Origin of the sequence: Aquimarina algiphila (assembly GCF_007489275.1) — a bacterium.
In the GTDB taxonomy this organism is placed as follows: Bacteria; Bacteroidota; Bacteroidia; order Flavobacteriales; family Flavobacteriaceae; genus Aquimarina; species Aquimarina algiphila.
Window position 1 is genome coordinate 1 of sequence record NZ_VLNR01000006.1, and the last position, 57,671, is coordinate 57,671.

Annotated in this window: 50 protein-coding genes and 1 pseudogene (1 of these 51 running past the window's edge); 30 read left to right on the forward strand and 21 right to left on the reverse strand. The window is 31.8% G+C overall.

Annotation, left to right across the window (positions count from 1 at the left end):
* The 8 genes and pseudogenes from FOF46_RS32470 to FOF46_RS04030 form a co-directional block, all read left to right on the forward strand.
* Positions 1–110, forward strand: a pseudogene (locus FOF46_RS32470) (IS982 family transposase); the annotation flags it as partial.
* The gene (locus tag FOF46_RS04000; protein WP_407933694.1) at positions 111–704 is read left to right on the forward strand and encodes a Crp/Fnr family transcriptional regulator; all 594 of its coding nucleotides are present in this window, start codon (positions 111–113) and stop codon (positions 702–704) included.
* A gap of 130 nt (positions 705–834) precedes the next feature.
* Positions 835–1,287 carry a GlcG/HbpS family heme-binding protein gene (locus FOF46_RS04005; RefSeq protein WP_244299564.1) on the forward strand — a complete coding sequence of 151 codons (453 nt, stop codon included), beginning with the start codon at positions 835–837 and terminating at the stop codon, positions 1,285–1,287.
* 29 nt (positions 1,288–1,316) lie between these two features.
* Positions 1,317–2,837, forward strand: a complete 1,521-nt coding sequence (locus tag FOF46_RS04010; protein ID WP_143915540.1) for a Dabb family protein — start codon at positions 1,317–1,319, stop codon at positions 2,835–2,837.
* A gap of 42 nt (positions 2,838–2,879) precedes the next feature.
* Positions 2,880–3,599, forward strand: a complete 720-nt coding sequence (locus tag FOF46_RS04015) for a 3-ketoacyl-ACP reductase (protein ID WP_143915541.1) — start codon at positions 2,880–2,882, stop codon at positions 3,597–3,599.
* A gap of 340 nt (positions 3,600–3,939) precedes the next feature.
* The gene (locus FOF46_RS04020) at positions 3,940–5,154 is read left to right on the forward strand and encodes a bifunctional alpha/beta hydrolase/OsmC family protein (RefSeq protein WP_143915542.1); all 1,215 of its coding nucleotides are present in this window, start codon (positions 3,940–3,942) and stop codon (positions 5,152–5,154) included.
* Between the two features lie 646 nt (positions 5,155–5,800).
* Complete coding sequence (locus tag FOF46_RS04025; protein ID WP_143915543.1) at positions 5,801–6,646, forward strand: SDR family oxidoreductase; 846 nt, start codon at positions 5,801–5,803, stop codon at positions 6,644–6,646.
* A 133-nt stretch (positions 6,647–6,779) separates the two neighbouring features.
* A complete protein-coding gene (locus tag FOF46_RS04030) occupies positions 6,780–7,685 on the forward strand; it encodes a helix-turn-helix domain-containing protein (RefSeq protein ID WP_407933695.1) in 906 nt (301 codons plus the stop codon).
* 81 nt (positions 7,686–7,766) lie between these two features.
* Here FOF46_RS04030 and FOF46_RS04035 read toward each other — a convergent pair whose 3' ends face one another.
* Positions 7,767–10,850, reverse strand: coding sequence for an InlB B-repeat-containing protein (locus FOF46_RS04035; protein WP_143915545.1), 3,084 nt, complete (start codon positions 10,848–10,850; stop codon positions 7,767–7,769).
* Between the two features lie 767 nt (positions 10,851–11,617).
* Positions 11,618–14,857, reverse strand: a complete 3,240-nt coding sequence (locus FOF46_RS04040; protein WP_143915546.1) for a M36 family metallopeptidase — start codon at positions 14,855–14,857, stop codon at positions 11,618–11,620.
* 416 nt (positions 14,858–15,273) lie between these two features.
* Between FOF46_RS04040 and FOF46_RS04045 the strand changes: the two genes are divergently transcribed.
* From FOF46_RS04045 to FOF46_RS04060, 4 genes are all read left to right on the forward strand, one after another.
* Positions 15,274–15,756 (forward strand): YdeI/OmpD-associated family protein, encoded by a 483-nt coding sequence (locus FOF46_RS04045; RefSeq protein WP_143915547.1) that lies wholly within the window; start codon positions 15,274–15,276, stop codon positions 15,754–15,756.
* A gap of 209 nt (positions 15,757–15,965) precedes the next feature.
* A complete protein-coding gene (locus FOF46_RS04050) occupies positions 15,966–16,556 on the forward strand; it encodes a superoxide dismutase family protein (RefSeq protein ID WP_109434595.1) in 591 nt (196 codons plus the stop codon).
* A 100-nt stretch (positions 16,557–16,656) separates the two neighbouring features.
* Positions 16,657–17,187 (forward strand): RNA polymerase sigma factor, encoded by a 531-nt coding sequence (locus FOF46_RS04055; RefSeq protein ID WP_109434594.1) that lies wholly within the window; start codon positions 16,657–16,659, stop codon positions 17,185–17,187.
* 6 nt (positions 17,188–17,193) lie between these two features.
* Positions 17,194–17,985 (forward strand): anti-sigma factor, encoded by a 792-nt coding sequence (locus FOF46_RS04060; RefSeq protein ID WP_109434593.1) that lies wholly within the window; start codon positions 17,194–17,196, stop codon positions 17,983–17,985.
* 40 nt (positions 17,986–18,025) lie between these two features.
* On the opposite strand, the gene FOF46_RS04065 is transcribed toward FOF46_RS04060, so the two are convergent.
* From FOF46_RS04065 to FOF46_RS32915, 5 genes are all read right to left on the reverse strand, one after another.
* The gene (locus FOF46_RS04065) at positions 18,026–18,514 is read right to left on the reverse strand and encodes a hypothetical protein (protein WP_143915548.1); all 489 of its coding nucleotides are present in this window, start codon (positions 18,512–18,514) and stop codon (positions 18,026–18,028) included.
* Positions 18,515–18,737: 223 nt separating this feature from the next.
* Entirely contained in the window at positions 18,738–19,811 is a 1,074-nt protein-coding gene (locus tag FOF46_RS04070) for a porin family protein (RefSeq protein ID WP_143915549.1), read from the reverse strand.
* 6 nt (positions 19,812–19,817) lie between these two features.
* Entirely contained in the window at positions 19,818–21,107 is a 1,290-nt protein-coding gene (locus FOF46_RS04075) for a tetratricopeptide repeat protein (RefSeq protein ID WP_143915550.1), read from the reverse strand.
* Between the two features lie 135 nt (positions 21,108–21,242).
* Positions 21,243–21,854 carry a DUF4331 family protein gene (locus FOF46_RS32910; RefSeq protein ID WP_143915551.1) on the reverse strand — a complete coding sequence of 204 codons (612 nt, stop codon included), beginning with the start codon at positions 21,852–21,854 and terminating at the stop codon, positions 21,243–21,245.
* Positions 21,855–21,879: 25 nt separating this feature from the next.
* Positions 21,880–22,551 (reverse strand): DUF4331 family protein, encoded by a 672-nt coding sequence (locus FOF46_RS32915; RefSeq protein ID WP_143915609.1) that lies wholly within the window; start codon positions 22,549–22,551, stop codon positions 21,880–21,882.
* A 270-nt stretch (positions 22,552–22,821) separates the two neighbouring features.
* On the opposite strand from FOF46_RS32915, the gene FOF46_RS04090 reads away from it, so the two are divergent.
* A complete protein-coding gene (locus tag FOF46_RS04090) occupies positions 22,822–24,006 on the forward strand; it encodes an LETM1-related biofilm-associated protein (RefSeq protein WP_109434588.1) in 1,185 nt (394 codons plus the stop codon).
* Between the two features lie 4 nt (positions 24,007–24,010).
* On the opposite strand, the gene FOF46_RS04095 is transcribed toward FOF46_RS04090, so the two are convergent.
* Both FOF46_RS04095 and FOF46_RS04100 read right to left on the reverse strand, forming a co-directional pair.
* Positions 24,011–24,634 carry a hypothetical protein gene (locus tag FOF46_RS04095; protein WP_109434587.1) on the reverse strand — a complete coding sequence of 208 codons (624 nt, stop codon included), beginning with the start codon at positions 24,632–24,634 and terminating at the stop codon, positions 24,011–24,013.
* Between the two features lie 4 nt (positions 24,635–24,638).
* Positions 24,639–25,133 carry an RNA polymerase sigma factor gene (locus FOF46_RS04100; protein WP_109434586.1) on the reverse strand — a complete coding sequence of 165 codons (495 nt, stop codon included), beginning with the start codon at positions 25,131–25,133 and terminating at the stop codon, positions 24,639–24,641.
* 145 nt (positions 25,134–25,278) lie between these two features.
* Between FOF46_RS04100 and FOF46_RS04105 the strand changes: the two genes are divergently transcribed.
* The 10 genes from FOF46_RS04105 to FOF46_RS04150 all read left to right on the forward strand — a co-directional run bounded on the left by FOF46_RS04105 (position 25,279) and on the right by FOF46_RS04150 (position 33,781).
* Positions 25,279–26,574 carry an NAD(P)/FAD-dependent oxidoreductase gene (locus FOF46_RS04105; protein WP_109434585.1) on the forward strand — a complete coding sequence of 432 codons (1,296 nt, stop codon included), beginning with the start codon at positions 25,279–25,281 and terminating at the stop codon, positions 26,572–26,574.
* Positions 26,575–26,876: 302 nt separating this feature from the next.
* Positions 26,877–29,033 carry a TonB-dependent receptor gene (locus FOF46_RS04110; RefSeq protein WP_143915552.1) on the forward strand — a complete coding sequence of 719 codons (2,157 nt, stop codon included), beginning with the start codon at positions 26,877–26,879 and terminating at the stop codon, positions 29,031–29,033.
* Positions 29,034–29,052: 19 nt separating this feature from the next.
* Positions 29,053–29,478 carry a DUF2141 domain-containing protein gene (locus FOF46_RS04115; protein WP_143915553.1) on the forward strand — a complete coding sequence of 142 codons (426 nt, stop codon included), beginning with the start codon at positions 29,053–29,055 and terminating at the stop codon, positions 29,476–29,478.
* Positions 29,479–29,607: 129 nt separating this feature from the next.
* Positions 29,608–30,228: a hypothetical protein gene (locus FOF46_RS04120; RefSeq protein ID WP_143915554.1), complete on the forward strand. Its 621-nt coding sequence runs from the start codon at positions 29,608–29,610 to the stop codon at positions 30,226–30,228.
* Positions 30,229–30,273: 45 nt separating this feature from the next.
* Entirely contained in the window at positions 30,274–31,635 is a 1,362-nt protein-coding gene (locus tag FOF46_RS04125) for a 2TM domain-containing protein (RefSeq protein WP_109434581.1), read from the forward strand.
* Positions 31,628–31,948, forward strand: coding sequence for a 2TM domain-containing protein (locus FOF46_RS04130; protein ID WP_160114040.1), 321 nt, complete (start codon positions 31,628–31,630; stop codon positions 31,946–31,948). The genes FOF46_RS04125 and FOF46_RS04130 overlap by 8 nt, the downstream gene beginning before the upstream one ends.
* Positions 31,949–31,958: 10 nt before the next feature.
* Positions 31,959–32,258, forward strand: a complete 300-nt coding sequence (locus FOF46_RS04135; RefSeq protein ID WP_109434687.1) for a 2TM domain-containing protein — start codon at positions 31,959–31,961, stop codon at positions 32,256–32,258.
* A gap of 18 nt (positions 32,259–32,276) precedes the next feature.
* Positions 32,277–32,603, forward strand: coding sequence for a 2TM domain-containing protein (locus FOF46_RS04140; protein WP_109434579.1), 327 nt, complete (start codon positions 32,277–32,279; stop codon positions 32,601–32,603).
* A gap of 21 nt (positions 32,604–32,624) precedes the next feature.
* A complete protein-coding gene (locus tag FOF46_RS04145) occupies positions 32,625–32,933 on the forward strand; it encodes a 2TM domain-containing protein (protein ID WP_109434578.1) in 309 nt (102 codons plus the stop codon).
* A gap of 92 nt (positions 32,934–33,025) precedes the next feature.
* Positions 33,026–33,781, forward strand: a complete 756-nt coding sequence (locus tag FOF46_RS04150; RefSeq protein WP_109434577.1) for a LytR/AlgR family response regulator transcription factor — start codon at positions 33,026–33,028, stop codon at positions 33,779–33,781.
* 84 nt (positions 33,782–33,865) lie between these two features.
* On the opposite strand, the gene FOF46_RS04155 is transcribed toward FOF46_RS04150, so the two are convergent.
* From FOF46_RS04155 to FOF46_RS04170, 4 genes are all read right to left on the reverse strand, one after another.
* Positions 33,866–35,407: a T9SS type A sorting domain-containing protein gene (locus FOF46_RS04155; protein ID WP_143915555.1), complete on the reverse strand. Its 1,542-nt coding sequence runs from the start codon at positions 35,405–35,407 to the stop codon at positions 33,866–33,868.
* A 675-nt stretch (positions 35,408–36,082) separates the two neighbouring features.
* Positions 36,083–37,045, reverse strand: a complete 963-nt coding sequence (locus tag FOF46_RS04160) for an endo-beta-N-acetylglucosaminidase H (protein ID WP_143915556.1) — start codon at positions 37,043–37,045, stop codon at positions 36,083–36,085.
* 751 nt (positions 37,046–37,796) lie between these two features.
* The gene (locus tag FOF46_RS04165) at positions 37,797–38,600 is read right to left on the reverse strand and encodes a lysophospholipid acyltransferase family protein (protein ID WP_109434574.1); all 804 of its coding nucleotides are present in this window, start codon (positions 38,598–38,600) and stop codon (positions 37,797–37,799) included.
* A gap of 45 nt (positions 38,601–38,645) precedes the next feature.
* A complete protein-coding gene (locus tag FOF46_RS04170; RefSeq protein ID WP_244299565.1) occupies positions 38,646–39,245 on the reverse strand; it encodes an NUDIX hydrolase in 600 nt (199 codons plus the stop codon).
* Positions 39,246–39,283: 38 nt separating this feature from the next.
* Here FOF46_RS04170 and FOF46_RS04175 point away from each other — a divergent pair, with 38 nt between their 5' ends.
* The gene (locus FOF46_RS04175) at positions 39,284–40,036 is read left to right on the forward strand and encodes a peptidylprolyl isomerase (RefSeq protein ID WP_167571741.1); all 753 of its coding nucleotides are present in this window, start codon (positions 39,284–39,286) and stop codon (positions 40,034–40,036) included.
* Positions 40,037–40,176: 140 nt separating this feature from the next.
* Here the strand turns inward: FOF46_RS04175 and FOF46_RS04180 are convergent, their stop codons facing one another.
* The 5 genes from FOF46_RS04180 to FOF46_RS04195 all read right to left on the reverse strand — a co-directional run bounded on the left by FOF46_RS04180 (position 40,177) and on the right by FOF46_RS04195 (position 46,386).
* Positions 40,177–42,933: a carboxypeptidase-like regulatory domain-containing protein gene (locus FOF46_RS04180; protein ID WP_143915559.1), complete on the reverse strand. Its 2,757-nt coding sequence runs from the start codon at positions 42,931–42,933 to the stop codon at positions 40,177–40,179.
* Positions 42,887–43,681 (reverse strand): GLPGLI family protein, encoded by a 795-nt coding sequence (locus FOF46_RS04185; protein WP_143915560.1) that lies wholly within the window; start codon positions 43,679–43,681, stop codon positions 42,887–42,889. Before FOF46_RS04185 ends, FOF46_RS04180 begins: the two co-directional genes overlap by 47 nt.
* A gap of 54 nt (positions 43,682–43,735) precedes the next feature.
* Positions 43,736–43,903, reverse strand: coding sequence for a hypothetical protein (locus tag FOF46_RS31345; RefSeq protein ID WP_167571742.1), 168 nt, complete (start codon positions 43,901–43,903; stop codon positions 43,736–43,738).
* A gap of 372 nt (positions 43,904–44,275) precedes the next feature.
* Complete coding sequence (locus tag FOF46_RS04190; RefSeq protein WP_143915561.1) at positions 44,276–44,956, reverse strand: hypothetical protein; 681 nt, start codon at positions 44,954–44,956, stop codon at positions 44,276–44,278.
* Between the two features lie 713 nt (positions 44,957–45,669).
* On the reverse strand, positions 45,670–46,386 hold the full coding sequence (locus FOF46_RS04195; protein WP_143915562.1) for an RDD family protein: 717 nt from the start codon (positions 46,384–46,386) through the stop codon (positions 45,670–45,672).
* A 37-nt stretch (positions 46,387–46,423) separates the two neighbouring features.
* Here FOF46_RS04195 and FOF46_RS04200 point away from each other — a divergent pair, with 37 nt between their 5' ends.
* The 6 genes from FOF46_RS04200 to FOF46_RS04225 are packed head-to-tail and all read left to right on the forward strand — an operon-like array spanning position 46,424 to position 52,624.
* Positions 46,424–47,389 carry a stage II sporulation protein M gene (locus FOF46_RS04200; protein ID WP_143915610.1) on the forward strand — a complete coding sequence of 322 codons (966 nt, stop codon included), beginning with the start codon at positions 46,424–46,426 and terminating at the stop codon, positions 47,387–47,389.
* Positions 47,379–48,251: a hypothetical protein gene (locus FOF46_RS04205; protein ID WP_109434570.1), complete on the forward strand. Its 873-nt coding sequence runs from the start codon at positions 47,379–47,381 to the stop codon at positions 48,249–48,251. The genes FOF46_RS04200 and FOF46_RS04205 overlap by 11 nt, the downstream gene beginning before the upstream one ends.
* Before the next feature lies 1 nt (position 48,252).
* Complete coding sequence (locus tag FOF46_RS04210) at positions 48,253–49,002, forward strand: DUF4129 domain-containing protein (RefSeq protein WP_143915563.1); 750 nt, start codon at positions 48,253–48,255, stop codon at positions 49,000–49,002.
* A gap of 4 nt (positions 49,003–49,006) precedes the next feature.
* Entirely contained in the window at positions 49,007–50,218 is a 1,212-nt protein-coding gene (locus FOF46_RS04215) for a DUF4350 domain-containing protein (RefSeq protein ID WP_143915564.1), read from the forward strand.
* Positions 50,219–50,246: 28 nt separating this feature from the next.
* The gene (locus FOF46_RS04220; RefSeq protein ID WP_109434567.1) at positions 50,247–51,287 is read left to right on the forward strand and encodes an AAA family ATPase; all 1,041 of its coding nucleotides are present in this window, start codon (positions 50,247–50,249) and stop codon (positions 51,285–51,287) included.
* 5 nt (positions 51,288–51,292) lie between these two features.
* Entirely contained in the window at positions 51,293–52,624 is a 1,332-nt protein-coding gene (locus FOF46_RS04225) for a DUF58 domain-containing protein (protein ID WP_143915611.1), read from the forward strand.
* Between the two features lie 90 nt (positions 52,625–52,714).
* On the opposite strand, the gene FOF46_RS04230 is transcribed toward FOF46_RS04225, so the two are convergent.
* The 3 genes from FOF46_RS04230 to FOF46_RS04240 all read right to left on the reverse strand — a co-directional run.
* Positions 52,715–53,578, reverse strand: a complete 864-nt coding sequence (locus tag FOF46_RS04230) for a polysaccharide lyase family 7 protein (RefSeq protein WP_143915565.1) — start codon at positions 53,576–53,578, stop codon at positions 52,715–52,717.
* 282 nt (positions 53,579–53,860) lie between these two features.
* Positions 53,861–55,267, reverse strand: coding sequence for a SusD/RagB family nutrient-binding outer membrane lipoprotein (locus tag FOF46_RS04235; protein ID WP_167571743.1), 1,407 nt, complete (start codon positions 55,265–55,267; stop codon positions 53,861–53,863).
* Positions 55,268–55,281: 14 nt separating this feature from the next.
* Positions 55,282–57,671 carry the 3' portion of a SusC/RagA family TonB-linked outer membrane protein gene (locus tag FOF46_RS04240; RefSeq protein ID WP_143915567.1) on the reverse strand. 655 nt of this gene lie beyond the right edge of the window, so only the last 2,390 of its 3,045 coding nucleotides appear in the window; its start codon lies off the right edge, out of view — the gene reads right to left on this strand; its stop codon occupies positions 55,282–55,284.

Genomic DNA, 57,671 nt, shown 5'->3' on the forward strand with positions numbered 1-57,671 from the left:
GATTTAAAAATAGAATCTTATCAAAGATCACAGCAATGACCATTATTCAATATATCAATAGGTTTGAATTCAACAGAAATATAAACAACCTAAAAATTAATATTAACTAAATGCACAACGGGTTAATATATTCAATGATAAACGATTTGTTAATACAAAATATAGAAAAGAACATACAACTTTCTAAAACAGATTCGGAGCAACTATGCGGTTATTTTAAACAAAAAGTAATTTCGAAAAAAGAGTTTTTATTGACTCAAGGTAGTATTTGTAAGTTTGAAGGTTTTGTATTGGAAGGTTGTTTTAGGGTTTTTATAATAGACAATAAAGGAAATGAAAATATATTATATTTTGCGATTAAAGATTGGTGGTTAATGGATATAGATAGTTTTATGAATCAGAAACCATCTCAATTAAATATACAGGCGTTAGAAGACAGTAAGGTACTGCTTATTAACCGAAAAGATAAATCAACACTTTATAATTCAATACCTGCGGCTGAGAAGCTCTTCCGTATTATGTCTCAAAAAGCCATAGTAGCATGGCAACGTCGTTTAATTCGCAACCATTGTCAAACAGCGAAAGAACGGTACTATCATTTCATAGATACTTACCCTCAGATAGTATCGAAACTCACGGATAAGCAAATTGCCAGCTATTTGGGTATAACCCATGAGTTTTTAAGTAAAATTAAAAAACCCTGAAAAGTCTCATAATTTTTTTATCAAGTTGAACAAGTTCAACTATTTTTTCAACATAGTTTATAATTTTTGTAACACGAAATTAGAAAACAGAATTATGAACTTACTGAAATCTTTCAAAATTTGTGTAATTATGTTTACACTAATAATACTCTCAAACAATACATATGCGCAAATCACCAAAGACATTAAGCATGATGAAGCTCTTTCAGTACTTTTAGCTGCTAAGAAAATGGCAGAAAAATCGAACATATTAGTAAATATTGCGGTAGTTGACGCTGGTGCCAATCTAAAAGCTTTTATAAGAATGGATGAATCATTTATTGGAAGTATTGATGTAGCCATAAAAAAAGCCAAAACCGCACGATATTTTAATATTGATACTGGAAAATTAGGAGAATTGACACAACCAGGAGGCATAATATACAACATAGAACATTCTAATGGTGGTTTGATTACATTTCCTGGTGGAATACCAATTAAAAACAAAGACGGAAAAATTATTGGAGCCATAGGTGTAAGTGGCGGCACCATTGATCAAGATAGAGCTATTGCTACTGCTGGCGCAGCATCAGTTATAGAATAATAATATATTAAATTCAAAAAGATAAAACCATGAGCAATATAAAAAAAGGAATCTTCGCGATAGCATTGGTTGTATCTCAAATTTGTTTGGCACAAATATCTGATGAATTGATGCTTTACAGACAGGATTTTAAGGACATATCTGGTAATAATACAGTTTCTGTAACAAGCTATAAAAAAGATAGCTTTCATTTTGTATTTGCTGGAGGTGCTGGAAATATAGATATATATGAGTTAGATAAAGAAGGCAAACTAACTCATATAAATAATCATGAACTTTACAAGAGCAAGGGACCAGCTAGAGGTATGGTTGCTGATAATATTAATGGTACAGACTTTCTATTTGTTGCTAATAAACACGGAAACGTTATTGAAACCTTTAAAATTTTAAGCAATGGTTCTCTTAAGCGCGTTGCTTTAGTAGAAGATACAGATGAAACACATCTTGGTACTGCTATTACGCTTCAAATCATTCACATGAAAAACGCTTCATATTTATTTGTTGGTGGTTTAGAAGAAACTCCTGGATTAAGCTCTTTTAAAATTGAATCTGATGGAAAACTAACTCATGTACAATCCATGAAAGATGATGAAACCATTCATACCGACGGTATCATTGGTATGTTTACGCATAAAATAAACGGAAAAACCTTTTTATATACTGGTGGCTTTCAGGATAATGGGGTAAGTAGTTTTAGGATATATGAAAATGGTGAGTTTAAGAATATTAATAGTATAAGTGATAATACAGAAGACAGGTATTTAACTGGAGCATACCCTGTAACAGGTGTGGCTTTAGGAGCCAATAATTATGTGATTGTTGGTCATCGACATCATAAATATTATAAAAGAAGTAATTTTATAAAAAGACCAGATTTTGTCTACCATGGTGATGGAGTGAGTGTTTTTAAAGTCAACAAAAAAGGTGCTTTGATTCCCCACTTCGTTTTGAAAGACGACGAAACGACAAAGTTACAGGGGCAAACAAGAATCGAAGTAGTTTCAACAACTAGTAGTGAAGCTATTTTGGCAGTGGGTACCAGAGATGATGCCAGTATTCAATTGTGTAAACTCAGCGAAGATGGAATACTGACTCCCATAAATTATCTAGAAACTGGATTTTCTATTTATTATGGTTTAAGGTCTCACAAAATTGAAGAAAACAATTTTCTTATCGCGGGGTCTTTCAGGTTTGATTTGAAAAAGATAGCTACTTATAAAGTCTCTCCTAAAATCGATAGAGAAGGAAAGGTGTTGAGGCATATGGTTAACTTTAAATACAAGGAGACTGCGACGAAACAACAGGTACAGGAAGCGGTTGATACTTTTATCAATCTTAAAAATGAAATCCCTGAAATCGCAGAGATGGAATGGGGTGTCAATGATAGTGAGGAAGGACATAGTAAAGGTTTGACGCATTGTTTTACTCTAACATTTAATGATGAACATGCCAGAGAAGTTTACCTCTTTCATAAAGCACATTTAGATTTAGTTAGTAAAATAGGGGCAATCATTGCTGACGTATTAGTGTTAGATTATTGGACAAAATAATAATGAGCTATTTATAATATAACTCATTCAAAACGATAAAAAATGGAGGACTTAAAAAATAGAAAGGCAATTATAACGGGAGGTAGCAGAGGGCTAGGAAAAGCAACTGCAATAGCACTTGCTAAAGAAAGTGTTGACGTCGCTGTAACTGGTAGAAATGAAAAAGCGTTGAAAGAAACCGTTTCTGAATTAGAGGCATTTGGAGTTAAAGCTATTTATTCAGTATTCGATATCAGTAATTATGAAGAAGTTAAAAGCTGTATAAAGAGTATTGTTGATGCTTTAGGTTCTGTTGATATTTTAGTTAATAACGCTGGAATTGCTGCTATTGGGTCTTTTAATGAAATGGAAGTAAGTCAATGGCATCAAATTATTCAAACCAATGTAATGGGGATGTATTATGTTACTAAAGAAGTCTTGCCGTATCTAATCGATAAGAATGAGGGAGATATTATTAATGTCTCTTCTACTGCAGGTTTAAATGGAAATGCCAATATATCTGCTTATTCAGCCTCAAAGTTTGCTGTGATAGGAATGTCTGACTCCTTAATGAAGGAAGTTCGAAAAAATAATATAAGAGTTAACACATTAACTCCAAGTACCATAGAATCTGATATGACTATTGAGTTAGGTATTGCAAATAAGGGCTCTCAGGATAGTGTTTTACAACCAGAAGATTTTGCAGAATTAATAGTCGCAGGTTTAAAACTGCCAAGAAGAGCAATGCTTAAAAGTGCAGCACTATGGTCCACAAATCCATAATTCTAATTAAGGTGATAGAAATAGAAGGTTTCTCGATAAATTAAAAGAAATACGGCAAAATCGTATAAAACTAAGAGCTTTGGGGTATAATAAAACAAGATCGCTTCTTAACAGAAAGCTTCATTCATGAACTTCATAAATTAATATGAAAAGAATATAAAAATTTTAGTTACATCAAAATGTAATTAATCAAAAGTATAAACTGATCAATATTAACATGTTTTAGTAATCATTTATCATTTTTTTTTTAAACTTAATAATTAGGCAATTCTAAATTGAAAAAATTATCTTTAGAAAGTATTTTTTAGTTATACCGACTCTTTACATAAACAATTTTAAAATGAGCCTATCCAAAGTCACTTTTATCAATTCTGAGGGTCAAACACTATCTGGTCGTTTAGAGCTTCCTGTAGATCAACATCCTCACAATTTTGTATTATTTGCACATTGCTTTACTTGTAATAAAAATCTGGGCGCTGTAAGAAATATTAGTAGAGGACTTACTTCTCAAGGATTTGGTGTACTTAGATTTGATTTTACAGGACTTGGGGAAAGTGAAGGAGATTTTGCAGACACTAATTTCTCTGGAAATGTAGAGGATCTTATTGCAGCCGCAGACTTTCTCAAAAAAGAATATAAAGCCCCTACTCTTATTGTTGGGCATTCACTTGGTGGAGCTGCTTCTATTTTTGCTGCAGTTGCAATTGATTCTATAAAAGCGGTAGCAACAGTTGGAGCCCCTTCAAACCCAAAACATGTAAAACATTTATTAAAAAGTGGCTTAGAAGAGATCGAAGCAAATGGTAAGGCTGTCGTAAACTTAAGCGGTCGCGATTTTACTATTAAAAAACAATTTATTGATGACCTGGAAACCAAATCATTACCCCAAGTTGCTAAAGGTTTAGATAAAGCTATTCTTGTGATGCATTCTCCTCAAGATATCACCGTAGGAATAAAAAATGCAGAAGAAATATATCACGCAGCAAAGCATCCTAAAAGCTTTGTTACTTTGGATGGTGCGGATCATTTACTAATGCGAAAAGAAGATTCTATCTATGTCGGGAAAGTAATTGCCGGGTGGTCTTCTCGATATGTAGACATTCCCGAAAAATCAAAAATTAAAAGTCAGCATCATGTTGTTGCAAGTTTGGGTAATGCCGAAGGATATACTACCCAGATGAAAGTAGGGAATCACTATATGATTGCAGATGAACCAGAAAGTGTTGGAGGTCATGATTTTGGGCCCTCTCCTTATGAACTTGTATCCGCAGGTTTATCTGCATGTACAGCTATGACCATAAAAATGTATGTTGCCAGAAAAGGTTGGGATCTCCAAAATGTAGAAGTACACACCAGCTATAGTAAGACGCATGCTGTAGATTGTGAAAATTGTGAAGATCCTATGGCAAAGATTGACACTTTTGAGAGAGAAATCAAATTAGAGGGTGATCTTGATGAAAAACAAATAGCAAGAATCTTACAAATTGCAGATAAATGTCCTGTACATAAAACATTACATAGTGAAACGCAAGTAATAACAAATTTGATACCCTAATCCTTATCAAGGTATCTAAATTTAATTATTGTTTAAAATAGAAAATACAGTATTCTAACATGGTATTAATTTAGGGTTATATGATTCTGAGGCCAAAACATCTTATACTGTGATTTTAAACCGATCAAGAATCATTATTTTAGGTTAAAAAGATGCAGAGTATAAAGACCACATATCTTTCATTTCAACATTGTAGTTAATTTTAAGAATATCAATCTGATATAAAGAGATACAGAAACAGAAAACTATAATGTTGGGTTGAAACGAGCAAAAGACACTAACGAATTTGCCCCGCTACCAATTAGAGTATTCACATTATTAAAATGAATAACGAAGTATATACTAGAGAGACATAAACCCAGAAAATTATTTAAGTAAACTAATAGAAGTACAGAAAGAATTCATAAATCTTCAAATGATAGAAGGTTTAGAAAATTAATTTATATCGAACCAAAATAAGCAACACACAACAATTTATATAATTCATTTCCTCTCTTTGGAAATAAACTACTATATAACATATTAACAATAATAGCCGTACTCTAATCCTTACTAAAGTAGATTTGGCTATCATTTTCATAGATTTGGAAAAGTAAATGAAACTATATAAAATCACCTTTGTATCATAATTCAAAACTAAAGAATAATGAACACAAAAAAAGTATGGTTTATTACAGGCACATCTAAGGGCTTAGGATTAATATTAGTAAAAAAGTTATTAGAGAACGGATTTAATGTTGCTGCAACTTCTAGAAATAAACAAGCTCTAATAAGTAAAATTGGTAAAGAAAATGAACATTTTCTGCCTATTGAAATGGACCTCACTCAAAGTAAAAATGTAAAAAAAGGTATTGAAGATACAATTGATCATTTTGGTCAAATAGATGTTGTAGTCAATAATGCTGGTTATAGCCAAATAGGGACATTAGAAGAGCTTACAGAAGAAGAAGTAAGAAATAATTTTAATGTAAACGTCTTTGGTTCAATAAATGTAATTCGTAATGTGGCACAATATCTTCGTAGGCAACAATTTGGGCATATTTTTAATATAGCATCAATTGGTGGTTATGTTGGCAACTTTGCAGGGTTTGGTATTTATTGTTCTACAAAATTTGCAGTAGCTGGTTTTACCGAAGCACTTGCAGAAGAAATGAAACCCTTTGGTATTAATACTACTTTACTTTATCCCGGATATTTTAGAACGAACTTTTTATCAGAAGGATCTATTCAAAGACCATCTAACCCAATTTTAGAATATACATCAGCTCGCGAAATAGAACAAGCCCACTTAAACGACATAAACGGAAATCAACCCAATGACCCTGAAAAAGCTACAGACGTCCTTATCGCTTTAAGTGAACAAGAAAAACCTCCTGTTCATTTTTTTATGGGGGAAGACGCATATCATTATGCTAATCTAAAAATTGAAGCTATTCAAAAAGCAATGAAAGAGCATCAAAATTTAGGAATATCTACTGGATTTGAAGATTGAGTTATGTGAAAAAATAAAGAATACTCAGGGATAAAGATTTCTCTATCGATGAGAATTTAAAAATAAAACCCTATACAAACAAAGATGATTTTGCGAAAAGAAAACTGATTACTAAATTTCAAAAATGAACAATATGTATCAATTTAAAACCATAAGTGAGTTTCATAAATATAGTAATTTACCTGCTCCAGAACACCCTCTAATTAGTCTGATTAATTACAGTAAAGTGAAGTATCCAACAGATACTGAAGAAATTAAATGGACACAAAATTTTTATTCAATTGGTTTAAAACGAAATGTGAGTGAAAAGTTTAATTATGGTCAACAAAAATACGATTTTGATGAAGGTGTTTTAGCCTTTGTTTCGCCACAACAAATTCTTACAATTGAAATAAATCAAAATGCAACAGTAAATGCATCTGGGTGGTTATTACTTATTCATCCAGATTTTTTATGGGGCACACCATTAGTAAAGACTATTAAGAACTATGATTTCTTTGGTTACGCTGTTAATGAAGCACTTTTTCTATCCAAAAAAGAAGAAAATATTATTGTAGACATATTGGAAAATATACAAAGAGAATATCAATCTAATATTGATAAATTTAGCGAAAGTATTATCATTTCTCAGATTGAATTATTACTCAACTATGCAGAACGTTATTATGAACGTCAGTTTATTACTCGAAAAATCACAAATCATCAAATTCTCATAAAATTAGAGGAAACACTAAATAAATGTTTCAATGAAGAAAATACTTCTACTAAAGGAATTCCCAAGGTTGCAGAAATTGCCAAAAACCTAAACCTTTCGCCTAACTATTTAAGTACTATATTAAAGATAATTACCGGACAAAGTACGCAGCAGCATATTCACAATAAACTAATTAGTAAAGCAAAAGAAAAACTTTCTACAACCGAATTAAGCATTAGTGAAATTGCATATGAATTGGGTTTTGAACATCCTGCATCATTTAGTAAACTATTTAAGAATAAAACAAAAATTTCTCCCTTAACATTTAGGCAATCTTTTAATTAAAAAAATAAAAAAATAAAAAACCGCTATTTCTATTGAGAATTAGCGGTTCTTAAAATATTCGTTTTTTATGTATTCAGACTATTATTTCCTGATAAGCCTTTTGGTTTCTATTACCTTACCATTCTCATCACTAATTGAAAGCAAATAAATTCCCGAATGATTAACTTTAGGAGTTATCGTAACACTTTCATTCTTTGACCCGGATGAAATTCCTTCTTTATGCACTACCTTACCTTGTAAGGTATAAATAATTACAGTATAGTTACTATTAGATTTTGATAATGATGCTGAAATATCGATAGTATTAACAAATGGATTAGGATGAATATTAAAAGCTTCTTTTTGATTTAAAGGTATATTAGCGATCTCTAAAGATCTGGCACTATTTGTTGTGTATTCTACGATCAATTTTGCAGCCTTATTCGCACCTCCTTCATAAGAATCTGCTACTCTTTTTGCAGATGTACTGGTTAAGCTATTTCCTTTACCTCTAATAATAAAACTTACATTATTACCTGATACCCAGCTGGTGTTATTGACTAAACTTTGTACCATACTTTTCAGATTAGGAGAACGCTGAGCACTTCCATTTTGATTACTTGACCAAGATTGTGGATTCCAGGTAACTTTTTCAGAAAAAACACTTCTTCCGGAGACGTTATTTGATGAAGAGAATCCTGGCGAATTACCACTATTATGTAAAGATATCTCTAAAGATGCACTTGCACTATTGCTTTCATCTGCTGTAAACTGAAGATACGCGTTGGTTATTATAGCATTCTTAGGAATTCCCACAGATTGAAAACGTAAACCTATTTTCTGATATCCATTATTATTATAACTATCATAAACCATTTCGAGATCGCTACTATTAGCATATATAGTACCATTTTCACCTTCCTCTACATCATCACTTCCATTACTAATAGCAACTTCTACACTTCCTGTTTGTCCTCCTCCTGTATTTGTTTCTGTGAAGGTTGCTGTAACAGTTTTATTAGTATTCATAGTTAGACTAGCTGGGTTTGCTGATCCCGATAATGCTCCACTCCATCCATCAAATTGCCATCCAGATGCCGGAGTTGCAGTAACAGTAGCCGAACTTCCATCATTATATGTTCCAGCACCGCTTACAGAACCTTGTCCTGTGGTATTTGTAGTTAACGTATATGTTGTACTTGATGTATTTCTTGTATAGTTTGCATATACTGAGTATCTATAATTGCTTTGAGCTCCACTTCCGTAACTGGATGGCATATTACCTCCACTTGAAGACCAACTGGTTCCATCAGCTTGATATCTTCCAGGGCTGCCTGATACATAAGCCACACCAGGATTCGCAGAAAAAATCCAAGCTAACCATATAGTATCTCCGCTATCTACATTAACAGGGTTTTCTAATGCTATCGTTTGCCATCCTCTGGTGGATCTTATTGATGTAATAGCAGTTTGCCCTATCCTATTACCCGGAGCTCCATTATTATCTGCATAAACTCCTAATTGGGTATTTCCTGTACCTCCTTCAATATGTATAGCAATACTTTGCAGTATCCCATTTTCTGATAAGGTATACGGCATTGCTCTTCGTGTTGAATGAGTAGAATTACTAGTTCCTACTGTTGTAATACCTACAGTAAATAAAGCTGTAGAACCATCTAACGTTGTTACACTCTCTGTAGTACTAAATCCAGAAACGTTACCTGCCGCATCTTTTGCCTTAATTTTAAAAGCATATGAAGTATTAGGAGATAACCCTGTAACATTATATGTTGTCGTACTAGTAGTTCCTATTTTTGTATTATCTTGATATATATCATATCCAGAAACTGCTACATTATCTGTAGAAGCATTCCAATCTAAAGAAGCCGTATTTGATGTTACATTTAATGATGTTAAGTTAGTTGGAGTTGATGGAGCTTCAGTATCTGGAGTGGTTACCGTAGCATTAATAGTTACTACACTTCCATTAGATGGATTCCAAATATCCAGATTACTTGGTATTGTAAACACATTATTATTAGATACCGAACCTACTTGTGATGCATTATCTACTTTAATAGTCCTTGTTTCAATTTTATTTTCATCCACAAAGATCCATTTAAACTGATTAAATCTAGCAGAATTACGAGTCCAGCTTTTATTATCATTATTAGATCGCAATGGTGCTCCCCAGCAACCTTCTCCTGCATATACGGTCCCATTGGTATCATCTCTTACAAATCCTTCATCATTTCCCGACCCTGTAGTTGGTCTTAATGGCCATGTAGTTTTTACAGTATGAGCATCACATTCTATAACTAGTTTTACTCCTTTGTCATAAAAAAGATTTGCCCAGTTACTATATTGACTATTCCCTTCTCTCTTGGAAGAAACATGTGGTCTCATTGGTTTATGATATTGAGCCATTTTCCAAACTGTATTGGGATTTGCATTTAAATCATTTCGCAACCATGTTGTTTGGCTTCCTGAAATCGAAATTTCAGTATTCAGTGTATAAGTTCTTACCAAATTTTGACCAAAAGTAATTGCATAATATACATTTGAAGAAGGTACATCAAAAAGGTTATAGACACTATTATTACTATCTTCGTGATTTCCTCTTGTAGCCACAATTGGAAACATTCTATTGTCACTTGCAATTGTTAGTTGCCAATCATCGAACCATTCTCTCCATTCTGATGAACTATCTCCATTAGTCATATCACCACCAAATAGTACAGCATGTGGTTTTAATTTTGCAACCAGACTATTTGCATTTCTACGTGGTGTTCTATTATTACGAGAATCTCCTCCTGCAATAAAAGATAATCTACTATTATCTGATGGTGCCGTTTTAAACCAAAAACGTTGGCTAGTTCCCTGACTATCTCTTATAACAAAATAATATGCCGTATTAGGAGTCAAGCCTGTAAGACGGGCAAAATTATTATTCATTCCCTTATAGGAAACGGTTCTATCGGGAGTCTTAGAATTGGGATAGCTGTTGTAATTGGTTCCAAAATCGGTTGTCCCATAATACACTGTGGGGCTACTCCCAGAGGTCTGATCCCATCCTATAACAATAGAAGTGGCTGGGTTACCTCTTAATGTTAATCGATATTTACCGTTGGACGCTTGTGCTTGTAATCCCATAAGAATCACAAACAAAAAATAGAGCTTTTTCATTTTTTTGTGTTTAAGTTAGTTGTATAGAAGGTATTGGTTTTTTAAAATCAGATTTGTTTTTCATAAAATACTTTTTATGAGATATTGATTATTTAAAGCTATTATAATCGAATCGTTATGTTTTTTACAATTAGGTATTGAATATTTTTAGGAGTTTGCATCTAATCATTTCACACATTAGATATACCAAGATTATGAGCTGTTATTTACCCATATTTATCATTTATAGAATTCAATTGTAAACATGATTTTATTGCAATTAGAAAGCAGATTTTTTTCATGATCGTAGTACATCAGGTTTTAAGGAATTCAAATTTAAAAAATTGGCCAGCAGCAAATTACCACACATAAATTCTTAATGTATCCTTAAATCATTTAACGTAAGTTTTCACAAAGCATAACATTGAATTTAGATCCAATTAACATTGCTTATTTTTTTGTTCTGAAATCTGCCTTATGTTTATATTCGACATAAGCATTATAAATACTACTGGAGTGAAGTGGTGGTGAGTTTTCATGATTTGGTTTGAGGTTTGTGTTTAAGAGTTTATTTTTTTCAAAATTAGTTACTTCTTACAATTTAAATATAGGCTTTTGTCAATTATAAACTTGATATTAATCAATGAAATCAAAACAATATTTTTTGAGATTTTAAGTTGGCAAATGTCTTATTCTTTTAAAAAAGTAAAAAACTCACGACATGACAACTAATAAAAAAGAAAGGTCATCGCATACGATGACCTTTCCTCAATTACTCTATAAATCGGTTATTGCTTAATAAAACGTTTTATTGTTTCGCTTCCCGAATTTTGAATTTTAAGCATATACATGCCTGCACCCAAGCGGTCCACGTTTATAAAACCGTTATTATTAATCTTTCCTTCTCCAACTACTTGTCCCATTAAGTTAACTATAGAATACGAAGTGTCTGAGATTGTTTTACCAGGAATAAATACTCGAAGTACATCCCCTTTATTTAACGGATTTGGAAAAACAGCTATACTTGATAAAACATCTTCATCTTCGTCTCCTATGATTGGAGTATTTCCTCCAAATCCAGAAGTTGCTATTTCTGCTAATGATCCACCACAAGATCCTTCATAAATTTTCACATTAGAGAATATTGAACTATTTCTAGAACCAGCATCATTATCGTTGATAAACACTAATCTATCCATTGCACCTGTATAGAAATCTCCTACCGGAATAACATATGTTCTGGTTCCACTAGTATAGTTATCAAAGTTCGTTACTCCATAATTTTGAGTACCATGAACTTTAAAATATTGAGTTTGTGTTAAGGTATTGTCATTTTCGAAACCAATTCCGTGAATTTCACCTTGAGCTGCACTACTAAATTCAAATTCTATGACAGTATTTGTAGTTACCGTATAATTAAGAGGAATATACTTCCAGGTATTATTTTGAATAGATAATCCAGCACCTCCATTTACAATAGAGAAATTACCAGCAGAATCTTGATTAGAAAAAGGAGTGATTTGGAAATCATTAAAGTCTAATGTAGTACATCCAGTTGGAGGGTTGACTGTTCCATTTTGAATACTTACAGCATCAATTGTAATATCTCCTTGCCAGCTATTACCAGTTACTGCATTAAATCTAAGTTGTACGCTAGCCTCTCCTGCATACGCAGAAAGATCAATATCGGCAGCATTCCAGTCTGTTCCCTGAGCTCCAGTTCGGGTAAATACACTAGTCCAATTTCCTGTATTATTAGTTCTTGCTTCCACTGTAAAAGTACCAACTGCACTACCTATCATATGATATTGAAATGTAAGGCTAGGTGAAGTCAAACTACTAAAATTTAAACATGGTGAATTAAGAATTGCTCTTTTATTAGGGAATCCTGCTCCAGTAACTGATGCTTCTACATAAAGATAGAAATTACCATCGATTGCACTTCCTGGGCCGGTTCCGTTTGAAGGTGTTCCTCCAGAATCTCTGGTCCAGTCAAGATCATCTCCAGAAGTGGCTTGTTTCCATTCTCCTAAATTAGTTTCAAAACTTTCACTAAATGGAAATGATGCCACATCACCAGAACAATTTCCTGTTCCTGGTCCTGGTCCCGGATCATCGCAAGGGTTTACAAAAGAAACCGTTTGATCTGTTTGACCATTAGATCCCCCATTATTATTTTCGTTCGCATCTTGTCCTACTCCACGTTCTGCAAAAGCTTTCCATATCAAACAGTTATATTTTCCCGCATATAAATCTTGATCAGCCTGAAGAATTCCGTCACGTCCAGAAACAAATCCTGGATTATTCGCCGTGTTTTTCAATCCTTCTATTACAAGTGCCATTGCTATGTTATTACCTCCTGTACCATTATAGAAATCAGCATCAAAACCTTCGGCATCAATTAATGCCCAAGTCATATCCCATAAAATTGTTGCAAAAGCATACCCAACTCCGTGTGGTCTTGCTAATCCACCAATATCTGCATAATCTGTATCATTAATAGATCTATTTGTAGAATACCTTGTTGGACGAATTCCTGCTCCATCAATAGGTTGTCCTAATACATAAGGACCAACACCTCTTCCATCGGTACCGGTGTCTCCAGCTTTCATTGTTAACATTAATCCAAACCAATCAGACCATCCTTCTCCCATTTGCTCAGAACCTCCTAGTGCATTAGTATTACGTCCTCCTACAAGTCTGGTTGAAATACCATGTCCATATTCGTGAGCAATAATAATGTTATCAAAACTTCCATCTCTACCTGGGCTTGTTCTATTCCAAAGAAACATCTGCATTCTTGGATTGCTTCCATCTCCTGGTGTTGCAAAGTTGGCATTATTAGTACCACTACCATCTTGTGCATCTGCATTTACAGAATCACTTCCTGATCCACCATTACCATAATTATTTTCCTGGAAATTACCACTAGCTTCATCAAAACCATATTGATACCACACATCGTGCATGATATTATTCCAATAAAACAAATTAGTTATTGATGCATCTCTATATGAGCTAGGTTGCTGATTTAGATTAACTGGGAAACTAAAATCTAGACTACCGCCTCCGCTTGGAGAAAATCCTGTTCCATTGTTTCCATTACTATCATCCTGTGCCCAAACATTATTACCTCTTGTAATAGTAAACTCAGCTCCTGAGCTTCCATTGGTATCATGCCAGCCAAAAGGTGATGCTGTAGTATTAGCCGGATTTGTTTCAATAGTACGATTTCCTTCATCGGGACTTGCCAAAGGCATCGCATATACATTATATGAATCTGGTGCTAAAGCGGCAGTTGGCGCTTCTGCAACGGTAGCTACTTCTTTATTAAAAAGCACTGAATTATTATGATTGTGAGAAGTATTATCAGGAGTATCAAAATTACATTTGATCACCCAATTTTCCTCATATATGATGCTCCCTGAACTTGCATCTACATAACTATTCCACCAATTTTGACCACTTTTTTCGTATAAACTCACATTCCAACAAAGTTTAAGTTGATCGTTGTGTAATTTATATACTTGTTGTACTTTGATAGCTTCACCTTCCATAGTGATTCCAGAATCTTTGAATTCATAAATTTCTGATCCTCCAGACTTGCTATTTACCGTTTTTGAAAGCCTCTGAGCAGAAGGTAAATTATGCGCCCTAATAACCGCATTTATAGCTGCTATTTCATTAGAAGATGCTTTAGCAGAAGTTATCTTGGATGTTACATCTTTTATAAATTGATCGATCTGATAAGTAATTTGACCATTTTCAATAGATAATTTAAAAGTACCATCGACAATTGGAATATTGTTGTGAAGCTGATTTACATATACATGTTTTAATCCAGGTTTTAATGAAGTTGCTTCACTAGTAATTCTCCATTCTGAATAATCGTTAATTGAAGAAGAGCTTTTTGACGTCGTAGTCTTAAAATCTTCAAAGTGACTTCGAACTATTGCATCTGAATTCTGTGCAAGAATTGTTTGCCCTACCAAAAATAATAGAATGGCAAACGAGTAGACTTTTTTCATAAAAAATAAGTTTTGAGTTTGTGATATCTAAAATTAACGATTTTTAGAATGTTTATGATTATACTTAACAATAGTGTATTAAATTACCATAAATTAACACTTATATTGAACTATTTTTACACATATTGTTAAAATACAACATTCAAGAGACGACATTTCTGTTAACCTTTATAAACATTGACACTCTAATTAAAAATGTTTTAAGAAAAAATTATAAAAGAAATCCAAAAGAATAAAAATGCCTTTTTTGCATTACGGTAAACATGTCGAAATTAATTTTGTTTTTTTTATAACTAACGTTAGTTATCTTAACAAAAAGACAAATTTTGATTAACAAAATTCTTCAAAGTCTAAACAGGTTATTCCTAAATTATGATTTATGACTAATTCAAGTTACTTTTATTAAAATTAAAACAATGAAAATCAAGACGTTTGAAACCTCTCTTCAATCTAGTCATAGTATTATAGTCCCAGATCAGATAGCAAATCATTATTTAAATAAAGGTTATAAAAGAGTAGTTGTTGAAATTGTTTTCAAAGAAAAATCGGTGCAATTTCACGCAGCATTGCAAAAAATAAAAGAAAGGTATCATATCACTTTTAACAAACAAAATCAGAAAAAATTAGGTATTTTTCCTTCTGATTATTTTACTGTACGATTATTAGAAGATACTTCTAAATATGGTGTAGAAATACCAGAAGAGTTCGAAGCAGTATTGCAAAGTGATCCAGAAGCTCTGCAGATTTTTGACACCCTTACTGCTGGTAAAAAACGAAGTATAATCTATTATATTTTAAAAATAAGAAACACTCAAAATCGTATCGACAAAGCACTTATCATTACAGAAAACTTAAAACTAGGAATTAGAGATCATAAAGAATTAATAAAAAGACTATAACGCACTGAATGATATTTCTATTTTATAATGATATCATACCAATCCATTTATTATTAATTTTCACAATAGTTACACTATGCATAAAACGTTTAACATATAAGCATTTTACGCTATCTTATACACCTATAACAAAATTCTATATATAATCTTTGTCATAAACTAAAACTGCATTATATTACGTTAACAAAATAAATACAAATCATAAAACTATGAAAACCCTAAAATTAGCAGTACTTACTTTTTTATCTATAGCTGTATTTAGCTGTAAAGGAGAAAAGAAAGAGGCTACGGATCAGGAAGATACTACAGAAACGGTAGAGACTGTAGAAAAGAAAGAAGAGGATAAGACTATTACTCTATCATTTGCTCTTGAACCAAAAAGTGACAGTAAAGTTTCTGGCAAAGTTACTTTTACTGAATCTGAAGGTATGGTAAATATGGTTGCAGATTTAACTGGATTAAGTGAAGGAGAACATGCTATTCATATTCATGAAAAAGCAGATTGTTCTTCTCCAGATGGTAAATCTACAGGTGGTCACTGGAATCCTACAATGGAACCTCATGGTAAATGGGGAGTAAAAGAAGGATATCATAAAGGTGACATAGGAAATTTTAAAGCAGATGCCGATGGCACCGGAAGTATTACTTTTGCAACCAACGAATGGTGTATCGGTTGTGATGATGACAAAAAGAACATTGTTGGGAAAGCAATTATTGTACATCAAGGGACCGATGATTTTACCTCACAGCCTTCAGGTGCTGCTGGTAGTCGAGTAAGTTGCGGTGGTATCATACAATAAATTACTAAAAAAGACAAAAAAGAGGTTGCTATATAACAACCTCTTTTTTGTTTTAAATTAATGAAAACAGTACCTTCGATACTTCTTGTAGATCAACAGAATGCAACCCACAGAACTTATTATAGCGTTACAGAATAAAAATCAAGCTGCGTTTAAACGTATTTATGATATGTATTCTCAAAATGTCTATGGTATTATTTATAATATTGTTAGAGATGAAGCTCTGTCTGAAGAAGTATTACAAGATGTATTTATTAAAATATGGAATAGTGCTCATACTTATTCTGAGAAAAAAGGACGGTTTTTTACCTGGATTCTTAATATAGCGCGTAATTCGGCTATTGATAAAACCAGATCAAAGAGCTTTAAAAATACATCACAAAACCTAACAACCGATTATTTCGTAGATATATTAGAAGACAAAACTAATTTTAACAGTAAAATAGATAGCATAGGAATCAAAAAGTACATTGCTGCACTAGAGCCTCTGTGTAAAAAAGTAATTGATCTGTTATTTTTTAAAGGATTTACACAGAAAGAGACTGCTGAAGAATTGGAAATTCCTTTAGGTACGGTAAAAACAAGGAATAGAATTTGTATTGATAAACTAAAACAAATATTGGAAGTATAACAACTCATGGATATTAAAGCTTACATAGCATCTGGTATTTTAGAACTATACGTCTACGGTTCACTCTCTGAAAAAGAGAATACCGAAGTATACAAGGTGTTACAAGAATATCCTGAAGCTGTTAAAGAAGTAGAACGTATTGAAAATGCTTTACAACAATTATCAGCCGCAAAAGCTCCTGAAGATATAGAATCATTATACACTAAGGTACAAGAACAAATCCAATCTAATAATAATGTAATACCAATTACTCGTAAACGTACTAATCTGCCTGCTTACATTGGATGGGCAGCTTGTATTGCGCTATTAATTGGACTATTTATTCAATTTAACAAAAATCAAAAATTACAAAAGCAACTTGTCACGAATCAGATTGAACAAACATTACTTGAAGGAAAAATCAATATTGCAGAAGAAGACCTTTCTAAAGCCAAGTCTTTATTAAAAATATTGAGAAATAAAGATCTCATACAAGTTCCGTTAAAAGCCCAACAAGTTGATCCTACCGCTTATGCTGCTGTTTATTGGGATAAAAATAAACAAACAGCTTATATTGATGTAGCTGGTCTTCCTACACCCCCTCCTGGAAAAGTGTATCAGGTATGGTCATTAAAACTTGACCCATTAACACCTACCAGTATGGGAGTATTGGATACGTTTAATGAGGATGATACTAAAATCTTTATACTAGCGAATCCTAATAAATCTGAAGCGTTTGGAATAACCCTAGAACCAGAAGGTGGTAGTGAATCTCCTACTTTAGAACAACTATACACCTTAGGAGTTGTAGAGTCCTAGAAGAATTAATGAAAATCAGATTAAAATAGTCATACTAACGTTAATGAGTTTCTATTTTTATCGGTTTCTTTCCTAATTGATAGCTATCGAGAATTTCTTTAACTTCTTTTTTTGTCAATATTTTTATTTCGGTTTTTTTAACCGTTTCTTCTTCAGACATCATTGATCTCATTAAAACTAACTTAAAAGCTTCTTTCCTTTTTTCTACCTGATCATCTCCTTTATTTTTTAAAACAAAATTTTTATATGATTCAGCCATAGCTAACCAAACCTCAATCTCATTATCAGGGTTTTGATCTCTCTTAAAATTAGTAATTGTCTCATCGAGAGATATAGGATATACTTCTAAAAAAGTGTCATGAATTGTTCTAATATGATCTAATTGTTTATCTGTCAATGATTCATTTACAATAGGACCGGGCGTTAATTTCTCTACTTCGATTTCCTGATAATCAGAATTTTCCTTTTTTGTTTCCTGACAGGAAACAATAGTAATAATAATTATCAATAGAAATATATAGTTTTTCATAATGTGAGTTTGACCTAGATAAATGTATTATACACACCTATTTACATTTGTTTTTCTAAATAAGTTGTAATATCCACAGATATACAAAGGTAATTTAAATATAAAAACAAGAAAAGCTTGTCTGCGCCCCTGCAGATAAGCTTTTCTAAACATCAAAAAACAAACATCAAATTAGTTCTATTGTACTGGTTTCAGTTATTTTTTAAAACCTAAGTAAGTGTAATTAAAAACTATATGTTATTCTAGCTTCAAAAGTAAATGGAGTATCAGGCGTAAAATAAATTCCTTCTGTTTCAGCTTCTAATTCACCGGTTAACCTAGATGCACCGGCCAACCTTGGATCATTGTATGTTCCTCCAAATATATTTTCTACACCAATACCAAAATCGAAGTTTTTCCAGGTATAATTAATTTCTGCATCAGCAACTAAATACTCTTGATTTATATCATAATTAGTGGTAAGCCCATCTTGAAAATATCTATACATTATTTTTCCAGAGAAATTTTTATAATTCTCAACACCTATACCTCCTTCGGCAACAAACTCATCATTAAATTGTGTATTATCTCCTTCGTTGAATGATTCTTTACCCCCAAATACATATCCAATATCGGTATCCAGATATAACCAATCATTAACTTGATATCTACTACTAAAATCTAACCCAGTATTTTTGTTTTTCCCATTAAATACTGCGATCTCCTCATCTTCAATATATTCAAACTCTTGATCAAAATTAAGATACCACAATGTTGTATTTAAAGAAATCCTAGAGGACAATTGCCAATCCATCCCTATATCCAACGCATAAATGCTATTTATTTTTTTTTCTTTCATATTAACAACTGCATCTTGATCAATATTACTTTTAATTCCTATTATTGACTTTATGAAAAAATTAAGGTCATCATTCTTTTTATATAGGATACTTAATCCAGGAATAAGTAAAGATTGAAAAGAGGCTTGACTCTCAAAATCTTCATCAATATTTCTAAAATAATCTATCTGTACCTCGGGTACTACTTCAAATATTCCAAAATCCATTCCTGTATAATTGATAGTACTTGCTTTATATTGAAGCGTACCTGTATTTAATATTTTCATCAACGAATTTGTTGTTAAAGTAGATATACTGGATTGATACTCTATTACTTTGGGTAATTTATCTAGACCTAAAGAAAAATTTTCCTCCACCCAAGTCTTGGTTCCTTTTTCAACTCTACTATCTTGAGATTGATACTGCGCATGAGTACTCCAATAACATATCAGTATCAATATGAATATAAGATGTCTCATACTCTTTTATAATTCTAAAATCTTTTGAGATAGTACAGGTCCTAATTCATAATTGCTTTCTATCAATTCTTTCTTTATTGGATTGATTTCATCTAGCAATTTATTTGCCTTATAAATCTGAGCAACTTGATAATTAGCCTCTGGCTCAAACGTTTTATCGACAACATATTCTTTTGCGATTTTTAATGCTTGTTCATGATTTCCTATGAGATTAAGAATATTTGCTTTTAGAATATAGGATTGAGGAGTCGGACGATTGGAAATCTCTTTCTCTGCAATTTGTAGGGCTATATCATACTCTTGATATTCTTCTGCTAAAAGTAAAGCGGTATATGTATTATACATATCTCCATACCGCTGATCATTAATTGCTTCAAAATAAGCTTTTAGATTTTGTTCTTTATCCTCTTTATTTCCTTGGTATTCTGCAATTTCTGCTTTTAATAAAAAGTAGTCAGGACTTTGATGCGTTTCTGCAATTGCTTCAATGATTTTTAAAGCTTCTTCTGGATTATATTCATAAGAATATACAATCCATGCAATTCCTTTTTTGGCATAGCTATTTGATGGGTCAATCTGTAATGCCTTTAAATAATGTTCATATGAATCCCGAATTCTCCCGGCATGACCATAATAATCAGCAAGATTTGTATATGACCACAACATTAACCCTTCCTTCTTACTAGATTCAGCGATCGTTTTGGCCTTTTCCATATTACGTATTGTAGCATCCAGGTTACCTTGATAATCATTCCATTTTGTTAATCGAATTAAAAAATTATAATCGCTTTGATCGACAATACCTTCTAAATGTTTTTTTGATTTATCGTACTCCCCTAGTTCCATATAAATATCAAAAAGCACCATTTTTGAAGCCTTATTAGGGTTTAACATATACGCTCCTTCTGCAGCAGTTTTAGCTTCTCTAAATCGATGTTGAGAAATATAATTACGAGCCAAAGCCAAAAGGTATCCTTCTTTTTTTATAGCAGCTATTTCTACTGATTTAGTCAGTATTTGTTCTGCTTGCTTGAGATATTTAATATTTCCTGTTGTTTGAAACAAATTTGAGTACACTTGTGCTGCTTTTCCCATAGCCGAAATCTGCATACTATCTTTTTTGATTTTAGTATTCCAGAATTTAAGTTGCACCAAAGCATCTTTCTGCACTTGATTTTCTTTTTTTTGGAGATACGCTACATAATCTTTTGAATTGGTAACAGTATTTTCTGATTTTTGACATGAAATGATAATAGTACCCATTATCAACACACAGATAAGGTTTATGATTTTCATCTTGATATTTTTTTAGTCTTTTAATATTGATTTCTATTTTGCTTTTTTATAGAGAGCGGAGTTATTTTTTACTATTAATCTTTTAGTAAAATTCTTGACTCCGCTCGTAATGGTAAGTAGGAACCATTCTATATACTATATTCCGTGGGGTGCCTCTAAATAAGGAAATGCATCTAATGGTGTTTCACCTGCTGCACTCACACCATCGGTAACCAAAATAGGCAGATCTGGCGTACCATCATTATTGATGTCCTGACCATTAAATCGGTCTCCGGTTTGTCCACCAAATAATAGAATTAAAGAAACATCAATCACATCATCTGTTAACGTTCTTCCCGTAAGCACATTAGTCCCATCAAAATAAGTAGTTGGCGCATCGGGTGCTACCTGAAGTACATCTGAAGCTAATACAGTTGTAAGTGTAGTAATGTCTAAATTAAGAATATTATTCTCATATGTTGCCCCAAAAGCTGAATGTAAACCTGCCAATTGAGTTTCAAATAAAGATTGAAAAGCCGCTCCTTGTTCTGAAGGTATAGTAACATTAAAGTTATTTTCAATATCAGGCGTCGCACTGAATACGGTATTAATACCAGGTCTTCCCATTTGATCTTCCTGAGCAAAAGTTCCTGAAAAATCTAAAGTTGGTTCTACAATTATAATACCTTCATCATCATTGTTACAACTCGTTAGTCCTATCACTAATAAAAGGGTTGCTGTTATACATTTTATACTATTTATTTTCATCACTTTGTGTTTTAAAAATTTCTAATTATTGTTTTCTTTTAGCTTCTACCCATGTATTAAACACTTGAATTCCAGTTCCTGCTGGATGACTAAACGTTCCTCCCAAAAGAGCATTTGGTACTTCTACCACTATGGATAAAATATTAGTTCCATCAAAATCATCATTCCCAGGGTTATTAAATCCGTTAGGAGCCATTCCTCCAATAATTGCGTTAAACTGACTTGAATCAAAAAAGAAAGGATCTTCTCGTAATCCTGCGAAGTACGAAATTCCGTTAGCAGAGGAGCTAATAGCATTTGCCCCTGTACTAATCTCTACTTGCCCTAAATACTGAGCTTCTTCATTAATAGTACTATTTAGCCCGGTAACAGACGGTCTATATGGGCCAAAGAAATACATTGTACCATTTCTTGGTATCGCTTGTATGATTAGGTCTTCAACCAAATCTCCATCGTTGTCAATGTTTATTTCTACCAATATATTTTCATCAAATTCTGCTGTACTTCCTGGAGCCAATAACCCTTGTACATTAGCCACCAAAACGGTATTGTCAGAATTCGCTCCTTCAAAAGCGTAAAAATCTGTGATATCTGCAGTAGTCCCACCTACCGCTGGAGCATCTAAATGATCAGCTGCCATTAATACTATCCCTATAGAAAGGAGACCGCCAATGATAAATAATTTTGTTTTTTTAATGCGATTCATTTTTTTAATTTTAAAAGTTTACGCCCATACATACGAGAATATGTAAAGCTTGGTTTTTTTATCTTTGTTAAACATTTGTTAACAGAAATAAAGTTTTGACTGAATATGAGGTAAACAAGCAGAAACAAAGCAATAAAACACTATTTAATAAGTCATTACACATGACAGATTAAGGCAATTTCAATTCTATCCATGCGTTTTATAACCTATCAAAATAGAATTTTATTAAAATAAAACTAACTTTGTAACAAACCTTACTCGATGAACCCTTCAACTTCTGGTTGGATAGAAAAATTTTTAAGGAATTTCAATGATCATTATAATTCATCTCCATGGTCATTTGATCAATTATATTCTGATTTAAGACAAGTGGGTTTTATTTATGGGACTTCTATTGACACCTTGATTTCAAATGATACTGACATTATATATTCTGAAGAAGAGAAGACAAAATTGAATTTATTTACTGCATTAGTAGTAACTTATTATGATACTATTGAAAATGCAGATAAAAAGGGGTTTATTGAAGCATTAGTTCAGTTTTATAACTTTCTGGATACTAAAAAATCGATTTTTTCTTTTGGAAATATGCTTACTTCTAATAAAAGTGAAAAGTTAGAAAAGATTATACACACACGAATACAAACTAACGAATCTATTTTTAAGAAGAACTTTAGTCACTTACTTACTAATGCTTTATTATTTATTGATGTATTAGCTTTTGATTATTTCCTGATACACGATAAGAATCCATTTGAATATGCTGCACAATTAGAAGAAACGTTAACCAACACTGTTTTTCTGGCCTTGAATTCTAAACAAGAGCAAGATGATTATGATAAAATGTTGGTGAAATTGTTTGCTTCGTCAGTTCGATACACTAATATTTCAACAGAAGAGGAGGCTAGCTTTGACTATATAGAACTTGATCCTTATACTGATGAAATCGAAAAAAAATATATTGTTGACCTCACCAGTCTTGCCGTTTGGAATGATAGAGAGATCGATAGAGGTGAGCAGAGTTTTTTATCTGCGCTTGGAGCTGAGCTTCAATTACCAAATACAATAATCAAAGAATCAATAAGTTTGGTTCAGGTTTTTATAAATACTCATAAGGAACATATTTCATTTTTTAACTACTCACACCCTGCTTTACATTTCTATCAACAGACTTCTAGAACGGTTAGTGTATTGGTATTAAGGAATAAAAAACGTTTGATTAAGGAAATTACAGAAAGTAAAGATCTTATGATTTTGCTGGGTCAGTCGACGGTACGTGATTTATCTAAAGAAGAAAAACAACAGGTAAAGAAACAGCTATTGGATATTTGCAAAACTATCCCATCATTAGCTATTTTTATTCTTCCCGGTGGTAGTCTTTTATTACCTTTATTGGTCAAGTTCATCCCTCAATTATTACCTTCTGCTTTTAATGAGAACAAATAATTGACTATACCTCTAATTTTTCAAGTTCTTTATAATTCTTTTTTAACCTACGTGTTAAAATCCCATAAACAACCCTATAAAATAGTATAATAAATCCAACAAAAACAGCAATAATAAATATTGTTGTAGCTACAACTAACCATATTGGTGCCTGCTCCTCTATTGATCTATTTTGAAATTCGTCTGTAAAGAAAACCATATATGCCATAGTTGCAAGTATAGTCAATGTAAAAAATCCAATATTAACCCAGATATATTGCTTAACTGTTCTTCTTGTTTTAATAATATTCTCCATCAAAACTCTAGTAGAATCTGTTGCCTTAATCTTTTTATAATTTAAATAAAAACGTGTTATAAAGTATATCAAAATACAATAAGAAGCGATTGAAGCTATCAAAGAAAAAGACCCCATGTCTACTTTTTCTACTTTAGCTTGCATTCCATTTAATTTAAAAATGATATCCAAAGAAGCCCATAATAAAAATTCTAAAATACTGATGATAAAAATCCATCTTACAATTGAAGAAGATTTTTTCAAGATCATCTGATAAATTTCAGTATAAGACAATTTTGGAAGTCCATGCTCCCGACTCTTCCAGTCTTTCTTTAATAATTCTAATTCATCCATGGGGTTACGGATTTAATATTTTTTTCAACTTCGTTTTTACTCTATTCATCTTTACTCGGGCATTTACTTCGCTAATACCCATTGTATCAGCTATTTCTCTATATGACTTATCTTCCAGATATAAAAAGACCAAAGCTTTTTCAATATCATTTAATTGTTTTACAGCAGCATACATCAATTTTAACTGTTGTTCTACCTCATCATCATAATCTTCTGCTTTTATTTTAAAATTCATCGTATCAAGATCAGCAGTCTTAATACTTCGTTTAGATCTTCGATATAAAGTAATCGCAGTATTAAGTGCTACTCTATACATCCATGTACTAAATTTTGCATCTCCTCTAAACTTAGGATAAGCTTTCCATAGTTGAATGGTTATCTCTTGAAACAAATCATTATGTGAATCCTGATCACTCGTATATATACGACACACCTTGTGCACAATATTCTGATTTTGCTCAAGATTGGTTACAAAACTATGTTCTAATTCTTTATTCACTTCGGCTAGTTACATCTTATATGTAGTCAAGAAAACATTTATGTTACATAAAAATAAATAATATCATAATTTTAGTTACAAAAATCAACATTTGATAGGGTATATAACTTTATCATTTTATCTTTGTAAAACAACACAAGATAGTATGAATATCCCTTACACTAATTTACCCAGATTAGTAATTATTGGCGGTGGTTTTGCCGGAGTTGCATTGGCAAGAAATATGATAAAAGAAGATGTCCAATTAGTCTTATTAGACAGACATAACTACCACACTTTTCAACCTTTACTTTATCAGGTATCTACATCTTCATTAGAACCAGATTCTATTGCTTATCCACTTCGTAAAATTGTAAAAAAAGGTAAAAATACTTTTTTTAGAATGGCAGAAGTTATGTCTATAGACCCTAAAACTCAACACGTAAATACTAATATCGGTAATATATCATATGATTATCTTGTAATTGCAACAGGTGCTAGAACAAACTTCTTTGGTAATACAACCATAGAAAGTAATGCCATGCGCATGAAAAACTTACCGCAAGCGCTTAATTTGCGAAGTTTAATGCTTGAAAATCTTGAACAAGCGGTTATTACTACAGATACCGAAAAGAGGAAAGAATTATTAAGTTTTGTATTGGCCGGAGCAGGTCCTACTGGAGTTGAGTTAGCAGGAGGAATTGCAGAACTAAAACTGAATGTCCTACCCAAAGATTATCCTGATATGGACTTTGACGATATGGAAATTCATTTAATAGAAGGCGCTTCCCGTATCTTACCTCCTATGAGTGAAAATGCTTCAGAAAAAGCCACAAAATTCTTAGAAAAAATAGGAGTACATATTCATACAAACACTCAGGTACAAAACTACGAGAACAATCTTGTAACCACCAATACAGATCTTTCTCTAAAAACCGCAACCTTTATTTGGTCTGCCGGAGTAACAGGAGCTCCTGTATCTGGTATAAATGCTGAATCTCTAATTCCAAGGGCTAACCGTTATAAAGTAAATGAGTATAATCAAATCGATGGGTATGATACTATTTTTGCCATTGGAGATATCTCTGTAATGGAAACCGAAGGTTACCCTAAAGGGCATCCTATGGTGGCTCAACCGGCTATTCAACAGGGAAAACACCTGGCGAAAAACTTAAAACGTCACTTAAAAAACAAACCCATGATTCCTTTCAAATATTTTGATAAAGGATCTATGGCTACTATTGGCCGCAATAAAGCGGTAGTAGATCTTGGAAAATTTAGATTTGGTGGTTTCTTCGCATGGTTTATCTGGATGTTTATTCATTTATGGTTTTTGGTAGGATTTAGAAATCGTTTTGTTACTTTTTTTAATTGGGTATACAACTATATTAATTATGACAAAGCGGCTCGACTTATTGTAAGGCCTTTTAAGAATAAGGATTATACAAGAGAGAGTGTATAACTCTTGTTACCTACATCTGGTTTCTAAAAGAGTAAATGGATTTATCCAAAGATTTATCCATCTCTAACAGAAAGTGATCATCATTATTTTTAGCTCTTTCTCTAATCCTTTCTTTATTAGAGAAAGTCATTTTTTGACTATCTATAAAATATGCTAAAACAATTATTAGGATAATGTAGTTCAAAAGCTTTTTCTATAAAATTTACAGTTCATCTTTTACTTTCTACAATTGGGTAATATTCAATTCTGTTTTCTAATGACATATTAGACTTTTGATCTATCAATCAAAACATAATATGTAAATGAAACTTTTATTGACTTTCACTTTTATTTTAGCATTATCTAGTAACATAACTGCACAAACAACCATCACAGGAACTGTCAAAGATTCTTCAGGAAACCCTATTCCTGGAGCAAATGTATATCTGGATGGCACCTATGATGGAAGTTCTTCTAATGACACAGGAGCTTTTTCCTTTACTACTCAAGAAACAGGTTCACAAACATTATTAATTTCATTTTTATCCTTCGAAACCTATTCATTTATGGAAGATGTTGCTACAATGAAAAATTTAAACATTGTACTGAAGGAAGATGTGAATTCTTTAGGCAGTGTGGTTTTAAACGCAGGTACATTTTCTGCTGGAGACAACAGTAAAGCTTCTGTATTAACACCTTTAGACATTGTAACCACAGCTGGAGCTGCAGGTGACTACATTGGAGCTCTTCAAACTTTACCCGGCACTTCCAATGTTGCCGAAGACGGTAGACTTTTTGTACGAGGTGGAGATGCTAACGAAACAAACATTTACATAGATGGTTTGCGAGTTTTTCAACCATTTACAGCTACAACTAATAATATACCGACCAGAGGACGATTTTCATCTTTTCTTTTTAAAGGAACCAATTTTTCTACAGGTGGATATTCTGCAGAATATGGAGATGCTCTATCTAGTGTATTACTTCTTAACACTATAGATGAACCTGATCAGGAGAAAACAGAATTTCAATTCATAAATGTAGGTATTGGTGGAGGAAACACTCAGAAATGGAAAAATAACTCATTAAGTGTAAATGCTTTTTATGTAAACCTTAAACCCTATCAAAACATTATCAAACAACGAGTAGAATGGATTAAACCTTTTCAATCTTTATCTGGAGAAGCTGTGTACCGTCATAAATTTAATAAAGGACTTCTAAAAATATATGGAGGGTTAAGTTATACCGATTTCGAACTTATACAAGATGATATTAATGTCCCTGAAGGGGTTAATTTTGGTCTTAAAAACCGAAATCTATACATAAACTCTTCATATAAGAGCAATCTGAGTAATGGTTGGAAAATTGCTGCCGGAACCAGTTTTGCAAATGACTACAATGATATTAGTATTGTAAATACAGATATTAATAATCAAGAAAACAGTTTCCATGCTAAAGTAAAACTTAGAAAGCGTTTTAGTAATCGGTTTAAGTTGAATTTTGGGGCTGAACAATTTTTAAATTCCTTCACAGAAAAAGTGGAAACTTCCGATTTTGGTAATTTCAGAACTTCAAACAATAATAATAGTACTGCGGCTTTTACAGAAGCTAATATATTCTTCAGTAAAAAGCTAGCATTACAACTTGGAGTTAGAGGTGTACACAATTCTTTATTAGAATATACTAAAATTTCTCCAAGAGTTTCTTTAGCCTATAAAACTTCATCAAGATCTCAAATATCATTGGCTTATGGGGATTTCTATCAATCACCTCAACAAGAAGTTTTAAAATATGATACCACATTAGATCCCGAAAAATCGTCTCATTATATTCTTAACTATCAGTTCCAAAAAAATCGAAGAACATTTAGAGCAGAAGGATATTATAAATCTTATGACAGACTAGTTAAATTCGACACCGACATTCCAGAATTTAACAGTACATATAGTAATCTGGGAGATGGATATGCTGCAGGAATTGATCTTTTCTGGCGAGATAATGAATCGATAAAGAATTTTGAGTATTGGGCAAGTTATTCTTATCTGGACACCAAAAGAGATTATAGAAACTATCCTTCTCAAGCGACACCAAACTTTGCAGCTAAACACAACCTTTCGCTAGTAACTAAATATTGGATTAAAGATTGGAAATCTTTATTAAGTACAACCTATAATTTTGCATCTGGAAGACCTTACAATAATCCCAATGAATCTGTTTTTCAAAATAGTAAAACAAAGAACTTCAATGCTATCAATTTTAGTTGGGCATACTTAATTAGTCAGCAAAAGATTTTATACTTCTCTGTCTCAAATGTATTAGGTACAGATAACATTTTTAACTACCAATACGCAAACAACCCTAATGCTAATGGAAATTTTTCCAGAAGAGCCATTCGACAAAATGCCGATCGATTCTTCATCGTAGGATTTTTCTGGACCATAAGTGATAATAAAACAGATAATCAATTAGACAATTTATAAACTTTAAAATTACATTATTATGAAAATTACAAAATTTGCATTTTTTCTAATCGCAATATGTTCCTTTAATTTAGGTATTGCACAAGAGTTAGAAGGACATACAATTACGGTTACAATCAATAATATAAAATCTAATGAAGGCACATTGCGTGTTGGTCTATACGATGCACAAGAAAGTTTTCTAGGAAAACCCTTTACATCCATTAGTGCAAAAGCCAAAGTAGGAAAGGTAACAGCATCCTTCGAAAATATTCCTAATGGGACATATGCAATTTCATTATATCACGATGAAGATAATAATCAAAAACTCAATACTTTTTTAAAAATACCTACAGAACCTTATGGAGTAAGTAATAACGCTAAGGGAAGATTTGGTCCTCCAAAATGGGAAGATGCAAAATTCAAAGTTACCGATAGAGGAGTATCGCAGTCAATCTCTCTATGATTTCATCAATATATCAGAGTATACCTCTAATTACATTTCATCCTTAAAAAAATACACTTCGGTCATAAATACTATAAAAAGAGGATAGCTCTGATGATATTTACACTGTAATTCAAAAACAAAACAACCATGAGAACATTACTAATTATAATTTCCTTTTTAAGCATAACAACGATTCATTCACAGACGGCATACGAAAAAGGAATGAACAAAGCTTTTGAACTATGGGGAAGCAAAAACCCTGATGAAGCAATTAATCTTTTCGAACGTATTGCCAGAGCCGAAAAAGAAAATTGGTTACCTTTTTATTATGCCGCTCAAGTACACATTATTACTACATTTGGTATTAAAGATGGTAATGAAATTGAAACCAGATTAAAAAAAGCGCAGGATTTTTTAAATGAAGCCAGGACATTCTCTAAGGAAAATGCAGAAATTTCAATTATGGAAGCTATGCTCAATACTGCATATGTAGTTTATAATCCTTCTGTATATGGCCCAACACTTTCTGCAAAAGTAGAAGAATTATATCGAAAAGCTAAAGCCCTGGAGCCAGAAAACCCTAGAGCAATGCTATATCATGCAGAATGGAAAATGGGAGGTGCTAAATTCTGGGGTAAAGACCCAAAAGCCTTTTGTCCTGAAATAGAAAAAGCTATCTTGTACTTTGAAAACGAAACAAATGACGTTCCTTTTTATCCAAAATGGGGAATGGATCAAATAGAAAGAATTCAAAAAAATTGTCAGTAACTATTTTATTATTTGAAACAAATTGAAAATAATTGATTTAATCACATGAAAGACTTTAAAAAAATAATCCTAGTTTCTGTCGTAGTTGCCCTATTTGTGGGACTGGTAACCTTGATATTAAATGGGTTTAATTTTACCAGAGTTTTTACACTAGAATGGTGGGGGATCGCTTTTATGTATTCCTTTGTAATAACCGCTATTAATTCTTATTATTTTCAATATATAAATCGTAAAGTTAATTGGCAAAATAGAGGATTACAACGTGTTCTCGCTGGTGCCTTCGGTTCAATTATAATTACAATACTAGCCTTTGCTTTTTGTGAGTATATCACAACCGTAGTGATTTTTCAAAAATACACTACAGAAGAATTTATCACTAATCAATCCTTTAACAACTATATTTTTCCGTTAGTGATCATGATGATTTTTTCATTATTCTTTCATACGGTTTATTTCTACAAGGTATTACAAGAAAAAAAGGTTACAGAACAAAAAATAATTGCGGGTACGGCATCAGCTAAGTTTGCTGCATTAAAGAATCAATTAGATCCACATTTTTTATTTAACAGTCTCAATGTTTTAACATCATTAATCGAGGAAAATCCAAGGATGGCACAAAAGTTTACCACTTCGCTATCAAAAGTATATCGATATGTTTTAGAACAAAAAGATAAAGAATTGGTTACGGTTGATGAAGAATTAAATTTTGCAAAAACTTACATGACATTGATACAATTGCGCTTCGAGGATAGTATTGTATTTGAAATTCCTGATCAGGCCATTAATCCAGAAGCAAAAGTAGTACCATTATCATTACAAATTTTATTAGAAAACACGGTAAAACATAATGTGGTAATGCCACAAAAGCCGTTACATATCAAAATTTATGAAAAGGATGGATTTCTAGTGGTTGAGAATAATCTTCAACCAAAAGAAGTAATAAAGCAAAGTAGTGGTGTTGGATTGGGTAATGTACAACAACGTTATGCATTATTAACGAAAAGAAAATTTTCGGTATACAAAACAGAAGAGGCTTTTATTGCTGAGCTTCCGATATTAACCAAAAAAATAAAATTCGCAGATATGGAAATTTCACAAACAATAGAAAACATAGAAAGCGCAAAAAAAATAAAATACGAACGCGCAAAAGAACAAGTACAAAAAATAAAAGAATTTTACTGGAATCTAGCATCATATTGCATTGTCATTCCTTTTTTAGTGTTTATTAATTATAAAACCACTGGTTTTAGTATTCCATGGGTAATATTTCCAATAGCAGGATGGGGAATTGGTGTTCTTTTTCACTATATGGAGGCTTCAGGCCATCATCCTATATTTGGGAAAGACTGGGAAAAGAAGAAAATCAGAAAGTATATGGATGAATCTAAAAGTAAATATTATGACTAATAATAAAGAACAAAATGCTTATAAAAAAGCAAAAAAGAGACTAGATGAAGAAAGAGGCTTTTATATGCATGTTATTATATATGTGGTTATGAATATAGCTATTACCATATTTCAATATGCTTTAGATGGAAATAAAGACTGGCTAATATGGGTTATTACACTTAGACCTCTACTATGGGGGATAGGATTACTATGTCATGGTCTTTGGACATTTAGAAGAAATATTAAGTGGTTTAAAAACACAATATATAGTAAACAATGGGAAGAACGTAAGATTATGGAGATTATGAAAGATGATGATTTTAAATTTTAAATCTATTACAATGGAAAATTTTGAACAACAACGATACGAAAAAGCAAAAAAAAGAGTAGAAAGAGAAAAGGGATTTTATTCACATTTAACGGTATATATTATTATAAATCTCGCTCTATTATTTATTAATTCTGATTTTATAGATGAAGGTTTTAACAACTGGTTTCAGTGGCATCTATATGCTACTCCATTATTTTGGGGAATCGGTTTGTTTTTTCATGGAGTTTCAGTATTTGGGAAGAACAGTATTTTTAATAAAGAATGGGAAAAGCGTAAGATTAAAGAATTAATGGACAAGGATGATTTCTAGAAACCAAATAAAAAAGTTATGGATAATCACGAAGACTTAAAAGCTTATGAAAAAGCTAAAAAAAGAGTAAAAAATGAAAAAGACTTTTTTGGTCATCTAGTAACTTATATCGTAATCAATATCGCCATATTCTTTTTTAAACAAAAAATTCTGATGCTTATTGATGTAGATGTAAAAGATAAAGACTTTCTTTCCTGGTGGAGTTTTGGCAATCTTGCAACGCCTGTCTTCTGGGGTATTGGATTATTTTTTCACTGGCTTTGGGCTTTTCAGAAGTCTTTTATCTTTAACAAAAAATGGGAAGAACGAAAGACCAAAGAATTTATGGATAAAGAAGATTATTAAAAACAATCTAAAAAATATATTATGAAAAATTTTAACGAACAAAAAAGATATGAGCGTGCCAAGGAACGTGTCGAGGAATTAAAGAAATTTTATAATAACTTAATTTCATATATAGTTATCATAAGCCTTTTGGCAGGGTTAAATTATTATCAAAACGAATGGAGTCATGCTTGGTTTTTGTGGGCTGCATTTGGATGGGGAATCGGAATTGTATTTCACGCCATCAAAGCTTACAGAGTAAACCCTATGTTTAACAAAGACTGGGAAGAACGTAAAATTAGAAAATATATGGAAGAAGAACAGGATGACCAAAAGCAACTTTGGGAATGAAATATTGTATGATTTCAAAAGAATAAAACAAAAAATCAACTAATATACCTTCTTCAACTTTGCTTCTCTGAAGTTTTGTAATTTATAAAAAAATGAATGTAATAATTATCGAAGACGAAAAACCAGCTGCAAGACGCCTTAAACGAATGCTTGAAGATTTAAATATAGAAGTGCATACTATGTTGCACTCTGTACAAGAATCAATAGAATGGTTTAGTACTAATGAACATCCCGACCTTATTTTTCTAGATATTCAACTTAGTGATGGCTTATCTTTTGAAATATTTGATGCGATCACTATTAAAAGCTCTATAATATTTACTACTGCTTATGATGAATACGCCCTAAAAGCATTTAAGTTAAATAGTATCGATTATTTATTGAAACCAATAGATGATGAAGATTTGGAGATAGCTGTAAATAAATACAAAGAACAACTTCCTGAAAAGCAGCAGTTACAAGTAGATTTTGAAGATATCAAAAAACTCCTTATAAACCCGATGGATCGTTCATATAAAAAACGATTTACTGCCAGAGTTGGACAACATCTAAAAATATTTTCGGTAGAGGATATTGAATGTTTTTATTCTGAAAACAAAGGAACATATCTTCATACCACCGACAATAGAAATTATCTAATTGATACTACTTTAGAATCCCTGGAAGAAGAATTAAACCCTCAGCAGTTTTTTAGAACTAGTCGAAAATTCTATATCAATATAAATGCCATTAAAGATATCATTTCGTATACTAATTCGAGATTACAAATAAAATTGAATCATTTTAATGAACAAGATATTATTGTAGCACGTGAACGAGTAAAAGATTTTAAAGAATGGCTAGAATAATTATAAAGAAAAAACCTTCTGGATAAATTCCAAAAGGTTTTTTCTTTATTTCATAATATTAGTTTTGACCAAAACTAAACAGGATTATTCTATCATAATTTTTGTCATATTAACTTCATTATCCAAAGTAACTTTTGCTATATACAACCCGATTCTTAATAATCCTTTTACATGACTTAAGGAAACAGAATTTCTTCCTGCCTCAAGACTTCCCAACTTTTCACTAGCAACTATCTTACCGGTAAGATCTGCAATCTCGAGCGATGTAGAATTAACGTTCTTAGATGTACTTATTTCTAGATTTAAGTTATCTACAGTACTTGGGTTTGGGTAAAAAGAAATAGTGTTTTTCAACTCTGGTTTTTCAATAGATAAAGATTTGTTATTATTTAGACCAGCTATAGTAAACTTTTCCCAAGCTCCTATAACATTTCTATTACAATTCATTGGACCATTACCATTTTCATGACTTACATATTTACCATTATTACCTCTGATAGCATATACATTACCACCTTGTGACACTAATGTAAACTTTTCCCATGCTCCGACAGAAACTCTAGAACAAGTCATAGCCTGTAGCCCATCTTCAGAACTAATGTATCTGCCATTATTTCCCTGAATACTTACTTGTCCATTACCTTCTGATTTTACTGTAAATACCTCCCAAGCTCCCGGGTTTGCTCTATTACAAGTGATAGGGCCAATACCATTTTCGGAGCTCACATAAGTATTAATTCCTTGTCCTCTAAACGTTACATTAGTATCAGAACCACCACCAGTATTCTCAATAGTACCTCCTCGCCATACTCTGACCCAATCAACCTCCAAAGAAGCTAATGAGCGACCAGGAACGGCGGCAAATTCTGGCACATTACTTGGTTGAAATCCTCCAAAATCCTGATTGGCATTCTGTACATTTCTAGTATGAGGAGAAGATGAAAATATAAGGTATAAAGGAAATGGATCGTTAGCAGCATCTGCTGGCTGATCTGATGACATATATTTTACTCCGTCATAATAAAAATCAATTTTTGTCGGAGTCCAATGCATACCCCAAACATGCCATTGAAATGCATTTCTACTTTCTGTAGAAGCTCTGGTTGATGTAATATTACTTTTACCATTAATATTTCTTTTATCAAAATAGTGGTGAGAAGTTGTTGCTCCTCCAAAAAACTTTTTACCAAAACCACTATATTCCATTAAATCGAATTCTGTACCACTAGGCCCAGGAGCTCCATTTCTAAAATTTTTCCCCCATATCCACCAAGTAGGCCAAATATCACCTCTATCTGGACCGTCAATACGTAATCGAGCTTCATAATAACCGTATCTGTTGTTTCCGCTAAAACCAGTTTTAGACTCTAACCATCCTCCTTGAGATACGCTATTACTTGTGAACGTATTTCTAATTTTTAAAGTTCCGCCATTTACTTCTGCTTTATTAGGCTTAAAAGCTACATCATTTCTCACATTCCAGATATTAGTATTAACAGAGCTTCCCCCAAACTCATCTGCAAATACATTAGTCCATCCACTTCCTGGTGGGGGCTGAGAATGTACATTTAAACCCATTAATAATAGTGAAATAATGAATATTGACTGTGTAATTTTCCATTTCATGATTAAAAAGTTTTAATTTAGTTAGTGTGTGTTATCTTTTTTAATTCACTTATAAATTAATATCAATTCTCACTATTTCTCAATTTTTTAACACCAAAATCACAATACCTTAATTTAAATCTTAAATAAATTCAATAATCACAAAAAATCACCTTTCCCTATTATTAAAAAGAAGAATCATATGATTTAAAAAAAACAAAATCAACACAAAACACTAATAATCAAATAAATAACTAAATATGTTTATAATAAAATCATCACTTTAATTTATACACAGATATATAATTATCTTTGAAAATATCAATGCTATGGTCAAATACGAAAACGATTTCGTAATTTTTTTTAAATAATATTACGACTATTCAAAAAATTGAAAATAAGGCTATTATTTTTTTTGATTTTCTTTTTAGAGATAGACCATTGTGCAAAAAAGCCAAAAGAAAAATCTACTCTTGGTTTCTTTTGAGAAAAGAATTAGTGTATTTATAAAAGCACCTATTTTCTTTTTATATCGCTACATTACCAAAATATTGGTATCTGCTAGTTAGATGGCTAACAAATAATAAAAGTACTCTAGTTGTATTTATTTAAATTCATATAAAACTTAAACTATTTACAATGACAAAGAGGTTGCTTTTTAGACAACCTCCTTAGTACTAATTCAAAAACAACAATTCAATTTTTTAAGGTCCCTGTTAAACTTGTTTTTTTACCATACAATTTTTGCGATATTCCATTTAGATAACTTTCGCGATTTACCCCGTCCAAATTATACATCACAAAAGCTCCATACCCATCATTTTTTGTTCTTTGCGCAAAATTACTTGCCGTAGAAGAAGGTGTTTGTGTAACATCAACTGCTGCTGCAGACAGTTTTCCTTTTCCTAATCCTGGAACTGTAATATTACTATATGATCCATAAAATGGTTGAAAACCATAATCTAAAAACTGACCCGCTTTTTTACCATTCGACATCATTTGATTAACAGATTCTCCTATACGATAATAGGTAATTATTTTATTACTAGGCATAGCAGCTCTTAATTCTTGTAGTAACCAAATAAATGATTTATTATTAATAGCTGGTCGTCCTGATATAGTTTCATATTTTGCAAATTCATCATCTAAGTCTACTCCATCTAATCCATTATTCTTAACCACATTAGCTACTTGTTTCGCAAATTTTTTAGCTGCACCTCGTGTAGGAAAATTTGAAATACCAACTGCCTGATGATTCCCTAAAATCGAAAGCAGTACTTTAATCCCTTTTCTTTGTAAAGGTTTGATAGTTGTATTTCTATTCCTTAATACCTTTGTCACATTGTTATTCATAAATAATACATGTGTTCTAGATGCATTTTTGTAATTAATATTAGCAGCAAAAATTACAGCAATATCAATCATTGGTTTTCCATTTGGTAATGTATAAGCTATTGCATTTTCCATAGCATTATCATTCACTTCTATATACATTACAGATGCTGGGTTTTTTAAACCATGTGCTTTTACTTCTACCTCATTGAATTCTTCTTGATTAACCTGTTCTTCATTAATTTCATCTTTAGAACATGATAGTGCTAAAAACATTAAAAACAAGACAAAAACAGTTCCTTTAATTTTTCTAATTTGTGTGTACATATTTATTGAGTTTTAAAAGTTACTTGATCATTATTTTCTAAGCTCTCCATACTATAATCATGAAAAATTCAGAAAATTTGTGCATCGCACAAGTAAATAAATTGATAATACGATAACAGTTGGTTAATTGCGAGAAAACTTTTAAAGTTTCTAACAAGAAGTTTTTACATCAAATAAAATATATTCTTATACTGTATTTGATAGATACGTTGACAATATATTTGATCTAGTACTTATTCTCCCAAAAAAAAAGACGAATGACGAATCAAAAACGATGAATGTAGATTAAATTCTTTAAAAATTTAATCATACAACTATTATCTATAGTGTTTTTAGAATTTAAAAAAGGAAAGAGAGTTTCTTGTATAAGAAAGAATACAACATAGTCCATATTTTTTATAAAATAACTATGAATAAAATTATGAAGCCTCTTTTCAAAAAAATGAAAGAGGCTTTTTTTGTCCATTCCAAAATCAGATCATTAATCATCGATATGAAATTTGTGTTTACCTATGGATTGCATTTGAAGAAGATGCTGGAAGCTCTTTTAAAAATTTAACAACAGTTCGTAAGCTTAACCCTAGTCTTAAAAATATTCTTGAAAATTTCATAATACGTTTTTCTTTATATAACGTATGAATACTTTTGAGCCCTACCCTATCCTCTAAACTTTATCATTATAGAATAATGAAAAAAAGTTTAGCCATTACCGTATATAACTACAATGAGGCATATTTATTAAAACTATATTTTAATATTCCCATTTTCTTTTTTTATTCAATTCCTCTTCTGCCTCTAATTCTTCTTGAGGAATCACTTTTAGAAAAGAAGGGTGTTGTTCTATAGCAAATTCTAATTTACCTACAATATCATCTGTAGTGTCATTTTCATAATCGATATCCAGCGGTTCCTTGATAACCATTGACTGTAATATTCCACGCTTTTTAATTCGAATACCTTTTTTATCAAAAGATCTTCTAAATCCATCAATAACTATAGGAATGACAATAGGTTTATATTGTTTTATAATATGGGCAGTTCCTTTTCTAATAGGCTTAAACGGTTTTGTTGTTCCTTGTGGAAATGTAATTACCCATCCATCTTCTAAAGCCCGTGAGATATTAGTAATATCGCTCATTTTTACCTGACGATTAACATCTTTTCCTTTATCTCTCCAGGTACGTTCTACTGTTATCGCTCCAGCATATGCTAAAATCCTTGCTAACAGCCCAGCTCTCATTGTCTCTTTTGCCGCAACATAATAAAGATTCATTTTTGGTTGCCACAAGTATCCCACATTTTTAATCGAATCTGTACGTCCGCTTAAACTAGCATTAAATACATGAAACATTGCTACCACATCTGCAAAATAGGTTTGGTGATTAGAAACAAATAGAACACCATTATCTGGAAGGTCTTTAAAAACTTCACTTCCTTCTATTTGTAATTCATTAAAACCTCTATACCGTCTATGCGTTAGCCCTCCCATGATACGGATGAGCCATTTTTTTAGAAATAATATATGACCAAATGGATTTCTTTTAAATAATCCCATATGTTTTAGAAAACTCGTTGTATTAAGAACGTCAAATATACAAAATCATAAGGCCATTGACTGCCTTATAGAGATTTTAAGCTCGCTAAGCATCATCGCTGTTGCACCCCAAACCACATAACCATTTAATTCAAAGGAAGGTACCTCTATATTTTTCGCATAAGATGTTGACAATTTTTGTGGGACCACGTTTCTTTCATCCAATAATTTTGATAATGGTACTTCTATGATTTTTGCCACCTCTTCTTCTTGTGCTACAAAGTCGGGACGGTTTTCTGTAAAACCTAAAAACGGATGCACCCAAAAATTAGATGGAGGAATATATACTTTTGTTAAAGTTTTAATGACTTTAACTGTATTTGTGTTTACGCCTACTTCTTCCTGAGTTTCACGTAATGCAGTTTCTTTATAATTTAAATCATGTTGTTCTACTTTCCCTCCTGGTAATGCAATTTGTCCAGAATGTACTCCTTCATAATCTGGTCTTAATATCAAAACTATATGAGTAATCCCTTCCTTGGGATAAAAAAGCATCATAACCGCAGCATTTCGAGGATTTCTTTCTTCTATTTTAAGTTTATTTAATTCTTTTATTCGAAGATCAGGAGCCATAATAAAATGCGAAGATTCGCCCGGTACTGACATTTTCTTTATTTTTGGAATTAAATTTTTAAATGTTTCAAATGTCATTTACCAAATCAATTTTATGCTTTTGCGTAAGTATTATCTTATTCTCTAATTGTGAAGATACACATTCTAAAAAAAACAAGCAGAGTACAGAAAGAAATAAAGATACTATCAGGATAAAGGAAACAAAGAAAATAAATGAAGAAGTTTCTTCTAAGGTAAAAGCTGATATAGAAGAAAAAATCTATAACGAAGAACCATTTAAACTTTCAAACAAAAACCTAAGAGAATTCATGAGTGCCTATGGTAAAGAGAATCCAGAAACTTTGGTTAACATAAAGACAACATATGGTGATATACATATAAAATTATATAAAGAGACTCCTATACATAGAGCAAACTTTATTTATCTGGTTAAACAAAAGTATTTTGATGAGACTTTTTTCTACCGTGTAGCCAAAGGATTTGTTATTCAAGGAGGCAATAGTGATCGTCAACAAACCGCAAACAAACGTTTTGAAATTGGAGAATATACTATCCCCCAAGAGCCGGTAAAAGGCCTTAAACATGTTCGTGGTGCGGTTGCCCTATCCAAACAATGGGTGGATAACCCTTCTAATCGTTCTACACCTTATGAGTTTTTTATTGTAATTGCAAAGAAAGGAGCTGCTCATTTGGATGGAGAACACACTATTTTTGGAAAAGTTGTTAAAGGAATGAATGTAGCTGATAAAATATCTAATGTTCCTGTCGATGGAAGCGAATGGCCTAAAGAAAATATTTTTATAACAGCCGAAGTCATTCAATAGGTTTGAGGTTTGAGTAATAAACCTTAACACTTAAACTGTAAACTGTTTTACTTTTTTAATATTCCATAATTTAGAAAATTCTTGATTTATTAAATGCCTGAGAACACTTGATTAAAAAAGCAAACAAAAATCAAATAGATTTAGAACCTATAACTAGCCTTAAGCAAAGCGTATCTTGGGAGCAATCTATATGCTGTACTTGAAATGTTGGTATCGCTCACCAAATAATTTCTAAAACTTTCTGTATTTAACAAATTGTTTCCAATCAAAGAAAAACTTAGAGCTTTGTTATTTGGTTTGTAATTGATCTCAAAATCTATAAAATTATAAGTGTTGTCATCATTTTCTAAATTAGTAAAATAATAACGTTCTGATTGTAATTGTAAGTTTAGTTTGGAACTAACTACAAATGAAAGGTCAAGAAAAGATGTGTTTTGTGTTGCAGTATTCGTTACACTTGTTGTCTCAATTTCTGTTGTATCCCAAGTTGTGCCAAAGTGATAATTAAAAATCCCTCTAAAACCAGATCTTATTTCAAAACCATATTTGTAATTCTGATTTTCTACTGATCTTAAATCTGTACTGTTTACTATATTTTTAAATTCTGCCTGCGAATACGAAAATTTAATTTTAATATTATTCCTAATGAATCTTAAATATCGATCTAAACCAGCATTAATTCTATAAAACTCTCTATCAGGAATAATCAATTTTGTGGTTTGTATAACATTTTGAGTGATTATAGAATTAGTACTTAAAAAGTCTTTGTCTTTAATATATGATAATGATATGTTAGCGATAAAACGATCTCCAAAATTACCAAGATTATATCCCGCAAATATCCTGATAGAATTAAGTTGATTAAATTTTCCCGTTCCTCTTGAAAAATTTCTGTAACCCGTACTTATATAATTACTGTAAAGATCTGATATGTTGGCATTAGAATTAGAGTTTTCAATATATGTAAAAGCTCTATTTCTTTTATTAATCTCCCAGTCAAAACTTAATTTTGAATTTACTAAAACAGGAGACTCCTCTACTTTCTGATTGGTTTCATCTAACATATTAAACAACTGGTGTCCTTCTAAATTGAAACCTATACTAGTATTATTTAACTTTTTTCTATACCCTGAACTCAAATATAGATCGTGTGTCTGATATTTAATACTATTTTTATATTCTTCTGGGTTAAGTACTATGTTTTCATTTTCTTTTAGAAAAAAATCAGAAAATAATTCATCTTCTCTGAATTCGTAACCCACACTAAAATCTAGTAAATCTTTATTCTTTTTTCTATCTAGTACATGGGCTTTTATCCCAGTGTACTTAAATTCATTCTCACTAAATTGTTGTATTCTATTTACTTCTTGAACAGCGGGAAATAACTCTTCAAATAAAAATTGGTTGGTAGTATACTCCTGAGGTTTTTTCTCATTAATATATCTAGCTGTTAACAATAGCACCTTATTATCTTTAAACCTATTACTATATTTAACCATATGATCATGCAACGCATTGGTATCATCTAGCTCTTCATTATTTTCGAGATCGTTGAATACTAATAGCGAACCTGTCTTTACTGATGATCTATTATATTTTCCTTCATATTCTAACATCTTGGTTTCTGAGATGTCATAGTTCAACTCGACTCTTCCAAATCCAACATTGGTCGTTTTACCTAAAGCATAATTTTCAGTATTGGTAAATGATGACGTATTTATAAAAAAAGCATCAAATCCTTCTCTAAAAAATTTAGTGTTATCTGAATTAAATAAACCGAGTACTTTAAGATCTATTTTAGAGGATAATTTAAAAATAGAGTTTAAAGAGACTAACTCTGCGTTATTAAAATTTGTTCTTGACTTCTTTAACCCTGGTACTTGTGCACTCAAAGTAATCAAAGAATATACTCTTTGATTCTCTCCTACCATACCTGGTTCATCATCATAATTTTGAGCTTCGATTAAACCTCGTACATCATCTGTTACATCTTCACCAATATTATTAAGGCTTCCTAATAAGAAGTATTTATTTTTTTTACCAAAACTAGACACTGTTGCATCCACATCGTACCTATCCTCTGAAATTACTCCGTAACCAGGTGATATACTCCCGAACCATTCTCTTTTAAAATCTTCATCGAGTTTTAGATTAAGTGCTACTTTTTCACTTTCTTCAATCCCTTTTAATAGCTTATTGTTGGAGTATCGTCTTAGTACCTCAACCTTATCCACAGCATCTACATTTAGGTTTTTGGTCAATAGTTTATATCCTTTTTTAAAGAAATCATCACCTTCTACCATTACCTTTTCTACCTCTCTGCCATCTACTTTGATTGTGCCTGTTTCTGAAACATCGACACCAGGTAATTTTCTAAGTAAATCCTCTACAACAGCTTCTTCTCCCTGTTTAAATGAGGAAGCATTAAAAACAATGGTATCTCTTTTTTCTGTTATCGCTCTTTCTGATGCAATAATCACTTCGTCTAACTCATATGAGGTCGCATATAAAACGGCATCTTTTTGGATGGCTATATGGTCTTCTAAAGTAACCTCAACATTTTGTGTAGCGTACCCTAACCCTGAAAAACTTAAGGTAAATTCTCCTGTAGCATCAGACTGTAAAACATACTGCCCTTTTTGATCTGTATAGGCAAAAGCAATAATGGTTTGGGAATCTTTTTGTTTTAAAAAGACATTAGCGGATACAATAGGATTAGCGATAGAATCCTTAACTGTACCCGAAATCGTAGATTGGGCAGATAAAAAATTGCCTAATAAAATAAATACTAGGCAACTATAATAAGATAATGTTCTATTTTTGATCAAGATATAAAATATACTTCTAAAACTATTTAAAAATCTCCAAACTAAGATCCTCTGCTTTGGGGCATTCATCACAATCTCGTTTTAATTGTGTTCCTCTTGGAAGAGTAGAAAGCAACATTGCTTCAAAATTCTTTTGCCTATTTTTAATGGCTTCAATATATTTATCCATAGTAGACATATTATCAACCATAGGTGAAATCAATCCATCCTCAATTTCTTTAGTCTTAACATTTACACTCAATTTAGCAACCCTAAAGCTAAATTTATTTCTATCCTCATCAACTTGCAAAATTAACCCAGGTAATCCACCTAATTTCCATGGACCAAAAGATACTGGTATGTCAGTTGTAAACCAAACTGTATATTCTCTTCCTCTAAAAAGTCCAATTGCTTTTTGACAAGAATATTTCCCTATTTTTTTTCTTTCTTTTGACAACTTCCATTTAATATTAGCTACGTCTTCTTTTACAATGAACATTTCACGAACTATCTCTTCCTGAAAAAGCATTGTTTTTTCTTTCAAATCAGTGTATACATAATCCCTAGGAGAATCTGAGTCTATAACTTTTCTTTGTATCATTTCACCAGTTGTTTCCATTACACCAAGATCATCTATATTATCAATACGCTCAGCTCTTCCATTAGCTACGAAATTTGAAAATTGATTATTAAAATAAAGTAAATATGGTCTAACAAAAGTGGTTCCATCAGGATTATTAATCACAAAATTATAATCAATTATCCCATTTATCTTTCCTTGCGCATTTGCGGAATAATTAATTACTAATGCTAATACTATGTATATTATTTTTTTCATTTTTATTTTATTTTAAACCGTTTCTGTATAAAATTTATTCTATAATTTAATTATTTAACATGGTTGATCATGAATTATAGTCATGAGTACACCATTCTCATATACGTATATATCTTTCGTACAAAAATCTTCTTCAACATTTATCTCATTATTACTATTACTTGTAGCATATGTTGCATATGCGCTTAATACGATTCCTAAGGTTAAAATGATTTTTTTCATAATATTATTAATTTTAAAATTAATGATTTGTTTTTTATTATATAATTACAGAAACGGTTTTCTTTTTTATTCAATCCAAAATCAATAGCATTTTTATATAGTACTTCTATCTTATTACAATAAGAAATAAGTACATACCATCAATTTGATATTGATTAATAAAATTTATGTTGAAAATCCGATTACTGGGTAGGATAGTTGTATCGAATAATGTTACAATAGTACTACATTTTTTTGATAGAACGTATACGGTTATCGCGTACAATATTTACGCTACAATGTAATTAATTAAAAATAAGCGAAGTAGAATAACAAAAAACAGAATACTAAATAAAAAGTATTCTGTTTTTTGATCATCATCAAAACCACCTACTATTCTTCAATAGTATCATTACCCGATGTATTTCTAGATGGTGGTCGGTATAATTCTCGTTTGGCAGCTTGATCTTCGAATACATTATCTGCTGCTGCATTGATCTTACGCAATATTGCATGCAAATTGTTTAATCGTTCTACACGATCTGCTGTATCTACAGTACGTGTTCCTTTTTTTTGTTCTTGTTCTTTATTAGCAACCCGTAAAGTTTCTGCTAATACCTGTGATTGATCGAGCAACTCAGCAGGTGCCCCTGCTTTTTCAAGTTCTATGTAATATTGTTTAATGGTATCTTTAAGCCCTTCCATATATTGGATCATCTTGGTTTGATTATCTTTTATTTTAGTAAACCCACCGATACCAAATTGTTTTTGTATGGCTTTTTTGCCAGGAAACGCATCTAACACCCAATATTTTAATCGTTTAAAATACTTCTGGCAAGCTTGCATAGCTTCTTCTACAACCTCTGTTTTTTGTCTTAATTGTGCCAGGTTAATGTTGTCTCCTCCTTCTGCCAGGGCATTATCTACCATTTTTTCAAGAGTAGTCAAAAAATCCTGATTTAATTTTTTATCAAATGCAGAGAATGCCTTAATATCTGCTTTTAAATGTTCTGCGGTAGTATCTCCCCATTCTAATAGCGAACTGTCACTATATGGATAGTTTCTTCTTGACATATTATATATTTAAGTGGTTAAAATTACTTGTGAATATACAATAAAGTTTATATTAACAAAATCTAGGTGATCTCTTATGTAAAGTAAAAAGTGTGTAACCTTTATATTGTTATTTTGGATTCCAGCCTACGCTGGAATGACAAAAACATTGCAAAATGTATTGCTAAAGATCAATACTAAGTTGTTATTTTTTTCTATTATGTTGCATCTCTTACTCTATTTGTTTTCAACCTTATTCACCATGTTGTAACTCTTATCTTACTTGTTGTAGGTCTTACTTGATCTGTTGTAGGTATTGCTCTACTTGTTGTTAATTTTACTTGATATGTTGTAGCTTCTACTCTACTTGTTGTCAGCTTTACTTAAAATGTTGTAGGTATTACTCTACTTGTTGTTAGCTTTACTTACTATGTTGTAGGCGTTACTCTACTTGTTGTTAGCTTTACTTACTATGTTGTAGGTATTGCTTTACTTATTGTTAACCTTACTTGATATGTTGTAGGTGCTACTCTACTTGTTGCAAAAAAACCTTAGTATATTGTCGATAATTCTCACTTTATATTTTCCAAGCTCCAGCGTCTAGCTTCATAAAACTGTCTTCGACAAGATCAGACTGACAAAGGATACACTGTTTTCTTCTAACTTCAGTCTTCCAACATCTTTCTTCTTTTCGTTTTTCACTTTAAACTTTTCACTTCTTTATACTTTTACCTTTAAAGCTTCTGCGTATAATAATTATAATCTGCTATTACCTTATCCACAAATTGTAATGGTTTCTCCTGAGGGGTCACATCCATCAAAGTACTTACTTTTTTTGAAAGTTCCAGAATGATATTATGATCTGCATTTCGTCTTGCATCGGTATAAATGGTTTTGATTTTTCGCATTTCTTCATCACTAAAAACTGTAACCTGTGGATATACCGCTATATAATCGTCTGGGATATCAACAAGTATAGTCTCATGAAATTGTACCCTTTGTCGCTCACTAATTATGGTCGTACCTGCAGCCATATCTCCTAAACGTTGCCCTTTTCCTCCCAATAAAATAGAGACTACCGCTATTCCTCCAAAAGCAAAAGAAATATCCAACAAACGAAGTAACCATCTAATTAAATAATTAGAAAAAGCAGGTCTTGACCCATCTAATTTTGCCACCTTTATTTTCATTGCTGCTTTACCTGGAGTCTTACCATCCCAAAATGTTTCCCACAATAAAAAATATAAAAAAACCGGCAAACTTAAAACTAACCAATATGTCCATTGATCTCCAGGATCCAATCCTAAAACCCCAAGAATAAATATAGTAACAATAAAATACCCTATAATAATTAAGAGATCAATAAGATATGCCAATATTCGCTCTCCTATTCCAGCAGCATTTTGCTGTATACTAACATTTTGAGCCGTTTCTATTTGAAAATTATCCATTAATTATGTTTCTTTGAACCTCTTAATTGATCGATACATGCGTGAGGCAGCTTTTGTGAAGCAAAATAAAGATAAATGGTTAAAATTTGAAAGTGTTCTGGTTAATAATACCCAAATAACTCCAGATGAGCTTTCTAATTTATATATTGAAATAACGGATCATCTTAGTTATGCACAAACATTTTACCCTAATAGTCAAACACTTAACTATATAAATAGTTTAGCTTCAAGCGCACATCAAAAAATTTACAAAACAAAAAAGGAGAAAAAAAATAGGTTATACTCTTTTTGGGTCAAAGAATTTCCTTTAGAATTCTACAAATATCAAAAACAATTACTCATTACTTTTTTAATTTCTGTTCTATTTACTGCAATTGGGGTTTATTCATCTGCAACAGATGGCGCATTTGTAAGATCAATATTAGGCGACGGATATGTTAATATGACTTTAGAGAATATTGCTAACGATGATCCTATGGCCGTATACAAAAAAATGGAAGAAACCAATATGTTTCTTGGTATTACTATTAATAATATTAGAGTAGCCTTATTATGTTTTTCATTTGGTGTATTATGTGGTATTGGAACTATTTACATACTGATGAGTAATTTTATTATGCTTGGTTCTTTTCAATACTTTTTTTATGACAAAGGATTGCTTTGGGAAAGCGCTCGTACCATTTGGATCCATGGAACCATTGAAATATCTGTAATTATAATAGCAGGTTGTGCTGGCTTGGTCGTCGGAAATTCAATTTTATTTCCAAAAACATATACTCGGTTAACTTCTTTTGTAAGAGGAGTAAAAGCAGGATTAAAAATTGTAATCAGTACAATTCCCTTTTTTATAATAGCAGGATTTTTAGAAGGTTTTGTTACAAGACACACAGAAATGCCAGATTGGCTGGCAATTATTATCATATCAGGATCTTTAGCTTTAATCCTGTTTTATTATGTTATATACCCCAGAATACTCTATAAAAAATTAGCAAATGAACAATAACTACATAGAATTTAAGAAAAAAAGAGAATTAGGAGATATTATCACAGATACCTTTGCCTTTATAAGACAAAATGGTAAGCACTTGTTATCAATTTTACTAAAAACTTCGGTAATACCATTCGTATTACTTCTATTAGCATCTGCATATTACACCCATACTTATGCTAATGTATTTGACCCAGTAAGCCTATCACGAGGAGAGCTTTCGGATATGGGAATTTTATTGATTGCATTAGTTGCAATGTTTGCTATGTTATTAATTTTTTATGGTGCCCTTTTCGGTACTGTTTTGCACTACATAAAAAACTATATCGAAGGTAAAGGTGTGGTGAATTCTGAAACTGTAGTACAAGGAGTAAAAAATGATTTCGGTAAAATTATCGGATTAGGAGTTCTCTCTGGTTTAATTACTTTCTTCGGAACCTTATTATGTGTCTTCCCTGGTATATATTTATATGTTCCTATGAGTCTTGTTTTCTCCATATTAATATTTCGAAATTCTAGTGTTTCAGATGCTATAAGTGATAGCTTTAATCTGATAAAGAATGAATGGTGGATTACCTTTGCTACTCTTTTTATTGTTGGGATAGTGATATGGATTATAAGTATGGTATTTTCTATTCCTGCAGCCGTCTATTCGTATACAAGATTATTAACATCTGCCTCTGAAGGTTCTATGGTAGATCCTACGGCAATGATAGATTGGGTCTTTATTGCTCTAAATACGATATCATCTGCCGCACAATATGTATTATATATTATAACCGCAATTTCTACAGCATTTATTTATTTTAACCTGAACGAAATAAAACATGCTACAGGAGCTTTGGAACAAATAGATTCACTAGGTAACAACAAATAATTTGAAAATTCTTTATTGCTTTTTATTTTTCATCTCCTTTTCCTTATCTGCTAAGATTCAAGACAGCACGGTTACTTCTATAGCGCAGGAAATAGTATATGATCTTGATTCTCCCAAAGAAATCATAAAATTGGATGATCAAAAAATACAAGAATTTCAAAAGCAAGATGATTTCAACTATACAGAATACCAAGAACCCGATAATTGGTGGACTCGATTGAAAAAATGGTTTAACCAGCTTTGGAGAAAATTTAAATCCTGGTTTTTTGGGGTTGATGAAATTACAGGTTTTTGGGCAATCATATTTCAGCTACTACCATATTTATTAATTATTGGTATATTATTTTTATTAAGTTGGTTATTCATGAAAGTGAATCCCGGTGATATGCTTTTAGAAAAACAAATCCCTCCTCAAGTGGAGCTTACAGAGGATGAAGACATTATTCAAAATAAAGATATTCAACAATTGATCAATCAAGCATTACAAAATAATAATTACAGATTAGCTATTCGGTATTACTATCTATTTGTTTTAAAAAAATTATCTGATTTAGAATTGATCACATGGGAAGCTCAAAAAACAAATACCGATTATACCAAAGAAATATCGAATGATATCATAAAAAAGCAATTTAAATCCATAACCAAATTATATGATTTTATCTGGTATGGTAGTTTTGAGGTCAATGAAAAATCATATCTGCAAGCAGAAAAAGAGTTTAAATCTATAACCAATAGCATACAATCTTAATTTGATGACAAAAGGATCCAAAATATTTATCATCATCATTATAGGGCTTATTGCATTCTTAACGTACATGGAGGCTAGTGAACCAGCTCCCATTAATTGGTTTCCTAGTTATTCTAAAACAGATAAAATTCCTTTAGGTACTTTTGTTTCCTATAATTTAATTAAAGAAGCATTTGATAACAAGGGGCTTAAAGACATTAATCAGCCGCCTTATGAGTTTCTTACAGATAATAATAGCATAACCGGAACTTATTTCTTTATTAATGGTTCTGTAGGTTTTGATAAAAGTGAGCTGGATAAAATATTAAGTTGGGTAGAAAAAGGAAATACTTTATTCATTTCTTCAAAAAATATTGGGTATACACTATTAGATACTCTTAATATAGACACTGATAATTTGTTAGCTCTTGATGATATTAATACCAAACCTCTTGTTGCATTAACCAATACCAATCTAAAAAATGAAATTCCATTTTTATACGATCGAGATATTAGCAACCCTTATTTTAGCAAAATAGATACCATAAACACAACGGTTTTAGGTGTTTCTCAATTATACAATGACACCTTAGTCATAAAAGATCCAGAAATCAATTATATCAGACAATCCTTTGGGAATGGTCATATTTTGCTTCATACTTTTCCCGAAGCATTTGGAAATTATTTTATGCTAAAAGAAAATAATTATCAATACACTCAAAATCTTCTGGCGTATATCAATCCTAAACAACAAATCCTCTGGGATAACTATTATAAATCTGGAAAAACATTTTATACCTCTCCACTTTTCTTTCTTTTAAACAATCGTTATCTTAAATGGGCGTATTATTTTGTTGTTATTGGAGTAGTATTATTTATTCTTTTTGAAGGCAAACGAAAACAGAGAAGTATTCCTATAATTACACCGCTAAAAAATCAAACTTTATCTTTTACAAGGACTATTAGCGGTATGTATTTTGAAAAAGAAAAGCATAAAGAAATAGCAACAAAACAAAATCTATTATTTTTGGATTACGTGCGTAATACATTAAGAATACCAACAGATACTTTGGATGAAAAAACCTTAACAGATATTGCCGCCAGAAGCAGTAATACTATGGAAGATACCAAAAACTTATTCAAATATTTTGAAGAAATAAATAGAAAACCAAAGATAGAGAAAGATGAATTAATATCGCTATATGAATTGATTACCAAATTCAAAAGTAAATCTTAATCATCACTTCTCTTTTAAAGTATTATATATGGAAAACGAAGAAATCACAAACGATACAAATTCAGAACAGACTTCACCTATAGCATCATCTGAGCAAGATTTAAATTTTCAAAACAGAATTGATCTTAGTGAATTACAACAAGTAGTAGAAAAATTAAGAGCCGAGCTTGCCAAAGTTATTGTCGGCCAACAAGATTTTATCGAATTATTGATTGTTTCCTTGTTAGCCAATGGTCATGTTTTAATAGAAGGAGTACCTGGAATTGCTAAGACGATTACAGCCAAATTATTTGCTAAGACACTAAAGACTGAATTTAATCGTATTCAGTTTACCCCTGATCTTATGCCAAGTGATGTATTAGGAACTTCTGTTCTTAATATGAAAACCAGTGATTTCGAATTTAAAAAAGGACCTATTTTTTCAAATATGGTACTCATTGATGAAATCAACCGTGCTCCTGCCAAAACTCAAGCAGCTTTATTTGAGGTTATGGAAGAACGACAGGTAACTATAGATGGTACACGATATCCTATGGATCCTCCATTTATGGTATTAGCAACACAAAACCCTGTAGAACAAGAAGGGACCTATGCATTACCAGAAGCACAATTGGATCGGTTTTTATTTAAGATTAAAGTCGATTATCCTACATTGGAAGAAGAAGTAAATATCTTAAAAACACATCATGAGAGAAAAGCCACAAAACCCTTAGAGTTAGTTAATACAATCTTAACTCCACAAAAACTAATAGAGTTTAAGGCAAAAACTCAAGAAGTAATCATAGAAGAAAAGATTCTAGGGTATATTGCAGAAATCGTAACCAAAACCAGAACACATCCGCATTTATATTTAGGTGGATCACCAAGAGCATCTATAGCAGTGATGAATGCTTCTAAAGCTTTTGCAGCAATTAACGGAAGGGACTTTGTGACACCAGAAGATATTAAAAAATCTCTTTTCCCAGTATTACGTCATCGTATTATCTTATCACCAGAACGTGAGATGGAAGGAATGACTACTGAAAATGTTATCGAAATGATCTTACAATCTGTTGAAATACCACGTTAGTTTTGATCAAGTTCTTGAAATCATTATATTTTAGTTTCAGAGTATTTTATACACTAGCATTCCTATCGATTCTTTTTTTAATATCGTATTGGTTTAATGAGTTGTATCCGATTGCCTGGCTTTTAGTATGGGGATTTACAATTATCGTTTTATTTGACGTTATTGTTCTTTACAATACAAAAAAGGGTATTGAAGCTAATAGAATTTTACCTGATAAATTTTCGAATAGTGATTTTAATGCCATTCCCGTTCGCATAAAAAGTAATTACCAATTTACCACAACTGTCGAGATCATTGATGAGATACCTGTTCAATTTCAGAAACGTGATTTCCTTAAGACCGTTAGAATTCCTGTTAAATCTATTTTTGATTTTGAATATGCTCTGCGTCCTGTACAACGTGGAGAATATATTTTTGGAAACTTATATATATATGCCATGACCAGGATAGGTTTTGTAAAACGGCGTTATAGTTTTGACAAATCAGCTATGGTAAAAGTATATCCATCTTTTATTCAAATGAAAAAATATGATTTCTTAGCCATTGATAACAAATTAACTCAGATTGGTCTTAAGAAAATTCGTCGTATTGGTCATACCATGGAATTTGAACAAATTAAAGAATATGTAGTTGGGGATGATGTGCGTACCATAAACTGGAAAGCAACAGCAAAGCATGGAAATTTAATGATTAATCAGTTTCAGGATGAGAAATCTCAACCTATCTATTCTGTAATCGATGCCAGTCGTGTTATGAAAATGCCTTTTAATGAATTGAGCTTATTAGATTATGCCGTAAATAGTACCTTAGCTTTTTCTAATATCGCGCTCAAAAAACATGACAAAGTAGGCATGTTATCGTTTTCTAATACCGTAAATAATTTTTTACCGGATAGCGGAAAAAAAACATACATTAATGCCATATCTGAAACTTTATATAATGTAAAAACTCAGTTTTTAGATTCTGATTTCGGATTATTATATGCTCATATAAAGCGGCAAATTAACCATAGAAGTTTACTGTTATTATATACTAATTTTGAGCATATTTCCTCATTAAAAAGACAACTGCCTTATCTTCAGGCCTTAGCTAAGAAGCATTTATTAGTTGTGATTCTCTTTCAAAATACAGAGTTAGATCACTTAATTCATCAAAAAGCAGAAAACACGCAAACCATATATGATCAAACTATAGCCCAACAGTTTGCCTATGATAAAAAAGTAATGGTAAAAGAGCTACAAAAGCACGGTATCCAAACGATACTTACCACTCCCGAAAACCTCACCGTAAATACTATTAACAAATACCTGGAGATTAAAGCCAGAGGGTTGTTATAAAGCTTCAAAAAATAAGTTTAGCAAAACAAATTAATTTGTTTTGCTAAACTTAAAAATAAACTCAAGTTATAAAATTGCTTCTTTATATTACTACCAATTTAACGAACTAAAAGAAACTTTGGCTTCTCCTGATTGTTGATTATAAGCTCCTGCCTTAAGGTAAAATCCTTTTCCCCAATCACTTTGTTTTATATCAGCAATAGCAATTGAATTTTTAGAATCATTATTAACAACTACCGAAACCTTTGCTCTTGCTTCTTTACTACCATTTTTCTTAGTATGCGTGTAAGGTCGATATCTAATCTGAAATTTAGCAGAACTACCACCTTTTAAAAGTTTGGTTCTTCCACTAGTAGATGCACCCGGTTTGTTTCGGTTTACCGCATAAAAACCACCAGTAACGTACTTTCCTTTACTATTCTTTTTTGCTTTATATTCAATCTTTAATAAAGGGCTATTTTTAACACTATGATGTAACTGCATAACAGTAAATTCTTTATGAGAAGTACTATGAACTTTTAAGTTCCCCGTAGAAGTTATACTTGCCGAAGCTTCATAATCACCAAGTCTACGTAACTCTGTTCTTTTTTTACTATTCTTTGGGCTTTTGAAATACATTTGGTTACCTGCCATATAAAATTTGTCACTTTTATATCCTTTAAAATTCCCTTTTTCTACATTAACCCAAACATCTTTTTTACCTTTTTTCACCTTTTTTTTAACTATGCCACTCCCAGGCCCTTGTAATTTTGCCTTATTAAGAGCTCCTGAAAATTTATCATAAGGTACAGGCGTCTTCTTCTTTTTAGCTAAAAAATCATGAGATTCTGGTTCATTAACAGGGTCATCTTTAGAACAAGAAACAGCACCTAATAACGATAAACATAGTATCAATTGAAGGCTTAATTTAAAAAAGTGTATCGCATATCTTTTTTTTATTTTTTTAATTGTCATGATTTTAATGTTTTTAAATTAATATTTAAGTTGGAATGCATTCATTTCTAAAACACACTTACCGTGCATCACCCTAAATAAACTTATGTTAAACACTATTAAATTATGTTAAACCATGATAGACTTAGCTATTTTTCTATTATTAATTTAAACAAAAACTAGATCATTATACTCTACTTATTTTCTGTTTTTACATTATAAATTAAAAATGCTCCCGGTTTCCCTGGGAGCATTTTAGATAATTGGAATTACATAAAGTAATTATTTAAACTCAATCAATTCTTACCACCACCAGGATGAAGCATTAATATTATCTCCACCCATAGCTGCAGAAGCTTGCTCATAGTTACTTGCATTTACAGATTGTTCTAAACTTGGATATCTTAATCGTACAGGAACCATATCATTATTAAGATTTCCTGATCCCGCCTGAATAAAAGATGGTTTACCGGTCCTTTTCCAATCAAACCAGGGTTCTACTCCGGTATGATAAAGTGCTAACCATTTTTGTTCATATAATCTATCCGTACTATTATCATATGGCACTGTAGTCGTAAGAAAATCAGTAGGTATGGTTACTTCCCATTGATCAAAAGATGACTGTACAGCAATATCGTAGTAATCCTTAGCTACACCTGCAGAGATCATATTCTTTTCTTTAGCCTCTGCCAAAATAAAATTCAACTCACTATAGGTCATAAATATTCCCTCGATGCTCTCTGCTTCTTCAAAAAACTCAACCGCTTTTCTACTAAAATCTGCGGGACGTCCTATTTCTCCAAGTGGTTGTCCAGGTATTATTCCCAGTGTTCGATCGTCGGTTCCCTCCTTCGGACTTATCCATAAATTTAAACGAGGGTCATTATTAGCATCTAGCAATCCCAAAAAGTGAGCTGTTGGTATACGTAAAAAGTATTCATAATCTCTTCCTCCTCCTGCTTGAGATACATTAGATACATCTGGGACAACTCCGCTATATTTATATATAGCATTATCATCATTTGAAGTAAATACAGGATATCTATCTGGATTATTTATGATATTATTCATACCTGAGCTTACATTTTGTACTCCAGATATTCTCATTAGCAAGCGTAAACGTAAAGAATTTGCAAACTTTTTCCATTTACCTAAATCCCCATTGTACATAATATCACCCTTAATTGTTTCTGTAATATTAGCAATAGTATTCGCTTCTTCTAACTTTGAGAATATAGCTGTATAAATATCTTCTTGTTTATCATAGACAGGAGTAGTGATACCTTCAATTGTTCTATTAGCTTCTGTCATAGGCGCATCACCATATGCATCTGTGATAACACTGTAAATATATGCTTCTAGAATTAACGCAATTGCTTTATAATTTTCATTATTATTCTCTTCAGCAATTGCTTTTAAATCATTAATATCTTGCAATATACTATACATTGGGGACCAGAATCTATCGTCTGCCTGCCAACGATATATATCAATATCATTAAATTCATAATTCCCTGTATATTGTCCTATAACATCCCCAAAACCATAAGTTTGATTCACTGTAATATTTGATAAATCAAACAAAACTGTTGGCAATAATAAGTTTTCACTTGCTGTTACCGGATCATTTGGATTGGTATTCAACTCTTCGAACTGATCTGTACAAGCTCCTAAAATAATCAGAGTTAATAAATAAACTATTTTTTTCATGATCATGTTACTTTTTATAATTTCATATTAAGTTTAAAACCGTACGTTCTTGCAGAGGGTAGTTGAGTCACTTCAAATCCTGGTAATAGGGACCCTCCATTTAATGCCTGAGCTTCAGGGTCTATATTGGGAACATCTGTCCACAACACTAAATTGGATCCTACAAGACTTATAGAAAACTGTTGTAAACCTAGTGGTTTAACAACCTTTTCAGGGAAAGTATACCCCAGACTTAACTGACGTAGCTTTATATATGAAGCATCAAAGATATTTGCTTCTGCATTACTTCTGGGCACTCCATAGGCCCATGCTTCTGCGGTTACTTCTTGAGTATTTGGAACAAAACCTCCTGCACCATCAGGTACTACCCCTTCTCCAACAACTCCATCTCTCCATCCGGCTGTAAGTGCTAGAATTCCGCTTTCTCTTCCGATTGCATTGGTATAAGAATAGATTTCTCCCCCTTGTCTGATGTCGAATAATACAGATAAATTTACTCCTTTATATCTTAGATTTGTTGATAATCCTAACATCCAATCAGGGTTGTAGTTTCCTACTTTTTTTCTATCTCCTGTAAGTGGTAAACCATTTTCAAATATAATTTCTCCAGCATCATTTCTAACATAGGCTTGACCATAAATATCTCCCATTTGTTCTCCTGGTCTAGCCTCTACTGTAACGCCATCAGGTCCTTGAGCAATAATAAATGTATCCAGATCACCTGATAATGATTTTACTTCGCTTTCATTTTTTGAAAAATTAGCATTTATACGCCATTCAAAATTCTCTGTTCTAAGTGGCACTATACCTAATGCTAATTCTATACCCGAATTTTGAATCTCTCCTGCATTGGTCACCAAAGAATTGAATCCATTACTACCGGATACTCCTACATTAAGAATTTGGTCTCTCGATGTTGATGTATAATAAGTCGCGTCTAAAGAAATTCGCTTATTGAATAAAAAGGTTTCTAATCCAAACTCTGTAGAAGTTGTTCTTTCTGGTTTCAAATTAGCATTTGGCAATTGAGATGGATTGGTCAATGTACCAGGTAGTGTAGCAAAATTAAATGTTTTTGAAAGTCTGTATGGATCTGTATCCTTACCTACTTCTGCTATATTAAACCGAAGTTTTAAAAAATCTATTGCTTCTGGCATAGAAAACAATGCTGAAGGAATAAAAGACAAGGAAGCTGCAGGATAGAAATACGAATCATTTCCTGCTGGTAGCGTAGAAGACCAGTCATTTCTCGCAGATATATCTAAATATAAAAAGTCCTTATATCCTATATTTGTAAATGCATATACACTATTAATCCTTTTCCTGAAAATATCGCTTCTCAACTCTGGAGTCACATCAATATTTTGTGAATTATAAATTCCAGGAATCGTTAATCCATTACCTAATAAAAAACTTTCAGTGATTTTTTGATCGAATCTATTACCTCCTATTGATGTTTTGGTCTCAAAATTGCCAAATTCTTTTTCATATGAAAGCAGAAAATCTGCATTGATTTCAGAGAAATTAATTCTTTGTTCTCTATATAATCCATTTGGAGCTCGTTGAGCCCCAATAGATCTACGTGACCATCTAAAATCATTTGATTCATCTGCACCAATTCGAGCTAATAAACTTAGGTTTTCTGTTAATTGATACGTTGTATTTACATTTCCAATAAATCTTTTCTTATTAAATGCATTGATATTCTCATTTACAATAAACCAGGGATTATCTCCCCAAGTAAATAATTTACGTTGTTCTTCATTTTCTACATTCCAATAATTCCTTAAATCATTTAAATCAACATTTATGTAGTTCCAAAGTAACGTATACATTATACCTTGTGATCCATATCCTGCTACAGGAAGGTTGTCAGAACTTCTACTTATATAATTAGCTAATCCCTGAATTTTCCATTTATCATTGATGTTATAACCAGCATTTAACCTAAAGCTATTTCCTTTTAAGTTTGTATTAGGGATTATTCCTTCGTTATAATTATTTCCATAACTGAATAAAAAATTTCCTTTTTCATTAGCTCCAGAAATAGAAACTGTATTATTTAAATTTACACCTGTTTCAAAAAAGTCATCTAAATCATATCTATTTATAAATGGCCTATCGATTGGTTCTCCTAAAGCTAATTCTTGAGAAACAATGGACCCATCAAGTCTTGGACCATAATTAGTACCAAAATTTGAGGCATATGCTCCTGCCCATCCACCACCATATTCGGTCTGTAAATCTGGTAGTCTTAATGCAGAGCTAAACATAGTAGAAGATGAAATTTCAACCCCTAAACCACGCCCTTCTTTTCCTTTTTTTGTAGTGATTACAATAACTCCGTTTGCTGCTCTGGATCCATATAGCGCTGATGCTGCAGCACCTTTAAGTACAGTTACAG

Coding starts and splice junctions, on each gene's coding strand:
- FOF46_RS04000 (WP_407933694.1), top strand. CDS start 111: ATGCACAACGGGTTAATATATTCAATGATAAACGATTTGTTAATACAA.
- FOF46_RS04005 (WP_244299564.1), top strand. CDS start 835: ATGTTTACACTAATAATACTCTCAAACAATACATATGCGCAAATCACC.
- FOF46_RS04010 (WP_143915540.1), top strand. CDS start 1,317: ATGAGCAATATAAAAAAAGGAATCTTCGCGATAGCATTGGTTGTATCT.
- FOF46_RS04015 (WP_143915541.1), top strand. CDS start 2,880: ATGGAGGACTTAAAAAATAGAAAGGCAATTATAACGGGAGGTAGCAGA.
- FOF46_RS04020 (WP_143915542.1), top strand. CDS start 3,940: ATGAGCCTATCCAAAGTCACTTTTATCAATTCTGAGGGTCAAACACTA.
- FOF46_RS04025 (WP_143915543.1), top strand. CDS start 5,801: ATGAACACAAAAAAAGTATGGTTTATTACAGGCACATCTAAGGGCTTA.
- FOF46_RS04030 (WP_407933695.1), top strand. CDS start 6,780: ATGTATCAATTTAAAACCATAAGTGAGTTTCATAAATATAGTAATTTA.
- FOF46_RS04035 (WP_143915545.1), bottom strand. CDS start 10,850: ATGAAAAAGCTCTATTTTTTGTTTGTGATTCTTATGGGATTACAAGCA.
- FOF46_RS04040 (WP_143915546.1), bottom strand. CDS start 14,857: ATGAAAAAAGTCTACTCGTTTGCCATTCTATTATTTTTGGTAGGGCAA.
- FOF46_RS04045 (WP_143915547.1), top strand. CDS start 15,274: ATGAAAATCAAGACGTTTGAAACCTCTCTTCAATCTAGTCATAGTATT.
- FOF46_RS04050 (WP_109434595.1), top strand. CDS start 15,966: ATGAAAACCCTAAAATTAGCAGTACTTACTTTTTTATCTATAGCTGTA.
- FOF46_RS04055 (WP_109434594.1), top strand. CDS start 16,657: ATGCAACCCACAGAACTTATTATAGCGTTACAGAATAAAAATCAAGCT.
- FOF46_RS04060 (WP_109434593.1), top strand. CDS start 17,194: ATGGATATTAAAGCTTACATAGCATCTGGTATTTTAGAACTATACGTC.
- FOF46_RS04065 (WP_143915548.1), bottom strand. CDS start 18,514: ATGAAAAACTATATATTTCTATTGATAATTATTATTACTATTGTTTCC.
- FOF46_RS04070 (WP_143915549.1), bottom strand. CDS start 19,811: ATGAGACATCTTATATTCATATTGATACTGATATGTTATTGGAGTACT.
- FOF46_RS04075 (WP_143915550.1), bottom strand. CDS start 21,107: ATGAAAATCATAAACCTTATCTGTGTGTTGATAATGGGTACTATTATC.
- FOF46_RS32910 (WP_143915551.1), bottom strand. CDS start 21,854: ATGAAAATAAATAGTATAAAATGTATAACAGCAACCCTTTTATTAGTG.
- FOF46_RS04090 (WP_109434588.1), top strand. CDS start 22,822: ATGAACCCTTCAACTTCTGGTTGGATAGAAAAATTTTTAAGGAATTTC.
- FOF46_RS04095 (WP_109434587.1), bottom strand. CDS start 24,634: ATGGATGAATTAGAATTATTAAAGAAAGACTGGAAGAGTCGGGAGCAT.
- FOF46_RS04105 (WP_109434585.1), top strand. CDS start 25,279: ATGAATATCCCTTACACTAATTTACCCAGATTAGTAATTATTGGCGGT.
- FOF46_RS04110 (WP_143915552.1), top strand. CDS start 26,877: ATGAAACTTTTATTGACTTTCACTTTTATTTTAGCATTATCTAGTAAC.
- FOF46_RS04115 (WP_143915553.1), top strand. CDS start 29,053: ATGAAAATTACAAAATTTGCATTTTTTCTAATCGCAATATGTTCCTTT.
- FOF46_RS04120 (WP_143915554.1), top strand. CDS start 29,608: ATGAGAACATTACTAATTATAATTTCCTTTTTAAGCATAACAACGATT.
- FOF46_RS04125 (WP_109434581.1), top strand. CDS start 30,274: ATGAAAGACTTTAAAAAAATAATCCTAGTTTCTGTCGTAGTTGCCCTA.
- FOF46_RS04130 (WP_160114040.1), top strand. CDS start 31,628: ATGACTAATAATAAAGAACAAAATGCTTATAAAAAAGCAAAAAAGAGA.
- FOF46_RS04135 (WP_109434687.1), top strand. CDS start 31,959: ATGGAAAATTTTGAACAACAACGATACGAAAAAGCAAAAAAAAGAGTA.
- FOF46_RS04140 (WP_109434579.1), top strand. CDS start 32,277: ATGGATAATCACGAAGACTTAAAAGCTTATGAAAAAGCTAAAAAAAGA.
- FOF46_RS04145 (WP_109434578.1), top strand. CDS start 32,625: ATGAAAAATTTTAACGAACAAAAAAGATATGAGCGTGCCAAGGAACGT.
- FOF46_RS04150 (WP_109434577.1), top strand. CDS start 33,026: ATGAATGTAATAATTATCGAAGACGAAAAACCAGCTGCAAGACGCCTT.
- FOF46_RS04155 (WP_143915555.1), bottom strand. CDS start 35,407: ATGAAATGGAAAATTACACAGTCAATATTCATTATTTCACTATTATTA.
- FOF46_RS04160 (WP_143915556.1), bottom strand. CDS start 37,045: ATGTACACACAAATTAGAAAAATTAAAGGAACTGTTTTTGTCTTGTTT.
- FOF46_RS04165 (WP_109434574.1), bottom strand. CDS start 38,600: ATGGGATTATTTAAAAGAAATCCATTTGGTCATATATTATTTCTAAAA.
- FOF46_RS04170 (WP_244299565.1), bottom strand. CDS start 39,245: ATGTCAGTACCGGGCGAATCTTCGCATTTTATTATGGCTCCTGATCTT.
- FOF46_RS04175 (WP_167571741.1), top strand. CDS start 39,284: ATGTCATTTACCAAATCAATTTTATGCTTTTGCGTAAGTATTATCTTA.
- FOF46_RS04180 (WP_143915559.1), bottom strand. CDS start 42,933: ATGAATGCCCCAAAGCAGAGGATCTTAGTTTGGAGATTTTTAAATAGT.
- FOF46_RS04185 (WP_143915560.1), bottom strand. CDS start 43,681: ATGAAAAAAATAATATACATAGTATTAGCATTAGTAATTAATTATTCC.
- FOF46_RS31345 (WP_167571742.1), bottom strand. CDS start 43,903: ATGAAAAAAATCATTTTAACCTTAGGAATCGTATTAAGCGCATATGCA.
- FOF46_RS04190 (WP_143915561.1), bottom strand. CDS start 44,956: ATGTCAAGAAGAAACTATCCATATAGTGACAGTTCGCTATTAGAATGG.
- FOF46_RS04195 (WP_143915562.1), bottom strand. CDS start 46,386: ATGGATAATTTTCAAATAGAAACGGCTCAAAATGTTAGTATACAGCAA.
- FOF46_RS04200 (WP_143915610.1), top strand. CDS start 46,424: ATGCGTGAGGCAGCTTTTGTGAAGCAAAATAAAGATAAATGGTTAAAA.
- FOF46_RS04205 (WP_109434570.1), top strand. CDS start 47,379: ATGAACAATAACTACATAGAATTTAAGAAAAAAAGAGAATTAGGAGAT.
- FOF46_RS04215 (WP_143915564.1), top strand. CDS start 49,007: ATGACAAAAGGATCCAAAATATTTATCATCATCATTATAGGGCTTATT.
- FOF46_RS04220 (WP_109434567.1), top strand. CDS start 50,247: ATGGAAAACGAAGAAATCACAAACGATACAAATTCAGAACAGACTTCA.
- FOF46_RS04230 (WP_143915565.1), bottom strand. CDS start 53,578: ATGACAATTAAAAAAATAAAAAAAAGATATGCGATACACTTTTTTAAA.
- FOF46_RS04235 (WP_167571743.1), bottom strand. CDS start 55,267: ATGAAAAAAATAGTTTATTTATTAACTCTGATTATTTTAGGAGCTTGT.